The 57671-nt window shown below is 68.3% G+C and carries 49 protein-coding genes and 1 tRNA gene (1 of these 50 running past the window's edge); 36 read left to right on the top strand and 14 right to left on the bottom strand.

What is annotated here, in order from left to right; translation table 11 throughout:
• The coding region (locus FNM00_RS11720) for a DDE-type integrase/transposase/recombinase (protein ID WP_143913735.1) at positions 1–468 on the top strand (468 nt) is incomplete at its 5' end.
• 750 nt (positions 469–1218) lie between these two features.
• Entirely contained in the window at positions 1219–2088 is an 870-nt protein-coding gene (locus FNM00_RS11730) for a Rossmann-fold NAD(P)-binding domain-containing protein (protein WP_221933703.1), read from the top strand.
• 114 nt (positions 2089–2202) lie between these two features.
• Here the strand turns inward: FNM00_RS11730 and FNM00_RS11735 are convergent, their stop codons facing one another.
• Together FNM00_RS11735 and FNM00_RS11740 are read right to left on the bottom strand one after the other, a co-directional pair.
• On the bottom strand, positions 2203–3150 hold the full coding sequence (locus FNM00_RS11735; protein WP_143913736.1) for a DUF4349 domain-containing protein: 948 nt from the start codon (positions 3148–3150) through the stop codon (positions 2203–2205).
• Positions 3147–3698 (bottom strand): RNA polymerase sigma factor, encoded by a 552-nt coding sequence (locus FNM00_RS11740; protein ID WP_143913737.1) that lies wholly within the window; start codon positions 3696–3698, stop codon positions 3147–3149. Before FNM00_RS11740 ends, FNM00_RS11735 begins: the two co-directional genes overlap by 4 nt.
• A gap of 168 nt (positions 3699–3866) precedes the next feature.
• Between FNM00_RS11740 and FNM00_RS11745 the strand changes: the two genes are divergently transcribed.
• Genes FNM00_RS11745 through FNM00_RS11775 form a run of 7 tightly spaced genes read left to right on the top strand, consistent with a single transcriptional unit; the run spans position 3867 to position 12861 of the window.
• A complete protein-coding gene (locus tag FNM00_RS11745) occupies positions 3867–5099 on the top strand; it encodes a CaiB/BaiF CoA transferase family protein (RefSeq protein WP_143913738.1) in 1233 nt (410 codons plus the stop codon).
• 38 nt (positions 5100–5137) lie between these two features.
• Entirely contained in the window at positions 5138–5536 is a 399-nt protein-coding gene (locus FNM00_RS11750) for a thioesterase family protein (RefSeq protein WP_143913739.1), read from the top strand.
• 31 nt (positions 5537–5567) lie between these two features.
• Positions 5568–6545, top strand: a complete 978-nt coding sequence (locus FNM00_RS11755; RefSeq protein ID WP_143913740.1) for a tripartite tricarboxylate transporter substrate binding protein — start codon at positions 5568–5570, stop codon at positions 6543–6545.
• Between the two features lie 14 nt (positions 6546–6559).
• Complete coding sequence (locus FNM00_RS11760) at positions 6560–7057, top strand: tripartite tricarboxylate transporter TctB family protein (protein WP_221933704.1); 498 nt, start codon at positions 6560–6562, stop codon at positions 7055–7057.
• 3 nt (positions 7058–7060) lie between these two features.
• A complete protein-coding gene (locus FNM00_RS11765; RefSeq protein ID WP_143913742.1) occupies positions 7061–8587 on the top strand; it encodes a tripartite tricarboxylate transporter permease in 1527 nt (508 codons plus the stop codon).
• Positions 8580–9353: an enoyl-CoA hydratase gene (locus tag FNM00_RS11770; protein WP_143913743.1), complete on the top strand. Its 774-nt coding sequence runs from the start codon at positions 8580–8582 to the stop codon at positions 9351–9353. Before FNM00_RS11765 ends, FNM00_RS11770 begins: the two co-directional genes overlap by 8 nt.
• A gap of 28 nt (positions 9354–9381) precedes the next feature.
• Positions 9382–12861: an indolepyruvate ferredoxin oxidoreductase family protein gene (locus FNM00_RS11775; RefSeq protein WP_221933705.1), complete on the top strand. Its 3480-nt coding sequence runs from the start codon at positions 9382–9384 to the stop codon at positions 12859–12861.
• A 55-nt stretch (positions 12862–12916) separates the two neighbouring features.
• Here the strand turns inward: FNM00_RS11775 and FNM00_RS11780 are convergent, their stop codons facing one another.
• A complete protein-coding gene (locus FNM00_RS11780; protein ID WP_143913745.1) occupies positions 12917–13717 on the bottom strand; it encodes an IclR family transcriptional regulator in 801 nt (266 codons plus the stop codon).
• Positions 13718–13820: 103 nt separating this feature from the next.
• Complete coding sequence (locus FNM00_RS11785; protein WP_185973113.1) at positions 13821–15359, bottom strand: dolichyl-phosphate-mannose--protein mannosyltransferase; 1539 nt, start codon at positions 15357–15359, stop codon at positions 13821–13823.
• Between the two features lie 112 nt (positions 15360–15471).
• Here FNM00_RS11785 and rsmI point away from each other — a divergent pair, with 112 nt between their 5' ends.
• Positions 15472–16302, top strand: a complete 831-nt coding sequence (rsmI, locus tag FNM00_RS11790) for a 16S rRNA (cytidine(1402)-2'-O)-methyltransferase (protein ID WP_143913747.1) — start codon at positions 15472–15474, stop codon at positions 16300–16302.
• A gap of 117 nt (positions 16303–16419) precedes the next feature.
• On the opposite strand, the gene FNM00_RS11795 is transcribed toward rsmI, so the two are convergent.
• Both FNM00_RS11795 and FNM00_RS11800 read right to left on the bottom strand, forming a co-directional pair.
• Complete coding sequence (locus FNM00_RS11795) at positions 16420–18357, bottom strand: YhgE/Pip domain-containing protein (protein WP_143913748.1); 1938 nt, start codon at positions 18355–18357, stop codon at positions 16420–16422.
• A complete protein-coding gene (locus tag FNM00_RS11800; RefSeq protein WP_143913749.1) occupies positions 18354–18995 on the bottom strand; it encodes an ATP-binding cassette domain-containing protein in 642 nt (213 codons plus the stop codon). Before FNM00_RS11800 ends, FNM00_RS11795 begins: the two co-directional genes overlap by 4 nt.
• A 204-nt stretch (positions 18996–19199) precedes the next feature.
• Between FNM00_RS11800 and metG the strand changes: the two genes are divergently transcribed.
• The 7 genes from metG (at position 19200) to FNM00_RS11835 (ending at position 27315) form a co-directional block, all read left to right on the top strand.
• The gene (metG, locus tag FNM00_RS11805; protein ID WP_143913750.1) at positions 19200–20783 is read left to right on the top strand and encodes a methionine--tRNA ligase; all 1584 of its coding nucleotides are present in this window, start codon (positions 19200–19202) and stop codon (positions 20781–20783) included.
• 229 nt (positions 20784–21012) lie between these two features.
• Positions 21013–21876: a TatD family hydrolase gene (locus tag FNM00_RS11810; protein WP_143913751.1), complete on the top strand. Its 864-nt coding sequence runs from the start codon at positions 21013–21015 to the stop codon at positions 21874–21876.
• 63 nt (positions 21877–21939) lie between these two features.
• Positions 21940–23073, top strand: coding sequence for a resuscitation-promoting factor (locus FNM00_RS19425; RefSeq protein WP_185973114.1), 1134 nt, complete (start codon positions 21940–21942; stop codon positions 23071–23073).
• A gap of 8 nt (positions 23074–23081) precedes the next feature.
• Positions 23082–23915 carry a 16S rRNA (adenine(1518)-N(6)/adenine(1519)-N(6))-dimethyltransferase RsmA gene (rsmA, locus tag FNM00_RS11820; RefSeq protein WP_246065163.1) on the top strand — a complete coding sequence of 278 codons (834 nt, stop codon included), beginning with the start codon at positions 23082–23084 and terminating at the stop codon, positions 23913–23915.
• Positions 23916–23976: 61 nt separating this feature from the next.
• On the top strand, positions 23977–24549 hold the full coding sequence (locus FNM00_RS11825) for an HdeD family acid-resistance protein (protein ID WP_143913753.1): 573 nt from the start codon (positions 23977–23979) through the stop codon (positions 24547–24549).
• 49 nt (positions 24550–24598) lie between these two features.
• Complete coding sequence (locus FNM00_RS11830; protein ID WP_143913754.1) at positions 24599–25516, top strand: 4-(cytidine 5'-diphospho)-2-C-methyl-D-erythritol kinase; 918 nt, start codon at positions 24599–24601, stop codon at positions 25514–25516.
• Complete coding sequence (locus tag FNM00_RS11835) at positions 25516–27315, top strand: ABC-F family ATP-binding cassette domain-containing protein (protein ID WP_143913755.1); 1800 nt, start codon at positions 25516–25518, stop codon at positions 27313–27315. Before FNM00_RS11830 ends, FNM00_RS11835 begins: the two co-directional genes overlap by 1 nt.
• 186 nt (positions 27316–27501) lie before the next feature.
• On the opposite strand, the gene FNM00_RS11840 is transcribed toward FNM00_RS11835, so the two are convergent.
• Positions 27502–27996: a MarR family winged helix-turn-helix transcriptional regulator gene (locus FNM00_RS11840; protein WP_143913756.1), complete on the bottom strand. Its 495-nt coding sequence runs from the start codon at positions 27994–27996 to the stop codon at positions 27502–27504.
• Between the two features lie 98 nt (positions 27997–28094).
• Between FNM00_RS11840 and FNM00_RS11845 the strand changes: the two genes are divergently transcribed.
• From FNM00_RS11845 to FNM00_RS19430, 6 genes are all read left to right on the top strand, one after another.
• Positions 28095–28176 (top strand) — tRNA-Gln (locus FNM00_RS11845).
• Positions 28177–28246: 70 nt separating this feature from the next.
• A complete protein-coding gene (gene glmU, locus FNM00_RS11850; protein WP_143913757.1) occupies positions 28247–29689 on the top strand; it encodes a bifunctional UDP-N-acetylglucosamine diphosphorylase/glucosamine-1-phosphate N-acetyltransferase GlmU in 1443 nt (480 codons plus the stop codon).
• Positions 29686–30669, top strand: a complete 984-nt coding sequence (locus FNM00_RS11855; protein WP_143913758.1) for a ribose-phosphate diphosphokinase — start codon at positions 29686–29688, stop codon at positions 30667–30669. The genes glmU and FNM00_RS11855 overlap by 4 nt, the downstream gene beginning before the upstream one ends.
• Positions 30666–31055, top strand: coding sequence for a hypothetical protein (locus tag FNM00_RS11860; protein WP_143913759.1), 390 nt, complete (start codon positions 30666–30668; stop codon positions 31053–31055). The genes FNM00_RS11855 and FNM00_RS11860 overlap by 4 nt, the downstream gene beginning before the upstream one ends.
• Positions 31056–31304: 249 nt before the next feature.
• Positions 31305–32309, top strand: coding sequence for a glycoside hydrolase family 6 protein (locus FNM00_RS11865; RefSeq protein WP_185973115.1), 1005 nt, complete (start codon positions 31305–31307; stop codon positions 32307–32309).
• 123 nt (positions 32310–32432) lie between these two features.
• Positions 32433–33401 carry a response regulator transcription factor gene (locus tag FNM00_RS19430; RefSeq protein ID WP_143913761.1) on the top strand — a complete coding sequence of 323 codons (969 nt, stop codon included), beginning with the start codon at positions 32433–32435 and terminating at the stop codon, positions 33399–33401.
• Between the two features lie 113 nt (positions 33402–33514).
• On the opposite strand, the gene FNM00_RS11875 is transcribed toward FNM00_RS19430, so the two are convergent.
• From FNM00_RS11875 to FNM00_RS11895, 5 genes are read right to left on the bottom strand one after another with little or no spacing between them, the layout of a single operon-like run.
• Positions 33515–34228, bottom strand: coding sequence for a hypothetical protein (locus FNM00_RS11875; protein WP_143913762.1), 714 nt, complete (start codon positions 34226–34228; stop codon positions 33515–33517).
• 28 nt (positions 34229–34256) lie between these two features.
• Positions 34257–35690, bottom strand: a complete 1434-nt coding sequence (locus FNM00_RS11880; RefSeq protein WP_205196472.1) for a glycosyltransferase family 2 protein — start codon at positions 35688–35690, stop codon at positions 34257–34259.
• A gap of 47 nt (positions 35691–35737) precedes the next feature.
• The gene (locus tag FNM00_RS11885) at positions 35738–36877 is read right to left on the bottom strand and encodes a diguanylate cyclase domain-containing protein (protein WP_143913764.1); all 1140 of its coding nucleotides are present in this window, start codon (positions 36875–36877) and stop codon (positions 35738–35740) included.
• Entirely contained in the window at positions 36874–38544 is a 1671-nt protein-coding gene (locus tag FNM00_RS11890; protein ID WP_143913765.1) for a sensor histidine kinase, read from the bottom strand. Before FNM00_RS11890 ends, FNM00_RS11885 begins: the two co-directional genes overlap by 4 nt.
• Positions 38541–40202, bottom strand: a complete 1662-nt coding sequence (locus FNM00_RS11895) for a sensor histidine kinase (protein ID WP_143913766.1) — start codon at positions 40200–40202, stop codon at positions 38541–38543. Before FNM00_RS11895 ends, FNM00_RS11890 begins: the two co-directional genes overlap by 4 nt.
• Before the next feature lie 263 nt (positions 40203–40465).
• Between FNM00_RS11895 and FNM00_RS11900 the strand changes: the two genes are divergently transcribed.
• The 9 genes from FNM00_RS11900 to FNM00_RS11940 all read left to right on the top strand — a co-directional run bounded on the left by FNM00_RS11900 (position 40466) and on the right by FNM00_RS11940 (position 49788).
• Entirely contained in the window at positions 40466–41131 is a 666-nt protein-coding gene (locus FNM00_RS11900) for a 50S ribosomal protein L25/general stress protein Ctc (protein ID WP_143913767.1), read from the top strand.
• Complete coding sequence (gene pth, locus FNM00_RS11905; protein WP_143913768.1) at positions 41128–41694, top strand: aminoacyl-tRNA hydrolase; 567 nt, start codon at positions 41128–41130, stop codon at positions 41692–41694. Before FNM00_RS11900 ends, pth begins: the two co-directional genes overlap by 4 nt.
• Before the next feature lie 193 nt (positions 41695–41887).
• Positions 41888–45379 (top strand): transcription-repair coupling factor, encoded by a 3492-nt coding sequence (gene mfd, locus FNM00_RS11910; RefSeq protein WP_240190444.1) that lies wholly within the window; start codon positions 41888–41890, stop codon positions 45377–45379.
• Between the two features lie 166 nt (positions 45380–45545).
• On the top strand, positions 45546–46178 hold the full coding sequence (locus FNM00_RS11915; RefSeq protein WP_143913770.1) for a SurA N-terminal domain-containing protein: 633 nt from the start codon (positions 45546–45548) through the stop codon (positions 46176–46178).
• Positions 46175–46753, top strand: coding sequence for a nucleoside triphosphate pyrophosphohydrolase (locus FNM00_RS11920; protein ID WP_143913771.1), 579 nt, complete (start codon positions 46175–46177; stop codon positions 46751–46753). Before FNM00_RS11915 ends, FNM00_RS11920 begins: the two co-directional genes overlap by 4 nt.
• 78 nt (positions 46754–46831) lie before the next feature.
• Positions 46832–48109, top strand: a complete 1278-nt coding sequence (gene eno / locus FNM00_RS11925) for a phosphopyruvate hydratase (RefSeq protein ID WP_143913772.1) — start codon at positions 46832–46834, stop codon at positions 48107–48109.
• Positions 48110–48297: 188 nt separating this feature from the next.
• Positions 48298–48684, top strand: a complete 387-nt coding sequence (locus FNM00_RS11930) for an FtsB family cell division protein (RefSeq protein WP_246065164.1) — start codon at positions 48298–48300, stop codon at positions 48682–48684.
• 20 nt (positions 48685–48704) lie between these two features.
• The gene (locus FNM00_RS11935; RefSeq protein ID WP_143913876.1) at positions 48705–49181 is read left to right on the top strand and encodes a DUF501 domain-containing protein; all 477 of its coding nucleotides are present in this window, start codon (positions 48705–48707) and stop codon (positions 49179–49181) included.
• 163 nt (positions 49182–49344) lie between these two features.
• Positions 49345–49788 (top strand): hypothetical protein, encoded by a 444-nt coding sequence (locus FNM00_RS11940; protein ID WP_143913773.1) that lies wholly within the window; start codon positions 49345–49347, stop codon positions 49786–49788.
• Between the two features lie 9 nt (positions 49789–49797).
• Here the strand turns inward: FNM00_RS11940 and FNM00_RS11945 are convergent, their stop codons facing one another.
• A complete protein-coding gene (locus FNM00_RS11945; protein WP_143913774.1) occupies positions 49798–51747 on the bottom strand; it encodes a M13 family metallopeptidase in 1950 nt (649 codons plus the stop codon).
• 84 nt (positions 51748–51831) lie between these two features.
• Between FNM00_RS11945 and FNM00_RS11950 the strand changes: the two genes are divergently transcribed.
• The 4 genes from FNM00_RS11950 to FNM00_RS11965 all read left to right on the top strand — a co-directional run bounded on the left by FNM00_RS11950 (position 51832) and on the right by FNM00_RS11965 (position 56313).
• Positions 51832–52656, top strand: coding sequence for a siderophore-interacting protein (locus FNM00_RS11950; RefSeq protein WP_246065165.1), 825 nt, complete (start codon positions 51832–51834; stop codon positions 52654–52656).
• A gap of 61 nt (positions 52657–52717) precedes the next feature.
• Positions 52718–54124: a bifunctional cytidylyltransferase/SDR family oxidoreductase gene (locus tag FNM00_RS11955; protein ID WP_221933707.1), complete on the top strand. Its 1407-nt coding sequence runs from the start codon at positions 52718–52720 to the stop codon at positions 54122–54124.
• 49 nt (positions 54125–54173) lie between these two features.
• Positions 54174–55625, top strand: a complete 1452-nt coding sequence (locus FNM00_RS11960) for a polysaccharide pyruvyl transferase family protein (RefSeq protein WP_143913777.1) — start codon at positions 54174–54176, stop codon at positions 55623–55625.
• Entirely contained in the window at positions 55615–56313 is a 699-nt protein-coding gene (locus FNM00_RS11965; RefSeq protein WP_143913778.1) for a class I SAM-dependent methyltransferase, read from the top strand. Before FNM00_RS11960 ends, FNM00_RS11965 begins: the two co-directional genes overlap by 11 nt.
• 49 nt (positions 56314–56362) lie before the next feature.
• Here FNM00_RS11965 and FNM00_RS11970 read toward each other — a convergent pair whose 3' ends face one another.
• A protein-coding gene (locus tag FNM00_RS11970; RefSeq protein WP_185973116.1) for a bifunctional glycosyltransferase/CDP-glycerol:glycerophosphate glycerophosphotransferase crosses the window boundary here: on the bottom strand, positions 56363–57671 show its end. Its footprint extends 2348 nt past the window's final position; 1309 of the gene's 3657 nt are visible here — the last part of the coding sequence; its start codon lies off the right edge, out of view; it ends in the stop codon at positions 56363–56365.

Here is a 57671-nt window from a genome sequence, read left to right on the forward strand (position 1 = left end):
GGCAAGCTCTACTGCTGCGCGATCAAGGACGCCTGCGGACACCGAGTCGTGGGCTACTCGATCAGCGACCGGATGCCCGCTTCGCTGGCCGTCGATGCACTCAACAACGCCGTCGCTCGTCGCAAGGCTGAAGGTCACGACGTCGCCGGCTGCATCCTGCATGCCGACCGGGGCAGCCAGTTCCGGTCTCGGAAGATGGGCCACACGTTGAACCGTCACGGAATGGTCGGCTCGATGGGCCGCGTCGGGGCCGCGGGCGACAACGCCGCCATGGAGAGCTTCTGGTCGCTACTGCAGACCAACGTGCTCAACCAGCGACGCTGGGCCACCCGCCAGGAGCTGCGCCTCGCGATCGTGGTCTGGATCGAACGCAAGTACCACCGGCAACGCCCCCAGGACTCACTCGGCGGGTTGACCCCCATCGAGTACGAGGACAAGATCACCACCAACGCAGCAGCCGCTGCCTAAACAACAACTGTCACCCGCGGCTGCATCACGCCCATCCTTCCAACTCACAAGGATGCGGCGGGAAACCTGGGGCGGTTCAGGTTGTTGCTCTCCTTTTGGGGGCCTGGACGCCTGTTCTGCTCGGTATGGCGCTAGCTTTACTCTTTGGTTTCTATGTTCTATACAGATGGTGTTCCGATCGCGAAGCCCGATTGTCACGGCTGCTTTGGGCGGGCATTGTTGAAATAGTTGGTCTCTTGTCAGCACTCGTCGGCCTGGTAACGGACCTGAACACTGGAGGATAACGGGTTTCGCGCTTGATGATTCTTGATCGGGCGTAAGCAGCGCACACCAGTAGTGTGAAGTGCCTACGCAGGTTCGCATGGCTAATCAACCGGTCTTCTCTGCGGGCCGAGGTTTTTGTCGGGTACGGGTCTTCTCCCACACCGTCATCCGGCTCACCTCGAACCTTCGGGCGATCGACATGACGCTCTCTCCGTCGTCCCGAGCCGTGTGAATCGCGTCTATCTGCTTGGCCGTCAGAGGCGTTCGACTCCGTCTCTTTGGTTCCGTGATCACCTCACCAAGTCCAGAATCAGCCGCCGAGCCCGACGCCCCGAGACCTCGTTTCGCCAGTTCCCACACGGCTTCCAGTCGTTCGACGCGCTTCCACTCATGTGATTCGAGTCCGCCGCGGTCCACAATTGAATGACGCTCGCCGGCTGGCGGGCGTCATTCCCCGTTTCGCCACTGCCACCCTGACGGAGCCCCGTGTCATCGCAGCTGAATCCCGACCGAGACCACGGTCCCGTGCCACGACGGGTGCTGCTCGTTGGATGCGGCAAGGTCGGTATCGGGCTCGCCTCGCGGCTCATCGCACCGGGGTGGGAGATCTTCGCTCTACGTCGGTCTAGCGAGGAGCTGCCCGCTTTCGTCAGCCCGCTCCGGGTGGACCTGCTGAACCCCGACATGGGCCCGCTTCCCGAGGTGGAGGCCATGGTCCTCACGGTGACACCCAGTATCGGTGGAGAGGAACGGCCGGACGGCTACCTCACGGCCTTGGAGAATCTCGCCGGTGCCCTTCCCTCCGTCCCCTCCCGCGTGGTCTTCGTGTCATCCACGGGCGTCTTCGACTCCGAGGACTCGCCGTGCCTCATCACCGAGGCCGATCTTCCCGGGCCCGCGACCGCGCGGGGCCGGCGTCTGCACGACGGGGAGATCCTCGCCGAGCGCCTCTTCGACGCGCACATCGTGCGTCCGGCGGGGATCTACGGACCCGGCCGCGAGATGCTGCCGCGCAAGGTCACCGAAGGAAAGGCCGTCCAGTATGCGAGGCGCACCAATCGCATCCATCAGGACGACCTGATCGCCACCCTCGTCGCGATGTTGACGACGTCGCGACCGCCACGGATGTTGCACGCGGTCGACGGGCATTCCGCACCGCTGGGAGACGTGGTCACCGCCATCGCCGACGAACTTGGACTCGCCCCGCCGCCACGCATCGAGCCGGAGAAGGCATCAGGGAAGGTCTTCGGCGGTTCCGCGCTGAGGGAGTTCCTCGGATCCTTGCGCTACGACAGCTATCGCGAGGGGTATCGGCAGATCATCGCGCTACAAGACGGTCCCTCTGCGGACCCCTGACGAATCCGGGTCAAGGGAAGAAAGCAGACGCCGGACTTGGCCACGGGTCTTCGTGGATAGATCTCCCTCGTCTTCGCCGCCGATCATGTCCAGTCGGGCATTCCGAAGTGCGAGTCAGACCGCTCGGCGTCGGCGCCACCACCAGACGCCTGCTCCTGCCAGGAGGAACGGTGTCCAGGGCACCAGCGCGCCGAGGACGGTCAGCGCGCTCTCGGCCCCGCGCATCAGCGCGTTCCAGCTGCCCTGCAGGCCGCCGATGAATCCGCCGGGGTCCACGGCCTGAGGGCTCGGACGCTCGCTCACGGTGACCTGGATGCTCGCGAGCTCGGCACGCCGCTCCAGGTCCGCCTGCTGTGCTTGCAGGCTCTCCAGCTCACTCTGGCGTTCGGCGAGGGTCTTCTCGGTCGCCAGCAGATCCTGGCTCGTGTCCGCCTCGGCCATGATGGACTCCAAGCGGGCGGTGGAGACCTCCAGCGAACGGATCCTCGCGGCCAGATCGATGGCCGCCGATGTCTCATCGGAACGCGCGATGCTCACCTCCTCGACGGAGCCGAGCTCGTCGAGCCGGGCGGTGAGGGCCGAGACCGCGGGGGGAGGCACTCGGACCGTCAACGAGGCGCGACCGTCCGACTGCTGCTGTTGCGCGTCGATGCGGCCGTCCTCGTCGGCGGCGAAGGCCGTCAGTGCCTCGACCGTGGCGGGCACATCGTCGACCTCCACGTGCGCGTCGCCGGTGGTCACCACCACCCGCTCGGCCTGGTCGAGAGATTCCGGAGAGCCCTCCTGCTCGACGCCGGGCGCGCTGTCAGGCGCCCCCTGCGAGTCGGCGGGCAACGAGCTCACCGACGAGTCCGTCGAGGACGGGGTGAGCACGGACAGTGCCTGCACGCCGACCCCCGCGACGACGGCCAACGCGGCGGCGGTGGCGAGCGCGCCCACCACCATGCGCCGCCGCGACGGGTGAGCGTCCTTCGTCGCGATATCGGACCGCACCTCGGTGAGCACCTGCGATCGCATCTGCGCGCGGCGCTCAGGGGTCAGGATGTCATCGAGTGAAGTCATGAGTCCTCCCGGACAGAGCGCAGGTCGGTCCGTAGCCGCCCGCGCAGTCGCGACAGACGATTGCGCACGACCCCATGGGAGACGCCCAGCGCGGCCGCGGCATCCGCATAGCTGTGATCGTCCTCGAGGCAGAGCGCGAAGAGCTGCTGATCCACCGGCGTGAGGCGGGCCACCGCGCGGGTGATCGCCGCCCGGACCTCGGCATCGGCCACCAGCTCGTCGGCCGAACGGGAGTCGTCGGCGATATCGGGCAGTTCGCCGGGATGCACCCGAGCGGTCTTGCGCCGCGCGTTCTGAGCGGTGAACCGCGCCGTGACCAGCAGCCAGGGGAGCACCGACTCGTCGACGATCGTGATGTCGTGACGACGCCGCCACGCCGTCACGAAGGTCTCCTGCGCCACGTCCTGAGCCTCGTCACGGTGGCGCAGGACCCCGAAGGCCTGCCAGTACACCGCATCGATGTGACGATCGAAGAGCAGCCCGAAGGCGCTGTCGTCGTCACGACAGGCACGACGCAGCAGCGCCTCGTCCGTGCTCTCGTTCGTCATCGCCAGCTCCTCGGTGCTCTACCGGGTCATGTCGGGCGTGACGAGATCGTCTCAGATTCGGCGGCGGAAGGTCGCCGCGTCCGGCGGGTAGGAGTCGGATAGGAAGTGTTCTACAGGACGGAACGCTCGATTGCCGTCTCGACGCCCGCTGTCGAAGATGGCGTGGCTATGAATCAGATCACACCAGAGACCGCCTCCGCGCCGGCTCCCCTTACGGGCATCACCGTCCTGGAACTGGGCGCCTTCATGGCCGCCCCGTTCGGCGCCATGCAGCTCGCCGACCTGGGGGCCGATGTCATCAAGATCGAACCACCCGTCACGGGGGAGCCGGTCCGCTCGACCGGCGACCGGATCGAGGGTCACAGCGCGGCGTTCATGATGCTCAACAGGAACAAGCGCTCCGTCGCCGTCGATCTTAAGAGCGAGGACGGGAAGCGCGTCCTGCGCGAGCTGATCGAGCACGCGGACGTCCTGATCGAGAACTTCCGGCCGGGCGCGCTGACTCGGCTGGGCTTCGGCTACGACGAGGTCCGCCGGTGGAATCCGGCCCTGGTCTATGTCTCGGGGTCCGGCTGGGGGCAGGACGGACCGCTGGCCGCTAAGCCGGGGCTAGACATCATGGCGCAGGCTCGCGGGGGTCTCATGAGCGTGACCGGCACGAACGACGGCGAGATCGTGAAGATCGGCGTGCCCGTCTGCGACCTGGTCTGCGGCCTCTACATCGCCCTCGCCACGATGGCGGCGCTGAAGGCGCGCGACGTCACCGGGGAGGGGCAGTTCGTAGACACCTGCCTGTACGAGGCGGGTGTGTCGCTGACCATCTGGGAGGCCGCGCGGTTCTTCACCAGCGGCGAGGCGGGCACGCCGTCGGGGACGGCGCACCAGGCCAGCGCGCCCTATCAGGCCTTCCGCACCGCCGACGGCTGGGTGACGCTCGGGGCGGTCACGCCCAAGACGTGGAAGGGAGCCTGCGACGTGTTCGGGCTCGAGCGGCTTGTGGACGATCCCCGGTTCGCGGACGCCGCGACGCGGTATGTGCACCGCGAGGAGCTCGCCACGATCATCGAGGACCTCACGCGCGGCCGCACCACCGATGACCTAGTCGACGCGCTCGACGACGCCGGCGTGCCGTGCGCGCCCATCCTGCGCACCGACCAGGTCTACCGGGAAGAGCATCTGAACCAGCGCGGCTTCTTCTGGGACGCCGCTCATCCGCAGATCGGCGCGGTACGCCAGATCGGCTCGCCGATGCGGTTGTCGAGCACGCCGACCGTCCGGCGCAACGCCGGACCGGTCCTCGGAGCCGACACGCGCGATGTCCTGGCCGCCGCCGGGTTCACCACCGATGACATCGACCGCATGGTCGCCGAGGGCGTCGTCGGCGCCAGCACCGACTTCTGAACCTTCCCCGCCATCACCCCCACCCCCAGGAGGAACCTGTGACAGACAACACCGTCGAGGTCGGCGCCGCCGGCACTCTCGAATGGACCATCGAGGCGGAGGACTGCATCCGCCGAGGCGACTACGACATCTTTTCCACGCCGCGCATGGTGGCCGTCATCGAATGGGCCGCCATCCAAGGGCTGGCCCCGTACCTGGCCGAGGACCAGGAGAGCGTGGGCACCCGCGTCGACGTCGCGCACCTCGCCGCGTCGCTACTCGGCCAGAAGGTCACCGTCGAGTGGAAGATCACCGCGGCCTCTGGACGCCGCGTCAGCTTCGAGGTCGCCGTCGCCGACGAGCAGGAGGCCATCGGCCGCGCCGAGCACGACCGCTTCATCGTCGACATCCCGGTCCTCGAGAAGCGGCTCCAGAACAAGCGCTCCTCACTGAGCTGAACCTCCTCCCCTCGTAGAAAGCGAAACTCCGATGTACACACAGCCCCCTCAACGCCGCCTGACGCGTTGTTTCGTCATCGCCACCGGCTCCACCCTGTTGCTCGGGGCCTGCGGTGCCAGCGTCGGCAGCGGCGGAGACGACGACTGGACCCCCGAAGGCCGCGTCACCATGCTGGTGCCCGCGGGCGCGGGCGGCGGCAGCGATCTGTTGGCCCGTTCGGTCGGCAGCGGATTCGAGGACGTGGTCTCCGGCCTGAACGTCAACGTCGAGAACTACGACGGACTGCCCGGCTACGCCCAGCTGCAGAAGGCGGCCGGCGACCCCGCCGTCATGCTGTCCGCCGAGTCGAGCCTCATCACGGTGCCGCAGCTCGCGGACGTCGACTTCGACTACACGTCGTTCACCCCGATCTTCAAGCTGGGCGACGATCGCGCGGTGCTGACCGTGAGCGAGGGCTCGGAGTTCTCGTCGTGCTCGGAGGTGATCGGCGCGGCGGAGAGCGACCAGGTGCAGGTCGGCGTCGCGAGCGCGACGGGCATCGACGCGGCCGTCACGCTGCTCACCGAGCAGGCCACCGGCGTCGAGTTCGAGCGAGTGCCGTTCGACGCCGGCTCGGAGCTGGTGACCTCCCTGCTCTCAGGGGACATCGACATCGCGCTGCTGAACCCCGGCGAGGTCATCGGCCAGTACGAGGCCGGCAAGCTCAAGGGCCTATGTGTCTTCGCCGAGGACCGCTACGAGTACGACCAGCTCAAGGACATCCCGACGAGCGTCGAGGAGGGCATCGACGTCACGTTCTCGCAGTTCCGCGGCATCATCGCGCCGGCCGACATTACCGACGCCGAGCGTGACGCGTGGGTCGAGGTCGCCGAGGAGTTCACCGAGAGCGATGCCTACGACGAGTACATCGAGCAGAACTATCTGCAGCCCAATGCGGTGTTCGGTGAGGAGTTCTCCACCTACCTGGAGGAGATGGCTGAGTCCCTGAGCGGGGTGTCCGAGCAGTGACGGAAACGCGACCGGTGCCCAGCGGCGAGCTCATCGCCTATGCCGTCCTGACAGCGGTGGGGGTCTACGCCACCGTCAACGGTGTCAGCTACCGACTCGTCGAACCGTCGGGCGCCGTCGGTCCGGGGATGATGCCCGCCGCCAGCGGTGTGGTGATCGTCGGACTGTCGCTGATCCTCATGGTACGAGTGCTGCGCTCGTCGGGCGCCGGTCGTGGGGTCACTGCCGAGGAACTCGCCGCGGCCTCCGAGGACGACGTGATCGATCCACCGCGCGAGCATCGGGCGTGGGTCGTGATCGGGCTCATGGTGGTCACGGCGCTCCTCATGAACGTACTGGGGTTGCTGCCCGCGCTCGGCATCCTGGTGGTCGTGGTGGTCGGGTTTGTCGAACGACGGTCCTGGACGCGGGCCGTCGCCGTGGGGCTGATCACCGTCGTCGTGCTCTATCTGGTGTTCGACCAATTGCTCGGCGTGCCACTGCCGACGGGTCTGCTGGGCGGGGTGATCTGAGCGATGTGGGACAACCTCTCACTGGGTTTCTCCACGGCGCTGACGCCAGAGAACCTCTTGCTGTGCTTCATCGGCGTGCTCGCCGGCACCATCATCGGCCTGCTGCCGGGCCTGGGCGCGACCACAGGTGTCGCCGTTCTGCTGCCGCTGACGTTCACCCTGGACCCGGTCAGCGCCCTGATCATGCTCGCCGGGATCTACTACGGCGCCCAGTACGGCGGCACGATCACCTCGGTGCTGATCTCGACACCGGGCGAACCGAACAGCATCATGACGACGCTCGACGGCTACCAGATGGCTCGCCGGGGACGTGCCGGGCCGGCACTCGCCATCGCGGCGGTCGGATCGTTCTTCGCCGCGATCGTCTCGCTGATCCTGCTGGCGCTCGTCGCACCGCCCCTGGCCCAGATCGCCCTCAAATTCGGCCCGCCGGAACAGCTCGCCCTCGTCGTGCTGGGATTCGTGATCATCTCGACGGTGTCGGGGGACTCTCAGATCAAAGGTCTGTTGATGACGGCATGCGGTGTGCTGTTGGCGACGGTCGGCATCGACTCGGCCACCGGCACCACGCGTTTCACGTTCGGCCAGCTCGACCTGCTCTCCGGGATCTCGCTGATCGCCGTCGTCGTCGGTCTCTTCGCGCTCGGCGAGGTGCTCGCGCAACTCAGCATCGGCGAGGCGAAACCGATCCGCACGAGGCTGCGCGAGATGCTGCTGAGCAAGGAGGACCTGCGCCGCAGCCGGGCCCCGATCATGCGGGGCACGGGTGTCGGGTTCGCCTTCGGGGCTCTCCCCGGCGGGGGTTCGACGCTGGCGTCGTTCATTGCCTACGGCCTGGAGAAGCGGGTCTCACCCAACCGTGCCGAGTTCGGCAAGGGCGCGATCGAGGGGGTGGCCGCTCCGGAGAGCGCCAACAACGCCGCCGCGAACGCCAACTTCATCCCGACCCTCGTGCTCGGCATCCCCGGAGGTGCGACCACGGCGGTGCTGCTCGGGGCATTCACGCTCTACGGCATCACCCCGGGGCCGCTGCTGTTCGAGCAGCAACCGACGTTGGTGTGGGGCCTGCTCGCCTCCTTCTTCATCGGTAACGTCATCCTGCTGGTCTTGAACCTGCCGATGGCGCCGGTCTTCGCCCAGCTCTTGCGGCTCCCGTATGGCTATCTGTATCCGCTGATCCTGTGCAGTAGCCTGCTGGGCGCCTTCGCCGAGGAGAACGCCATCTTCGACGTGTGGGTCGCGATCGCCTTCGGGATCGTGGGCTACTTCATCTTCCGCGTGGGTCTGCCGGTGGCGCCCCTGGTGATTGGCATGGTGCTGGGCGCGCTCTTCGAGAAGACCCTCGTCCAGACCTCCTCGATGGGGTCGGGCAGCTTCGGGATCCTCCTCGACCGTCCGATCGCGCTGGGCATCCTCGCGGTGGCCGCGTTGCTGCTCGTCGTTCCCGCCGTGCTCGCCCGCCGCCGTCGCCTCCGCGTCGCCCACACTTCGCTCGTTTCCTCCGAATCCAAGAAGGACACCCATGTCTGATCACCTGTTGTTCAATCGCGAAGGCTCGATCCTCGCCATCACCCTGAACCGTCCCGAGAAGCACAACGCGCTGTCCCCGGAGATGTCCGAGGCGCTCGTGGCCGCCTGCCGCGGCGCCAACGACGATCCGGACCTGCGGGCCGTGATCTTCCGCGGCGCGGGCGACAAGGCCTTCGCCGCGGGTGCCGATATCGGCCGGATGGAGGAATGGGGAGGGGGTCCGGCCGGGATCGCCTACGAGCGCGAGGTCTCGGAGTTCCTCAGCGCTATCGAGATGGTCAAGGTCCCTACGATCGCCGCGGTCAACGGCTACTGCGTCGGCGGCGGCATCGAGATCGCCGCGGCCTGCGACCTGCGGATCGCCACGCCCTCGGCCCGCTTCGGCACCCCTATGGCCCGCAAGCTCGGCAACTGCCTGTCGATGCACGCGATCGCCCTCCTGGTCTCACACCTGGGACAGAGCCGGGCATCGGACATGCTGCTGCGGGCACGGCTGATCGGCGCCGACGAGGCGTTCGCGGCCGGCTTCGTCTCCGAGATCTGCTCCGCCGACGAGCTCGACGATCGCGCCATGACCATCGCCCGGGAGGTCGCCGCCAACGCACCGCTGACCCTGCAGTGCTTCAAGGAGTCGATGCGGCGGCTGCGGGTGCGGGACCTGCCCGATATCGATGACCTCATCGCGATGGTCTACGGAAGCGAGGACTTCCGCGAGGGCGTCTCCTCGTTCCTTGAGGGGCGTCCGGCGCAGTGGACCGGCCGATGAACGGCCCGGCACGAGAGAAGGGCGAACAGTGACGACGACCGACACGACCGGCTTCACCCTCGCCGATCGCTATCGCGAGACGGCCGGTGAGATGCTCCTGACCGGCATGCAGGCGCTGGTCCGGCTCCCGCTGGAGCTGAACCGTCGCGAGGAGAGGGACGGACGACGGACCGGTGTGTTCATCAGCGGTTACGAGGGATCGCCGCTGGCCGGATACGACCTGGAACTGCTCCGGCAACGCGAGCTGCTGGAGGTCCACGACATCGTGGTCCGGCCGAGCGTCAACGAGGAGCTGGCGGCCACGTCCGTCATGGGCTCCCAGCTTGCGTCGGTCTCGCCGAGCTGTGAGTTCGACGGCGTCGTGGGTCTCTGGTACGGCAAGGCCCCGGGGCTCGACCGCGCGTCCGATGCGCTGCGGCATGCCAGTCTCGGTGGCGCGGCCGACAATGGCGGCGCTCTCGTGCTGGTGGGCGATGATTCGACGGCGAAGTCATCGACTGTCCCGAGCAGCTCCGAGACCGCCATGGCCGAACTCGGACTCGCGGTGCTGTCCCCGTCCGATCCGCAGGAGATCATCGGATTCGGTCTCCATGGGATCTGGCTCTCACGGTTCAGCGGCCTGTACGCCGGGCTCAAGTTGGCCACCAATGTGCTGGACGGCTCGGCCACCGTCGACCTCGACGCGGTGCCCGAGCGGGGCGAGGAGCCTCCACGGCTGATCGACGGCGTGCAGTTCCGTCACGCCGCGACCGCTCGGTTCACCCAACCCGCACTGGGCGAGTTGGAGGCCACGCTCTCCCACCAGCGTCGTGAGCTCGCCCTGCGTTACATCGTGGCCAACGGGTTGAACAGGATCGAGGGCGATGCGGAGGCGAGGATCGGGATCGTGGCCGCGGGAGCGGCGTACCGCGACTCCCTTCAGGCGCTCGAACGGCTGGGCATCGCTCCCGACGACCTGTCCACCTCATCGGTGCGCCTCCTCAAACTGGGGGCGATCTCACCGCTGGACCCGGCGGTCGTGCGCGAGTTCGCCGACGGTCTCGACGAGATCATCGTGGTCGAGGAGAAGCGCGCGTTGATCGAGACGGCCGTCAAGGGGGTCCTGTTCGACGCGGGGCTGAGGGTCCGGGTGCTCGGCAAGGGCGACGGCGCGGGTGGGCGCTTCCTGCGCGAGTCCGGAGACCTTCCGCCGGACTACCTGGCCGAGCTCATCGGCACGCGGCTGTTTCCCGACGGCGGGGCGCCGGCCGGGTCCGGTGAACCGGAACAACCGTTGATGCGCACCCTGCTCCCGGTGATCACACGGACCCCGTACTTCTGCTCTGGCTGCCCGCACAACCGCTCCACCGTGGTGCCGGAGGGCTCGCTGGTGGGGGCCGGCATCGGCTGCCACGCGCTCGCCACACTGATGCCGAGTGACCGGGTCGGAGACTTCACCGGCCTCTGCCAGATGGGCGGCGAGGGAGCGGCCTGGACCGGCATGGCGCCCTTCGTGGAGGAGGACCACCTCTTCCAGAACATCGGCGACGGGACCTTCCACCACTCCGGCAGCCTCGCGATCCGCGCGGCTGTCGCGGCGGGGGTCAACATCACCTACAAGCTGCTCTACAACGACGCCGTCGCGATGACCGGAGGACAGACGGCCGTCGGCAAGATGGCCGTGCCACAGGTCGTGCAGGAGCTGCTCGCCGAGGGCGTGGCCCGTGTCGTCATCACCACCGAGGACACCGCGCGCTACCGGCGGGTCCGTCTGCCCAAGGGGGTCGAGGTGCGCGATCGCCGCGAGCTCATCCCCACCCAGGAGGAGCTCGCAAAGGTTCCCGGTGTCACGGTGCTCATCCACGACCAGGAGTGTGCGACCGAGCTGCGCCGCAAGCGCAAGCGCGGGATGGTAGAGACGCCCACGAAGCGGGCCTTCATCAACGAGCGGCTGTGCGAGGGGTGTGGCGACTGCGGGCAGAAGTCGAACTGCCTGTCGGTGCAACCGGTCGAGACATTGTTCGGGCGCAAGACCCGTATCGACCAGGCCACCTGCAATCTCGACTACTCCTGCCTCGACGGTGACTGCCCCTCCTTCGTCGAGGTCGTCCCCGGATCGCGGACTAGGGAGGAGGAGGTGTCGGCGCGTCCGGTCGAGTTACCCGAGCCCCGCGCGAAGGTCGACCCGCACCGGTTCAACGTCCGTCTGGTCGGCATCGGCGGCACCGGCGTGGTCACCAGCGCGCAGATCCTGGCGATGGCCGGATCGCTCGCGGGCATGAAGGTCCGCGGGCTCGACCAGCTCGGTCTCGCCCAGAAGGGCGGACCGGTCGTCTCCGACATGAAGTTCGCGAGCGGCGACATCGACGGGGCGAACAAGATCGATCCGGGGGAGTGCGATCTGCTGCTCGGCAACGACCTGCTCGTGGCCTCCGACCCACGACACCTGGCGGTCATCGACGATGCTCGCACGATCGCGATCGTGTCGACCTCGATCGTGCCGACGGGGCACATGGTGCTGAGCCCCTCGACCGCGTTCCCGTCGATCGATGACCTGACCGAGACGATCGGTGAGAACGCACGCTCCGAGGACTCGCACTTCGTGGACGCGCGCACGATCGCCGTCCGCGCCCTCGGCTCCGACCAGTTCGCCAATATGATGCTCATCGGCATGGCCTATCAGACCGGTGCGCTACCGCTGCCGCTGTCGGCGTTGAACCGTGCCGTGGAGCTCAACGGCGCCGCCGTTGCCTCCAATCTGCGGGCCATCGAGCTCGGCCGACGTGTCGTCGTCGAGGGTGCCGAGACCTTCGCTCGGTCGGCCGGCGGGATCGCCCACGCGACGGGTGAGCTTCTCGAGCTGCTGTCGGAGCTGGAGCTGGACGCCGAGCTGCGCGACCGGCTGGGACTGCTGGCCGGTGAGCTGACCGACTACCAGGACCGGCGCTACGCGACGACCTTCCTCGAACGGGTGGCGGCGGTCATCGACCGTGAGCGCGAGCTGACCGGACGGGCCGGTGCCCTGACGGCCACAGTGGGCGAGTCGCTGTTCAAGCTGATGGCCTATAAGGACGAATACGAAACGGCTCGTCTATACCTCGACCCGGAGTTCGAGCGCTCGGTGCGTGACCAGTTCGGCGACGTGAGATCGATGCGCTACAAGCTCCATCCGCCGATCCTGCGGGCCATCGGGTTGAAGAACAAGCTGTCGCTCGGCCCCTGGTTCAGGCCGGTGTTCGTGGCACTCCGCTCGATGCGCCGGCTCCGCGGGACGATCGCCGACCCCTTCGGCTATGCCCGGGTCCGCAAGGTCGAGCGGCGTCTGATCGCCGACTACACGGCGCTCGTCGAGGAGGTGCTCCGCCTGGCGGACCGCGACACTCTGCCCGAGGCCAGGACGCTTCTGGCCGGACCGCAGGAGATCCGCGGCTATGAGGACATCAAGCTGTCCTCAGTCGCCGATTACGAGAGGCTGACCACCGAGGGCCTGGCGCGTCTGCGCTCGGGCCTTACGGCCGCCGAAGGCTGATAGTCACCGCACCGACTGCCCGTCCACGCTGCCAGCCGACCAGCGGGGCGGGCGGTCAGCCATCGGCGGGCTGCATCTCGAGGACCGGGCGCCTGGCGCGCGTCCACGTGGCGGTGAGCTGACGGGACGCGGCGGCGCAGATCTGGCGCAGCGCGGTCTCGACCAGCGCGACGTCGAAGCGCTGCGCGACCCCGGACACGGACATCGCGGCGACGACCTCGCCGTTGAGCCGCACCGGCGCGGCTACGCACGACAGCCCGAGCATCGTCTCCTGGTTCGAGCGGGCGATGCCGCGTTCGGCCGCGAGATCGAGCTGTCCCTCGATCTCGCGATGGTCCAGGATCGTGTACGGCGACATCGCCTGCAGCCGCATGGACTGCAGGGCATCGCGTGCGTCGGGCTGGTGCGCCAGAAGGATCTTGCCGACTCCGGTGCAGTGGGCCGGCGCCCGGAAGCCGGTGTGCGAGGGCATGCGGAGATCGCGATGACCGTAGATCTTGTTGAGGAACACCACATCGGTGGCATCGAGGACGGCCAGGTGGACCGTGGACCGCGTGGCGAGGAACAGATCGGCGAGAAACGGGGTCAGCTCGTCGCTCAGGCGCGTCGTGGAGGGCTGGGACGTCGCCCCGTCGTCGAGCAGCGCATAGCGCGAGCCGTTCTTGCGCACGACGCCGTTCCTGACCAGAACCGCCAGCAGCCGGTGGGTCGTGGACTTGCTCATGCCGGTGTGGCGAGCGAGCTCGCTGACGCCGAGATCGCGTCGGTCACTGCTCCTGAACGCCGCCAGCAAGAGCATAGCCTTGTCGACGGAGGTGGAGTCAGAGTCCACGGTCTTGGTCGCTGTCTTGTTCATCGAGGACTCCTCAGGGTCTTCGCAGCACACTATATGTGACGGGGATCACGTCGTGAGGCGGGCCTCGCCGGTGGCCGAGCGGGATTCGCCCGGACGGCGCGTCTCAGATCCAGCGGGAGAGCCACATCCGCTGACGCCAGGTGTCGTAGGGCAGCAGGACATCGGTCCAGACCGGATAGAAGAACACGAAGGCCGCGATGACGATGGCGACGAAGATGCCCAGCGCCGACCAGAACAGCCCCTGCCGTCGTCGGGCGGCCGCTCGGCGGTGCACGCCATGGATCGCCAGGCAGATCGCGATGATGAGGAAGGGTGCGATCGCGGCCGAGTAGAACGAGAAGATCGGACGGTCCGCGCTGGCGAACCAGGGAAGCCAGGTCGCCGCGACGCCCACCAGCGGCACGCTCAACCGCCAGTGCCGTCCGCGCAGCCACATGACGAGCACCGCGACGATGGCCACGATGCCGACCCACCAGATGATCGGATTGCCGAGGATGAGCACCTCGCTGATGCAGCTGGAGTCGCTCGGAGCACCGCACTGGGCAGCGGGGACATCGGTGGTGGTGTCGACCGCGACGGGACGCCATTGCAGCAGCCAGCCGATCGGATGCGAGGCATAGGGATGGGTCTTGTCGGTGAGGTAGTCGCCGGTGTGGAAGTCCCAGGTCATCTCGTGGAAGCTCCACCAGGAGCGCAACGGGTCGAGGACGGCGCCGAGTGGTCCACCCATCGGGCTCTCGACACTCGGCCACGGCGCGTAGTCCCCATAGCCGTGGCCGAAGCGGTCCTCATAGGCGCCGCGATGCCAGAACCAGCCCGTCCAGCTCACCAGATAGACGACCGCGGCCACCAGCACCAGCCGGCAGAAGGCCGGAAGGCCGACCGCGAACAGCGAAGGGACCACGGCTCTCGGCCGATCAGCGCGTTCACGTGCTACCTGTCGACGGGCGGCGACCTCCCAGATCACCACGGTCAGGCCGAAGGCCGCGAGCACGTACAGCCCGCTCCACTTGGTGGCGATCGCCAGACCGAAGCACACGCCGGCGGCGATCTGCCAGCGTCGCCCGAGTCGAGGTCGGTCGCCCCGTTCCAGCAACCGGTCGAGTCGTCGCCGGTCGGTCACCAGGCAGGCGACGGCACAGACGAGCCAGAAGGTCAGGAAGACATCCAGCAGCGCGAGCCGCGACATCACGAAGTGCACGCCGTCGAGCGTGAGCAGCAGGCCGCCCACCGCCCCCACCCACAGGGAGCCGGTGAGGGTGATGAGCAGCCGCGCCAGCACCAGGACGGTCAGCGCGCCGGCGACCACGGCGCTGATCCGCCAGCCGAACGGGGTCATCCCGAAGACCGATTCCCCGAGGGCGATGAACCACTTGCCGCCGTCGGGGTGCACGATCCACGCGGGATCCGGGCCGAAGAGGGCGTTCAGGTTCCCGGCCTCGATGCGATCGTTCGCGTCGTCGACGTACTCGCGGACATAGCCGAACTGGCGCAGTGACCAGGCGTCCTTGGCGTAGTAGGTCTCGTCGAAGGCGAGGACATCGGGGCGGTCCAGTCGGACGACGCGCAATACGAAGGCGAGAAGCGCGAGGGCGCTCGGCACGATCCACGACCACGCGCGCCACGTCACTCGCTCCAGCACGCGCTCCACCATAGTGGCCGGGGCGAGGGACGCTGTGTTGCGAGGACTGACCGGTGTGAGATGTGCGGAGCGGGCCGGGGCGACGGGTTCGGGGGCCTGCGAAGATGAGTGCGTGTTGATCCTCGCCGGCACCCCCATCGGACAGGCCGATGACGCCTCCCGTCGTCTCGGTCCCGCGCTGGCCGAGGCCGATGTGGTCGCCGCGGAGGACACCCGTCGGATGCGTCGTCTCGCGGCCGATCTCGGTATCGACGTTCCCGGACGGGTGGTGTCGTACTTCGAGGGCAATGAGGAGCGGCGCACTGCCGAGCTCATCGAGGAGCTGAGAGCGGGCCGCACCATCGTGCTGGTCACCGATGCCGGGATGCCGAGCGTCTCCGATCCGGGGTACCGGCTCGTCGCGGCCGCGGTGGCCGAGGACCTGCCGGTCACCGCGATCCCCGGTCCGTCGGCGGTCCTCACGGCGCTCGCGCTGTCGGGACTGCCGGTCGACCGCTTCAGCTTCGAGGGATTCCTGCCGCGCAAGCAGGGGGAGCGGTCGCGCTTCCTGGCCGAGCTCGCCGCCGACCGCCGCACGATGGTGTTCTTCGAGTCGCCGCACCGGACGATCGCGACGGTGGAGGCGATGGCCGAGGCCTTCGGCCCGGACCGCCCCGCCGCCCTCTGCCGCGAGCTCACCAAGACCTACGAGGAGGTCGTTCGTCGCCCGCTTGGTGAGCTCGCCGCCTGGGCGGCCGGGCAGGAGCACGGGATACGGGGCGAGGTCACGCTCGTGGTCGCCGGTGCGCCCGCGGCGCCGGCAGCCGATCTCGATGACGAGGCGCTCGCCGGTCTGGTCGCCGACGCCGAGGCGACCGGATTGAGCCGCAAGGACGCGATCGCGCGGGTCGCGGAACAGACCGGCGTCCGCAAGAAGACCGTCTACGCCGCGGCCCACCGCTGACCCCACCATCACGCTCCGGAGCGGTGACTTACGCACCTCTCGAGCGATCCAAGAGGTGCGTAGGCCACCGCCCCACCGGCCGAGAGGTGTGTAACCCACCGCCCCAGGAGGGTGGGGCTAGAGGGCGATCTCGGGTTTGATCTGGGAGACGGTCCAGATGCGGCGTCGATAGGCGGCGGCGCAGGTCAGGGCGAGGGCGCCGACGATATAGGCCACCAGGACCGCCACCGTGCGCGGCAGACTCTCCAGCGACGCGCCGTACATGAGGTGCCGCAGCCCGTCCACGGCATAGGTCATCGGCAGCACGTGGTGGACGACCTGCAAGGGCCCGGGCAGCGTCTGCCAGGGGAAGGTCCCGCCCGCGCTGGCCAGCTGCAAGACCAGCAGTACCAGGCCCAGCAGCTGTCCCACCGTGCCGAGCCAGGCGTTGAGGGTGTGCACGATCGCCACGAAGGTCACCGAGACCAGCGCGAGCAGCAACGACACATAGCCGGCGCGTACCCAGTCGATCTCGACGGCGAAGCGCACCACGAACAGCATGACGACGGACTGTGCCACTGCGATCGCCGCTGGTGTCAGCCAGCCGCCGAGGGCCGTGCGCAACGGAGACTGACGCGCCGCGATCGCGCGGTTCGAGAGCGGTCGCACCAGCAGGAACATCACATAGGCGCCCACCCAGGCACCGATCGACAGGAAGAACGGCGCGAGCCCGGCGCCGTACGAATCGGCCGATGCCTGGGACACGTCCTCGGTGGCGATGGGGGAGGCGATCGTCTGCGCGGTCTCATCGCGTCGTTGCTCGTCCAGCGCGGGGATCGAGGAGACACCGTCCGCGAGGCCGTCGGCCAGCTCCTGGGCACCCGTCTGTGCCGTGCCGATCCCGTCGGCCAGCTCGCCCGCGCCGCTCTGCAACTGCTGTGCACCGGACAACGCCTCCTGTTGACCGCTGACCAGCTGCTGCGATCCGGACCGCGCGGTTCCGAGCCCGCCGGCGAGAGTGGCTGAACCGTCCGCTAGCCGCTGAGCCCCGTCGGCTACCTGTTGTGAACCGGAAGCGAGCTGGTCGAGCTGTCCTGAGGTCGATTGGACGCGATCGTTGAGATCGTCGAGGGGCTGACGGAAGCCGTCGAGGGTGTCGAGGATCTGCTGACGCTGCGGATCGGAGATACCCGCCGCGTCGAGCTGCTGGACGATGTCGGCGCGGATCGTGTCGAGGTCGCCGTTCGCCGTCTGGGAGGCGTTCGCGATCTCGTCGCCGATCTGCGCGATCTGGGCATTGCCGTCGGCGACCTGCCGCGCTCCCGGCGCCAGCGTGGCCGCACCGGCGGCCAACTGGTCGGCTCCGCTGGCCGCCTGGTCGATCCCCGAGGCGAGCTGCTGCTGACCGCCGAGCAGCTGCTGCTGGCCCGAGACCAGCTCACCGGCGCCGTCGCGCAGCTGTCCCGCGCCGCTCTCGGCGTCGACGAGACCATCGGCCAACCGCTGGGCTCCGTCGCCGGCCTGGAGCAGCTGATCGTGCAGGGTGGAGAAGCCGAGCAGGAAGGCGCTGGCGGCCTGCTCGCTCACGTTCTGCGCGATCGAGCCGCTGACCTTCGAGAGCACCTGATCGGCGATGGTCGTCGAGAGATAGTTGTTGGCCTCATTCGTGGTGAGTGTCAGCTCGGCCTTCTTCGGCTCGAAGTCCGCCGTCGACGCCAGCGCCGAGGAGAACTCGCGCGGGATGGTGAGTGCGAACAGATAGGTGCCGTCCTGGACGCCCTGGCGGGCCTCCGCTTCGCTCACCTCCTGCCAGTCGAAGGATCCGTCCTCGCGCAGATCGTGCGCCACATCGCGACCGGCGTGGATCTCCCCGCTCTGATCGGACTGCGCGGGGACGTCATCGACGACGAGGGCGGCCTGCACGCTGCTCAGCTTCGCGTAGGGATCGTGATTGGCCCACAGGTACAGCGAGGCGTACAGCGTGGGGATGAGGGTGATGGCGAGGATGGCGAGTGCCGGCATGCGCCCGGCGGTCAGCCGGCGGAACTCGCTGATGGCCATGCGGAGCGAGGTCATGCGATCTCCTCAGAGGTGCCGTCGGCGGCATTGCCGAGTCGGGTCGCCGGGAGCCCGAGCGTGCGGGCGCTGGCGGTCATGAGCTGGAGGACGACGACGAGGTCGCGGCGGGCGATCCGGTCCGCCACGTCATAGGCTTCGTCGCCGAGGGCGCCGTAACGGTCCGGTGCGCAGATCACCAGTGCCTCCACGCCGGGCCGGAGCGCGGCGAGTTCGCTCAGCAGGTGCACGCGCACGGGACCCGGCACGTCCTCGACGCGCGTGCCATGCCAGTCGAGGGCGTCGTGATGCTCGAGCCAGGCGCGTACTGCCGCGGGGCTGGCCGTGCGGCGAGCCATCGCGAGCTCCTCGCCGACGACCGTCGACAGCTTGACCACGTCATCGGGCTCCGACACATCGGGCACATCGACGAGCGCGACGCGCTCGCGCAGGCCCTGACCGTCGGGGCTGCCGTCCAGCAGGACGGTCCCGCCATCGGGACGCAGCCGGCCGCCCAGCACCAGGGACAGGGCGGTGTGACCCGTGCCGGGAGGACCCTCGACGAGGGTGACCTCTCGGCTCCTCGCGGTCAGGGTCGTGGGACGCAACAAGACCGTGTGTGGCCCGTCCACCGTGACATCGTGGGTCTCGATCTGCATGCTCAGCCTTCATCGTCGTGCTCCGCCCTCGAAAGGGCCAACTGATCCATGGTCCATGACGAATGTCAGGGAATCGAGCCGATCGGGTATGGCGAGCCCCACGTCGGACCGAGATGTGCTGGGTATTCGTCGATCAGAAGGACGCCGCGTTGACGAAGTGGGAGCACATCTCGGTCCAGCGCGGGCCTCACTAGACTGGGACGTATGGCCACCGACCGGACCTTCTACGTCACCACGCCCATCTACTACGTCAACGACGCACCGCATATCGGGCACGGGTACACGACGGTCATGGGCGACATCCTGTCGCGCTGGCACCGCCAGCGCGGCGAGAAGGTCTGGTACCTCACCGGCGTCGACGAGCACGGCCAGAAGGTGCTGCGAAAGGCCGATGCCAACGGCGTCTCGCCGCAGGAATGGGTCGACCGCCTCGTCGAGGACGAGTGGAAGCCGATGCTGCGCACCATCGACATCGCCAATGACGACTTCATCCGCACCACCGAGGAGCGTCACGAGAAGGGCGCGCAGGCCTTCTGGCAGGACCTCTACGACCGCGGCGCGGTCTACAAGGGTGGCTTCTCGGGCTGGTACAGCGTCAGCAGCGAGGAGTTCGTCGGCGATGACGATGTCCGCGACGGTGAGGGCGAGGACGAAGGCTTCAAGATCTCCGTACTCGACGGCAGCCGGGTCGAGTACATGACCGAGGAGAACTACTTCTTCCGGCTCAGCGACTACGCCGACCGCCTGCTGGAGCTCTACGAGCAGCACCCGGAGTTCATCCAGCCCGAGTCGGCGCGCAACGAGATCGTCTCATTCGTCAAGCGCGGCCTGAAGGATCTGTCGATCTCGCGGTCCACCTTCGACTGGGGCATCCCCGTCCCGTGGGACTCCTCGCACGTCCTGTACGTGTGGATCGAGGCGCTGCTCAACTACGTCACGGCCGCGGGCTACGGCGTCGATCCGGAGCGCTTCGAGGGGCTGTGGCCGGCCGACATCCACATCGTCGGCAAGGACATCGCGCGTTTCCACGCCGTGATCTGGCCGGCGATGCTGATGGCCGCCGGTCAGCCGGTGCCGCACCGTGTCTTCGCGCACGGCTGGCTGCTGGTGGGCGGTCAGAAGATGTCCAAGAGCAAGGCCAACGGCATCCACCCCAATGAGATCGTCGAGACCTTCGGTTCCGACGCCTACCGCTACTACTTCAGCCGCGCCCTGACCTTCGGCAGCGACGGGTCGATCTCCTGGGAGGACATCGGCGCCCGCTACCATGCCGAGCTCGCCAACGGCTTCGGCAATCTCGCGTCCCGCGTCGCCGCGATGATCGGCAAGTACCACGGCGGGCAGTTGCCCGAGGCCGGCCCGTTCAGCCAGCCGGAGAAGGCGCTGATCGACGACATCGCCGCCGCCGTCGGTGCGGCGGATGCAGCCATCGACCGCGTCGCTCCTCAGGACGCGATGAACGAGGTGTGGCGGATCGTCGAGTCCCTGAACGGCTATCTCACCGAGCAAGCTCCGTGGAAGGTCGCCAAGGACGACCAGCAGAGCGAGCGCCTGGCGACCATCCTCAACACCGCAGCGGAGGGCCTGCGCGTGCTCGCGGTCGTGCTCAACCCCGTGCTGCCCAGGGCGTGCGCGGCGCTCTGGGAGTCGCTCGGCGCGGAGGAGTCGCTCGGTGCGCTCGCCGACCAGCCCCTCGCGGATGCCGGCCGGTGGGGACAGCTCCCGGCAGGCACCACCATCACCAAGGTGCCCTCGCTCTTCCCCCGCCTCGAACTGGACCACGCATGAACCTCGGTTCACCCCTCGGTGGTCGAGTAGGTGAGTGCGCTCTGCGCGCGAGCCGTATCGAGGCCACGTCACCTGATGTGGTCTCGATACTCCATCGCGGCGATGCCCCTCATGCGATGGCTCCATTCCTCGTTCCTCCCCCGCAAGCGGGAGGTGCCCCCAGGTCGCACCCGACCACCGTGGGTCGAGGCAGGTCGCACCCGACCACCGGGGTCGAAGGGCCCGTCCGATGACCGTCACCGAAGGTTGGCCGGAGGCGCCGGCACCGCTGCCGGCGCCCGTCGTGGACAACCACTGCCACCTCGATCATCGGATCAAGGGCGGGCTGCTGATCCCGGTCGAGGAGGCCCTCGATCGCGCCGCCGCCGTCGGGGTCACCCGCATCGTCCAGGTGGGATGCGATCTGGAGAGCAGCGAGTGGGCCGTGGAGGCCGCCCGCGAGCACGACGCGGTGGTCGCCGCGGTCGCGCTACACCCCAATGACGCCGCCCGGATGGACGATCCGGTGTTAGATGGCGCACTCTCGCGCATCGACGAGCTGGCCGCCGACCCGGCGGTGCGCGCTGTGGGGGAGACGGGGCTCGACTACTTCAGGACCGGGCCGGAGGGACGCCCGCGTCAGCAGCGGTCCTTCCGCGAGCACATCGCCATCGCCACGCGTCACGACCGCACCCTCGTGATCCACGATCGAGACGCCCATGACGATGTGCTGGCGGTCCTCGACGACACCGGGATCCCGGATCGCGTGGTCATGCACTGCTTCTCCGGGGGGCCGGAGTTCGCCCTGGAATGCCTGGAACGCGGGGCCTTCCTGTCCTTCGCCGGTACCGTCACCTTCAAGAACGCCGAGTACCTGCGCGAGGCGCTTCGGGTGACTCCGCTCGATCGCGTCCTGGTCGAGACCGATGCGCCGTTCCTGACCCCGGAGCCCTATCGCGGGCGTCCCAATGCCTCCTTCCTCGTGCCCCACACCGTGCGGCGCATCGCCGACGTCCTGGACCTCGATCTGGTGTCGCTGTGCCGGCAGATCGACGAGAACACGAGCCGTGCCTTCGGCGGTCCGTGGGCTTCGCATGGTGGTCAACGGACTTGACGGGCCGTGGCAGCCTCGTTCAAGGTGGACAGGTTGTCAACGGAATGTGTTGAGGTTTGATTCGTGCAGTTTTCGGTCCCAGAGATTCATCCGAAGAACGTGCTGAAGATGGTCGCGGCCGTCCTGGTCGTCCTGATGGCGACGGCAGGACTCGTCGCCGCGGCTGACTTTGACAAGCGCGTCACGCTCGATGTCGACGGCGTCGTCACCGAGACCCGTACGTCCGCAGAGACGGTCGACGAGCTTCTGGCGAGCAAGGGTGTCGAGCCCCGCCAGGAGGACAAGCTCTCCCATGAGCTGGACGAGACGGTGGAGAACAACGCCACGGTCACCGTGCGTTACGCCAAGCCGGTCACCGTCGTGGTCGACGGCGAGTCGACCAATGAGGTCAGCTACGCCACGACCGTCGGCGACCTCCTCGACGACCTGGAGGTGACGCCCGAGAAGGGTGCCTACCTGTCCTCGGACGTCGATGAGAATGTCAATCGCTTCGGCGAGGAGATCGTCGTCAGCAATCCCAAGACCCTCACGGTGACCGCCGATGGCGAGGACACCGAGGTCGAGACCAACAAGCCGACCGTGGGCGATGTGCTCGACGAGGCCGGCGTGAAGCTGGACGAGGACGACGAGGTCGATCCCGGTGTCGACAGCTTCGTCGCCGCGGACACCGCGCTGAAGGTCGTGCGCATCGAGAAGGTCACGCGCACCGAGACCGTCCCGATCGACTTCGAGACCGAGGTCACCGAGGACGGCGAGCTCGAGAAGGGCGAGAAGGAGGTCGTGACCGAGGGTGAGGCCGGCGAGGCCTCCGAGGAGGTCAACCTCGTCCTCGCCGATGGCGAGGTCCGTGAGCGTGAGGTCGTCTCGCGCAGCACGACCCGTGAACCCGTGTCGCGGGTCGAGAAGCACGGCACCAAGGAGCCCGAGCCCGCCGGCTCGGACGCTCCCGCCGTGCCCGGCGACAGCGTGTTCGACCAGCTCGCACAGTGCGAGTCCGGTGGCAACTGGGCCGCCAACACCGGCAATGGCTACTACGGCGGCGTGCAGTTCAGCGCGCAGACGTGGCGGGCGGTCGGTGGATCGGGTCTGCCGCACGAGAACAGCCGCGAGGAGCAGATCCACCGCGCGACGATCCTGCAGCAGCAGTCGGGCTGGGGCCAGTGGCCCGCCTGCTCGGCCAAGCTGGGCCTGCGCTGACCAGCCCGGTGCGCCTTCTGGGCGCCTCGGACATCCGGCGGATCGCCGCCGAGGTCGGATTGCGACCCACCAAGCAGCGGGGACAGAATTTCGTCACCGATGCCAACACGGTCCGCCGGATCGTGCGTGAGGCCGGGATCGATCGAGACGACTCCGTCGTCGAGATCGGTCCCGGCCTCGGCTCGCTCACCCTGGGTCTGCTGGAGGTGGCCGATCACGTCACGGCCGTCGAGGTCGATGACGTCCTGGCCGGCCGGTTGGCGCAGACGGCGCGCGAGTTCGCTCCCGAGCGGTCGGATCGGCTGGAGATCGTCCACGCCGATGCCCTGCGCATCGACACCTTGCCGGGACCCGCGCCCACGGCACTCGTCGCCAATCTCCCGTACAACGTGTCGGTGCCGGTCCTCCTGCACTTCCTGGAGACCTTCTCCTCGCTGCGCGAGGTGCTCGTCATGGTCCAGGCCGAGGTCGCCCATCGTCTGGCCGCGGGGCCCGGCTCGCGCACCTACGGCGTGCCGAGCGTCAAGGCGCGGTGGTACGGCGATGTGCAACTCGCCGGAACGGTGGGGCGGACGATCTTCTGGCCCGTGCCGAATGTCGACTCGGCCCTCGTCCGGGTGACGCGCCGGACACCGCCCGAGGCCGATCGTCGGCGGACCTTCGCTCTGGTCGACGCCGCCTTCGCGCAGCGACGCAAGACCCTGCGGGCGGCGCTTTCCGCCCACTTCGGCGGGGGCGAGCAGGCTGAGCAGGCGCTGCGGGCGGTGGGGATCGACCCGCGGACCCGCGGCGAGCAGCTGACGGTCGAGGATTTCGCGCGGCTTGCCGCATTCACGGCCTGAGACGGCGTACGCTCCGTGTAGTAGCGACACGTAGTTTCCGTCCGATCGCCGGGAGGCCGTCATGTCCCACGTCGCCGATTCCTCGCCCGTCCGCTCGCTCGCGACGACGATCTGGTGGCTCATGCTGGCCCGCGGCATCCTCGCGCTGATCTTCGGCGTCGTGGCGGTCGTGGCGCCGGTCAGCACGCTCGCGGCGCTGCTCATCATCTTCGGCGTGTTCAGCGTCGTCGACGGCATCGTCGCCGTGGTCGGCGGTATCGCGACCCGGGGGACGTCCTGGGGGTGGGTGGTCTTCAACGGCCTCCTCGGCATCGTCATCGGCGTCATCGCCCTGCGCTACCCCGAGACGACGTTGCTGGCGATGGTGCTCGTGATCGCGGCGTGGGCGCTCGTCACCGGCTTCTTCGCGATCTTCGGTGCGATCGAGGGACGTCGTGAGGGCGGTCGGGCGTGGGGGTGGACTCTCGTCTCGGGCGTGCTCAGCGTGCTGCTCGGCCTGCTGTTCACGCTCGACCCGGTCGCCGGGGCGGGCACGCTGGTCCTCATGACCGGGATCTACGCGGTGCTGCTGGGAGCGACCTGGATCGGCGTGGCGCTCACGGTGCGCAGTGAGGCGCGTAGCGCGGGGCGTTGAGCCGCTCACCACGTCTCGCGGAAATCGTGGGGTGCCGTAGGTTGGTGCAGTGCTCCCCGTCACCGTTCGCGCTCCGGCCAAGATCAACCTCGTGCTCGAGGTCGGTGCGGGCCGTCCCGACGGCTTCCATGCCCTCTCGACCGTCTACCACGCCGTGTCGCTGTACGACGAGGTCACGGCGACACCCCATGACGATGCGGTGCTCGCGGTGCGTGTGCTCGATGCCGATTCACTGCGCGAGCGCACCGATGTCCCGCGCGATGAGAGCAATCTGGCCATCCGGGCGGCGGACCGCCTGCGTTCGCATCTCGGCCGACCCGAGCTCGGTGCCGATCTCCTGATCCATAAGGGGATTCCGGTCGCCGGCGGCATGGCCGGCGGTTCCGCCGATGCCGCGGCGACGCTGGTCGCGTGCAACGAGGCCTGGCAGGGGGGCCTGAGTCGCGCCGAGCTGGAGCCGATCGCCGCGGAGCTCGGCAGCGATGTGCCGTTCCTGCTGCATGGGTCGACCGCAGTCGGGACGGGTCGTGGCGAGCAGATCGCCCCGGTGCTCGCCCGTGGACACTTCCACTGGGTTCTCGCCACATTCGCCGAGGGCATGTCCACGCCCGAGGTCTATGAGGAGCACGATCGCCTCGGCGGACGATCAGGGACCTTCGGGGAAGCCACACAGCATGTGCTGGAGGCGCTCCGCGACGGCGATCCGGAGGTGCTGGGCGGGGCGCTGGTCAATGATCTCGCCGACGCGGCACTCGCGCTGCGCCCCGAGCTGGCGGGTGTGCTCGCCCTCGGCCTGGAAGCGGGAGCCGTCGGCGGACTGGTGTCCGGGTCGGGGCCCACGCTGGCGTTCCTCGTGCGCGACGAGATCGCCGCCGACGATCTCGCGGAGATTCTCCGCGGGGCGGAGGTAGCCGATGTCGTGCTGACGGCCGCGGGGCCCCGACCGGGAGCGAAGGTGGTGCGCTGATGCCACCGCTGATCGTCGCCGAGAAGGTCCACGTGGCCTTCCCGACGGCAGGACCGGTGCTGCGCGACGTCACCCTCGGCCTGGCGGAGGGCGACCGCGTCGGAGTCGTCGGCCGCAACGGCGACGGCAAGTCGACATTGCTGCGGGTCCTCGCCCACGAGCTGGAACCGGACTCCGGACGCGTGACCTGGCGGCGGGACCTCGCGGTCGGATATGTCGACCAGAGCGATGTCCTCGACCCCGCGGCGACGGTACGCGATGCGGTCGTCGGCGATGCCCTCGATCACGAGTGGGCCGGCGACGCCCGGACGCGTGACATCGTGTCGGGACTCGTGCCCCCCGATGTCGCATGGGAGGCGCGGATCGGCGAGCTCTCCGGCGGTCAACGTCGCCGGGTCGCCTTGGCGAGTGTGCTGGCGCGGTCCTGGGACGTGCTGGTGCTGGACGAGCCGACCAACCATCTCGACCTCGACGCCGTGGTGTGGCTCGCTGGTCATCTACGGCAACGGTGGCCCGCGGGGAGCGGCGCATTGGCGGTCATCACGCACGACCGCTGGTTCCTCGACGAGGTGTGCACGACGACCTGGGAGGTCCACGACGGCACCGTCGACGCCTTCGAGGGCGGGTACGCGGCGTACGTGCTGCAACGCGTCGAGCGGGACCGGCAGGCCGCCGCGAGCGAGGCCCGCCGGCAGAACCTGATGCGCAAGGAGCTGGCCTGGCTGCGTCGTGGCGCGCCGGCGCGCACGTCCAAGCCGAAGTTCCGGATCGACGCGGCCAATGAGCTGATCGGTCGGGAGCCCCCGGTCCGCGACGGGGTGGAGCTGACCCAGCTCGCCACGGCGCGGCTGGGCAAGGACGTCGTGGACCTTCTCGATGTCGATGTCGACCTTCCCGACGGGCGCCCGGTGCTGCGCGATATCGAGTGGCGGATCGGGCCGGGGGAGCGGACGGGCATCCTCGGCGTCAACGGGGCGGGCAAGTCGACCCTGCTCGGCCTCGTCACCGGCGATGTGGCCGCCAGCCGTGGCCGGGTCAAGCGCGGCAAGACCGTCGAGGTGGCCGTGCTGAGCCAGTCCCTGCACGAGCTGGACGATGTGGCCGAGGAGCGGGTGAGCGACCTCGTCGGCCGTCAGCGGGCCACCTATGTCGCCGGCGGCAAGGAGCTGACACCCGGGCAGCTGCTGGAACGGCTGGGGTTCCGCACGCAGCAGCTCTCGACCCCGATCAAGGATCTCTCCGGCGGGCAGCGCAGGCGTCTGCAGCTGCTGCTCATCCTGCTCGCCGAGCCCAATGTCCTGATCCTCGACGAGCCGACCAATGACATGGACACCGACATGCTCACGGCGATCGAGGATCTGCTCGACACCTGGCCAGGCACGCTTCTGGTGGTCTCGCACGATCGGTACCTGCTGGAGCGAGTCACCGACCAGCAGTACGCGATCCTCGACGGCCGGCTCCGCCATCTCCCTGGCGGAGTAGACGAGTATCTGGTCCTGCGCGAGAAACAGGAACAGGAGCGGGACTCCGCGGCGGGGGCACCGCGCGGCGTATCCCAGTCCGAACAGTCGGGGCTGTCCGGTGCCGAACGACGGTCGGTGCAGAAGGACATCGCCTCCCTGGAGCGCCGGATGGAGAAGCTCTCGGCGAGTGTCGACGCGCTCCACGCCTGGCTGGCCGCGCACGACCAGAGCGACTACGAGGGTCTGCAGCGTCATACCGAGGAGCTGCGCACGGTCGAGGACGAGATCGCCCGGCTCGAGGAACGCTGGCTCGAGCTCTCCGAATCCCTCGACTGAACAAACGAGTACGCCATCGAAGGGCGGCCACATGCCCAATAGAGGGGCGGCCATATGCCTAATAGGCGGCTTTCGCTCGCGCCCCCGGAACGAGCCCGTTCGACCTGATCGTCGAAAGCGCAGAGGGGCTTTCAGGCCGCGTGGTCGTCACGAGCGAGTGCGGATGGCGATAGCCCTGACCGCCGCTCACGCCGAGGGGCCGGCGAAGGGCTCGATGAGATCGCGCAGGAGGTCGGCGATCGTGGCGCGCTCGTCGCTGTCGAGATCGGCGAGAAGTTCGTGCTCGTGGGTGAGTAGCGCATCGAGGGCCGCATCGACGCGCTCTCGCCCTCGTGTGGACAGCCGTACCAGCACACCGCGCCGGTCGGAGGGGGCCGGGCGCCTTTCGACCAGCCCCTTGCGCTGCAGCCGATCGACGCGGTTGGTCATGGTGCCGCTGGTCACGTGCGTGGCAGCGACGAGCTGGCCGGGGGACAGCTCGTAGGGCTCGCCGATGCGCCGCAGCGCCGCGAGCACGTCGAACTCCCACGGCTCGAGGCCCACGGAGGTGAAGGCCTGCTTGCGGAGCCCGTCCAGATACTGCGCGAGGCGGCTGACCCGGCTCAGCACCTCCATCGGGGAGACATCGGCATCGGGGCGTTCGTGCCGCCAGGCGGCGACGATCCGATCGACCTCGTCCATGGGATGAGTTTATCGCGTCGAGATTCTTGAGGTCGAGAATCTTGCAGGAGCGCCGCCCCGGCGCGTGGCCTGGGGTGTTCGGTACGCTGGACGCGCTTTCCCCGGTTGGTCTGCCGGCAGGGCCCGCCTGACTTTGAATCAGGATTAGCGACGTAGGTTCGACTCCTACCCGGGGAGCCACGCGAGAACCCGCTGAGTGTGGAGGTACCCCCACACTTGACGGGTAGCCCCGAACACGAAGGAGTCCGCATTGGACGCGAAGGTCACGGCGATCGTCCTCGCCGCCGGAGCCGGAACCCGGATGAAATCCGAGCGCGCCAAGGTGTTGCACGAGCTCGGTGGCAGGTCCATGCTCGGCCACGCTCTCGCCGCCGTCCGCGAGCTCGGCGTCGAACAGCGTGTCGTGGTCGTGGGCCATCAGCGTGAGCAGGTCGAGGCGGCCACCACGGCCCTCGATAGTGAGGCGCTGATCGCCGTCCAGCACGAGCGCAAAGGCACCGGTGACGCCGTCCGCGCCGGGCTCGACGCGCTGGAGGCGGGCGCGGCTCGCGGCACCGTCCTGATCACCTACGGCGATGTCCCGCTGCTCACGGCCGAGACGCTCCGCGCGGTGGTCGACGAGCACCGCGCGGACGCCCGCGCCGTCACCATCCTCAGCGCCGAGGTCGACGACCCCACCGGCTACGGCAGGATCCTACGCGGCGATGACGGAACCGTCACCGCCATCCGCGAGCACAAGGATGCGAGCGAGAACGAGCGATCGGTCCGCGAGATCAACAGCGGCATCCTCGCGGTCGACGGCACCTTCCTCGACGCGGCCCTCGGCCGGCTCACGCCGAAGAACGCGCAAGGCGAGCTGTATCTGACCGATATCGTCGGCTTCGCGGTCGCCGATGGGCTCCCCGTCGGAGCCCATGTCCTCGAGGACGTCTGGCAGACCGAGGGCGTCAACGACCGCGCCCAGCTCGCCCGGCTGGCCCGCGAGCTCAACGACCGGATCACCCGGCGCTGGATGCTGGACGGCGTCACGATCATCGACCCCGCCACCACCTGGATCGACTCCGACGTCACTCTCGCGCCGGATGTCACGGTGCGCCCCGGCACCCAACTTCTCGGAGCCACGACCGTGGCCGGCGGCGCCACGATCGGACCGGACACCACGTTGCGAAATGTCGAGATCGGCGAGGATGCCACCATCGAACGCACCCACGGATCGGATGCCGTGATCGCCGCCGGCGCGACCGTCGGCCCCTTCGCCTACCTGCGTCCTGGCACCGAGCTTGGCGCGAAGGGCAAGATCGGCACCTTCGTGGAGACCAAGAACGCCCAGATCGCCGACGGCGCCAAGGTGCCCCATCTCTCCTATATCGGCGACGCGGAGATCGGCGAGGGCACCAATATCGGTGCGGGCACCATCACCGCCAACTACGACGGCGAGCGCAAGCACCGCACCGTCGTCGGGCGTCATGCCAAGACCGGGAGCGACAACGTCTTCGTGGCACCGGTCGAGATCGGCGACGGCGCCTTCACCGGCGCTGGAACGATCGTCCGCGAGGACGTTCCACCGGGGGCACTCGCGGTGAGCGCGGGAGGACAGAGGATCATGGACGGGTGGGTCGCGAGGCGACGGCCCGGCTCGGCGGCCCACGAGGCCGCGGAGAACGCAGCACGGCAGGAAGAGAACCCCCAGTGACCAACGGCAGCCTCAGCGAGCGCACACCGACCCGCAACCTCATGCTCTTCTCGGGTCGGGCGCACCCGACCCTCGCGCAGGAGGTCGCCCAGCTCCTCGAGGCCGAGCTCGTGCCGACCACCGCCTACGACTTCGCCAACGGCGAGATCTACGTGCGTTTCGACAAGTCGGTGCGCGGATGCGATGCCTTCGTGCTCCAGAGCCACTCCGCACCGATCAACGAGGCGATCATGGAGCAGCTCATCATGATCGACGCGCTCAAGCGGGCTTCCGCCAAGCGCATCACGGTGGTGCTGCCCTTCTACGGCTACGCCCGCCAGGACAAGAAACACCTCGGGCGCGAGCCGATCTCGGCGCGTCTGATGGCCGATCTGTTCCTCTCGGCCGGTGCCGACCGACTCATGACGGTCGATCTCCATACCGCGCAGATCCAGGGCTTCTTCGACGGGCCGGTGGATCACCTGCTGGCGATGCCGATCCTGACGCGCCACGTCAAGAAGAAGTACGGCGACAAGCAGCTCGCGGTCGTCTCGCCCGATGCCGGCCGGATCAAGGTGGCCGAGTCCTGGGCGAACTCGCTCGGCGGCGCACCGCTGGCCTTCATCCACAAGACCCGCGACATCTCCCGCCCCAACGAGTCCAAGGCCAACCGTGTCGTGGGCGAAGTGGCCGGCCGCACGTGCATCCTGGTCGACGACCTCATCGACACCGGTGGCACGATCGTGCAGGCCGCCGAGGCGCTCAAGGCCGATGGGGCCGAGGACGTCATCATCGCCGCGACCCATGCCGTGTTCTCGGGCCCCGCGGTCGACCGCCTGAAGAACTGCTGCGCGCGCGAGGTCATCGTCACCAATACGCTGCCCCTCACCGAGGAGATGCAGTTCGACAAGCTCACGGTGCTGTCGATCGCGCCACTGCTCGCCCAGGCGATCTCGGCCGTGTTCGAGGACGGCTCGGTCACCAGCCTGTTCAAGGAGTGACCCTGCGTCCCGGTGCCGCGCGGCTCGCCGTGTCGCTCGGGGGCTGCTTCGCCCTGGTCGCCCTCCTCGCCGTGGTGGTCGTCGGCCACGATGCTCCGCGCGAGGCGCTGGTGACGGCGGCCGGGGTGTTGATGGTCTTCGGCTTCGTCGGCGGTGTCCTCACGACGGTGATCGCCCTGCTCGTGCTCGGCTACACACATGATCGCGAACCCGATGACGAGATCGCGGTGACGATGGCTTCTCTCGCCGGTTCGCTGTTCGTGGCGGTCTTCGGTGTGCTGGCGCTGCGCACGACCGGCTGGCTGGTCGCGGTCGTGACCACGGCGGTTCTGGTGGTCGTCACGCATCTGGTGTTGCGCCGCGGGCTGCGGGCCACCCTCCGCTGAACCGCTCTCGAGGCGCGCCGCTCCCGCCCATGGGCGGTGAGCTGTCACGTACTCGCGCCACGCTCCTGCGTGATGACTCACCGGAATCGTGGTCGACAGGATATCGGTGAGCCATCACCCACGATTGCCCGCTGGGTGCGGGATAACTCACCGCCCAGGGACGGGAGCGATGGTGCCGTCGTCGGGTGGTCTCGCGGCATAATGGTGCGGACGACGTGCGGACGCCGTCGAGGTGACGAAGGGTGGCTCGTGCGCGTTCGAGGTCTCAGCATCCCGCCGCGGGCGATCGCGGTCACGAGCATCGTCGTCATCGTGACCTTCGTGGCGGCGCTGGTCATGTTCGGGGTCGATCCGCGCGGCTGGTTCGGCCGATCGGGTGCCCAGCGCCACGACCCCTTCGCGGGCGCCGAACTGTACGGCGCACCGGACTCTCTCGCCCACAAGGCAGCGGATGCGGCCACCGGCCCCGATGCCGAGATCGTGCGACGGGTCGCCGAGGTCCCCACGGCGATCTGGCTGACCCCCGAGGAGAGCGGACTCGACGCCGTCGAGCATCGTGCGGCCACCATCGCCGAGGGTGCCGCGGAGGAGAATGCCGTCGCTGTGGTCGTGCTCTACGGCATCACCGATCGAGACTGCGCCGGTGGGCACTCCGGCGGGGGTCTCGAACCGGGGGACTATCGCACCTGGGTCGAGCGGGCGGCTCGCGGTCTCGGACATGAGCCGCGCCACGTGGCCGCCGTCGTCGAGCCCGACGCCCTCGCGATGGTGGACGAGTGCCCCGACCCCGAGACGCGATTCGACCTGCTCGACGATGCCCGATCGGCCCTCGACAGCGCGGGAGTCACGACCTACCTCGATGCCGGGCATTCGGACTGGGTGGCGGTGGAGACGATGGCCGACCGGCTCCGGCAGATCGGGATCGACGAGGCGCGAGGCTTCTCCGTCAACGTCGCCGCCTACAACGGTGAGGCCGATGAGATCGACTACGCCGAGAGACTGGCCGATCTGCTCGACGACGGCGTGCACTATGTGATGGACACCGGCCGCAACGGTGCGGGCGCCTCCGGCGAATGGTGTAACCCGCCGGGCCGGGCACTCGGTCAGCGCCCCGGAGCGGGGGAGGGCCGTCTCGACGCGCGACTCTGGATCAAGCCGCCGGGCGAGAGCGACGGCACCTGCCGGGGCGGACCGCCCGCGGGCACCTGGTGGAACGAACGAGCGGCGGAGCTCGCGCGACAGGCCGGCTGGTGAGCCTCGGAACGGTGCTTTTCACCTCCGCGCCGACCGGTCCCGTGGAGCCGGTGAACAGGGGTGTCTCACCGCCGAGTCGGGAAACACCGTCGGCTGACTGCGGGGCGTTGGTACTGTGAGCCCATGTCGAGCCAGGAGCAGCGCCGTGTCGTCGTGATCGAAGACGATCCCGACATCCGCCATCTGCTGAAGACCGTGTTGGAGAGCAGCGGCTTCGAGCCGTTCAGCGCCTCCAACGGAGCAGACGGCATCGAGCTCGTGAGGCAGTACGACCCCCTCATCACGACCCTCGATGTGACGATGCCGGGCATGGACGGCTTCGCGACGGCCAAACGCCTGCGCGAGTTCAGCTCGACGTACATCATCATGCTGACCGGGCTCGGTGACGAGATCGACGTCGTCCAGGGTCTCGAGGCCGGGGCGGACGACTATCTCGTCAAGCCGTTCCGTCCTCGCGAGCTGCGCGCGCGGATCGAGGCGGTCCTGCGTCGTCCCCGCGACCGTGCGGGGGCGGCTGGCCCGGCCGCCGAGCCGTCCGCGCCTCAGGCGGCAGCGGTGGCACCGGCCCCGCCGGCGCCGGAGTACACGCCGCCGACGTACACGCCCCCTGCCGAGCCGCCTCATCACCGGGCCGAGCCCACACGCCAGGCGCCTACGCCCGCGCATCATCGGGGTGCGCCGGCGGGCCCGGCGGTTCCGGCTCAGGTCGCGGCCAATATCGCCGCCACGAGCCCACAGGCCGGCGCTCGGGCGGATGCGGGCTCGCACGGAGCCCTCCAGGTCCGTGGCCTCGTGCTGGATCCCGAGACCAGGATCGTGACCGTGGAGGGACGCGGCATCGACCTCACCCGCACCGAGTTCGACCTGCTGCACATCCTGCTGTCCTCGGGCCGCAGGGTCCGTAGCAAAGCAGACCTGGTGCTCGCGCTGCGTGGCCAGGACTATGTGACCTCGTATTTCGTCAACGAGGCCGACAAACGCGCCATCGAGGTGCACATGGCCAATCTGCGCCGCAAGATCGGCGACTCCAGTGCCACACCACGCTGGATCGAGACCGTGCGCGGCGTCGGTTACCGCATCGCCGCCGACTGACGACCCTCGGGCGGTGACCTACGCACCTCTCAAGGGCGTTAAGAGGTGTGTCATCCACCGCCCCCGGATTGAGGGGTGCGTAGGTCACCGCCCAGGGTCCTGGCCCCGCGCGCTCAGTTCGCGTTCTTGGGGATCTCCTGCTGCTCGGTCGGGGTATCGGAGGCGAAGATCGCGATGGGCACCTCCTGCGTGATCACCTGCGGGGTCACATCGGGCTTGCCGGCCGCGTTCTCGGTCCACACGGTCGCCTCGAAGCGCAGCGTGATGCCGATCGTGTCCTCGGGCAGATCGCCGATCGTCTGGTTGCGCAGCTCGAAGGATCCCTTGGGCGAGGTCACGAGCATGCCCCACTGGTTGCTGACCGGCTCGGGATCGAAGGTGATCGCCGCGGCGGTCGCGTCGAGCGTGTAGGGCCCGTCGGTCACATTGCCGGACTCGGTGGTGATCGTGGATGTCACCTTGACGTGCTGCAGGAAGGTCTGTCGTTTGGTGGAGAAGGGATCGCGGAAGTCGCGGCTCATGTCGTAGGCCTGGAAGGTGAACGAGAAGTTCTTGTCGCCCAGGGGATACCAATCGTTCGTGCGCGGGGTCGACTTGGTCGGCCAGATGGTGAAGACGTAGTCGACATCGCTGGTCGTGTTGTGCGACTGGAAGGTGCCGTCGTGCGTGAACTCCGAGTCGAATTCGCGCTCCGATGCCGCCGCGCTGGGGGACGGTGTCGGCGAGTCGGCGTCGTCGCCGCCGGGGAACAGTCCGCAGGCCGAGAGCACGACGAGCAGGGTGAGGGCGCAGCCGGCCAGGGAGAGACGGCGGAAGAAGGCGTTCACGGGACTCCTGTTCGATGGGTCGCGGTGCTCAGACCGTGAAGCCACGATAGTTGCGAAGGATCTTGATGCCCATCCAAGCGGTCTGGGCGATGGTGATGACCCCGAGGACGGGCCATCCATAGGCGAGGAGATCGCTCTGCGTACCCAGCGACAGCTGGCTCCAGACGCCGATGACGATGGCGATCAGGCCGAGGGCGACCAGATAGGGCAGCAGGTAGGCCTGTCCGGCTCCACGTTCGGCGCGAGCCTGCGCCGCCCAGTTGTCGGTCTGTTGACGGCTGAAGAACTTCGTCCAGGCCCGCACGAAGTGCCCGATCCGGATCCACATGTAGAACTCGGCAGGGAACAGCAGTAGGGCGAAGAGCGTGTCACGTTTGTTGCGGTAGTGCATCGAGCGCGCCACCCGCATGTTCAGCACGATGGCGGCGGTCGGTGGGATGAGCCACCACCACTGGAAGACGAAGGCGTCGATCCACAGCGAGCAGATCAACAGCGTGACGAAGAGGAAGCGGGTGATGATGTTCAGCACCATCGAGAAGTGCTCGAACCAGCGCAGCCGCAGATTCGGGTGGAAGGGCTGCCCCTTGGTGTCGCCGCGTTGTCCGGGCCACATCAGTTCGATGGCGCCGAAGTTCCACTTGACCTGCTGACCGTCGAGCGCGCGCAGGTTCGTCATCCCGCCGACGTGGGCGCGGGCGGTCGCGCTGATCTTGGTGAGGTAGCCGGCGCTCTTGATCTGCAGCGACAGCAGCGAGTCCTCGACCTCACTGTCCTTGACCCAGGGTGCCTGCTGGTGCGTGTGCCGCATGACATCGCGGAGCGCCGGGACCGAGAAGATGGAGAACTGCCCGCCGAGCACGGCCATGTTCCGGCCGCGCAGCAGGTTCTGCATGTTGAACGCGGCGAACTGGGCGCGCTGGCCGGCGATGAGGAACTTCTCCATCGGGCTGTTCAGCGCGGTGTCGTCGATCGAGTAGATCGCCGAGATGCCGCCGATGCGATGGTCGCTCTGGATCTCCGCGAGGAGATCGGCGACGGCGGTCGGCTCGGGCGTGGTGTCGCCATCGACGCCCAGCAGGAAGTCGTAGCCCTCGACGAGGAAGAAGCCGTAGTTGAGAGCGCCGACCTTCTTGTCGGGGTTCTCGCCGATGTCGTGGACGAAGACCTCGACCACCTGCTCGCCCTCGGCGGTCATCCGCGCGTGCACGCCCGCATAGTGGCTCGCGACCTCCACCGTGTCGTCGGTAGTGTTGTTGACCACGACATGGATGACATCCGGAGGACGGGTCTGAGTCAGCAGGGAGTCGAGCACCGCGGAGATCGTCGCCCCCTCGTTGTAGGCCGGGACGACACAGCCCACCATCGCGCGGGCGGTGACCAGATCGCGCGGATCGTCCGGGACGGTCACCTGGCCGGTGAGGGCAGCGGTGTCGCCGTCGACGAACGGATCGTTGAACTCCATGGGCCCGATCATGGCGCGGCCGGCTCACGGCCGGCTGTCGAATTGCCTCAGGATTTGCCTAATCTCTGCTCAAGAAGGGTGGTCTTCAGCTCGGCGGCCGTCGCGGCCATGGAGGTGATCGCCTGTTCGAGCAGGGCTCCGTACTCCGGGGTCGCCGAGAAGGTGTCGGCGACCCCGTAGACGGCGCCGATGCGGACGCCCATGACCGTCGCGGTGCGGGACGTCAGCAGCGAGTCCTCGATGTCGCTGACGATCGCGTGGGCGCTCTGCGGCGAGGTCGCCGGGGCGAGGACGGCGAAGTTGCCGGCGCCCAGGTGCCCGATGGGCGCCCAGGGCGGGACATGCGCTCGCACGGTCTCGGCGAGCTTGCGGACGGCATCATCGCCGAGCGATCGGCCGAAGGCCGAGTTGAGCGCGCGCAGATCCTCGATGCTGATCAGCAGGAAGCAGGCGTGTCCTCCGACGAGGGTCACCCTCTTCAAGCGGCCCTGTGCGGCGAACCGGAAGGACTGCGGTGACAGCACGTCGAGGTCCGCGAGGGGGTTCTCCGACTCCGAGGTCGTGAACCCCCCGGCCTTGCCGCGTTCGCGCAGCAGCTGGACGAGCACGATCGCCGCCACCGTCTGCACCACCGTGAAGCCGACGAGGGCCGACTCGATGCGCGCCGTGCCTTGCCAGGCGACGATCGTCCACCAGATGGCCGACGGGACGCATGAGGCGAGATAGCCCTGGAAGATCCGGGTCACCGGATGCTGCGCCCACGAGCCGATCTGGAGCTCGTAGATCATCGCGATCGCGGCCGCCACGGTGACGAGAGCGCCGGCGGTGACGACGAGGGCGCCGTCCACATAGCCTTCGAGGACCGCCGCCGCGACGATCAGCAGTGCCGCTCCCGCGCCCATCTCGAGCCGGGGTGAGCGGTCGTGAAACAGCCGGATGCCCGACCACAACAGCGTCACGGCGATGGCCGCACCGCCGATCGCCGCCGCTCCGGCGAATCTGCTGGGAGAGGTCTCGCTGGTCCATGAGACGTAGACGACCATGCTCGCGCTGAACACGAACTGGGCGACGGCCAGGATCCGGGCCGCGCGGGTGGCGTGGGTGAGGATCGCGGAGAGGATGAAGACGACGGTCACGGTGGCACCCACGACGAGTGCTCCCACGGCGACGGCGTGGTACTGGTTCATGCGTGTCTCCCATCGGGTGCGCCCGCGGGGAGGGTGATCGACACGGTCGTCCCCTCCCCGGGCACGCTGCTCAAAGCCATCGTTCCGGCGTGGGACTCGATGATCTGTCGACTGATGTCCAGCCCGAGTCCCGACCCGCCCACGGCGGAGTCCCGGGCCGCAGCGGACCGATAGCCGCGGTCGAAGACCCGTTCGGCGTCGTGGGCGCTCATGCCGCGACCGGTGTCGCGGATCGACAACGCGTAGTGACCGGTGTCGGTGAGGATGGCGTCGACGAAGATCCGGCCGCTCTCTACGTTGTACTTGACGGCATTGGTCAGCACATTGTCGATGACCTGGCGGATGCGCAGCGGATCGGCGTCGAGGACGATATCGGGCAGTGGACCCACGACTATGGCGATGGATCGGGCGATCGCCTGCGGGCGGACGGCGGTGATGGCGTCCTCGACGATCGCCGAGGGCCGGCACGGTTCCATCGTGAGCACCATCCCCGATCTCCCCGAGGGAGAGCGGGCGGCGAGGAAGTCGTTCGAGAGGGTGAGGAGCCGTTCGGTGTTCTTGAGGGCCACCTCGACCATCTCGCGCGGGACGGCCGGTACGCCCGGCTCGTCGAGGGCGAGCTCGAGGTAGCCCAGGATGGAGGTCAACGGCGTGCGGAACTCATGGCTGACGGAGGTGACGAGCTCGTCGCGGTCGGCCTGGGCACGCAGCTGGCTGGTGACGTCGCGGGCGAGCACGATGACATTCTCGGTCGAGCCGTCGTCGCCGCGGAGGAACTGGCTGGTCCACTCGATGGCGATCGGTTGCGCACCGCCGACCCAGGTGGTCTCACCATCGACCTGCTCACCCTGGAGCGCGCGACCGATGGGGCCGTCCGGTGCGAAGATCGGGGAGCCGTAGTCGATCTCGTAGTCCGAGAGCGCGGCCTCGAAGCGCGTGCCGCCCAGGTGGCGGAGGAGCAGCCAGGCGCTGCGATTGGCCGTGCGCAGACCGCCATCGGCGTCGAAGGAGAACACTGCGAGATCGAGGGAGTCGAGCACCGAGGACGTGAAGCGCTCCTGCAGGCTCGCGCGTTCGAGCGCGCGGGAGAAGGCATCGGACTGGCGGTGCAGCAGCCCGCGCCGGGCCGAGGCGACGCGATTGGTCTGGTAGGCCGCCACGGCGCTGAGCACGATCAGCGAGGTCACCGCGGCGGTGGCCGGGATGCCTCCGATCAGCTGGACCTCGGCCACCTGCGCCTGGGTCCACCAGGCGGTCCAGAGAGCGATGATGGAGGCGGCGACCATGAGGGTCGCCACCAGGCCTCCGAAGGCGATGGCGACCCAGACCACCGGGAGCACCACCAACATCGAGAAGCCCGCCCCTGGGGTGGGGATGTAGAGCAGCAGGGCGCCCGGCACATCGACGATCGCGAGCAGCAGAGCCCACCGGCTGTTGGACTGCCGCCAGGGGAAGAGCCCCGCCACGGTCGTGGCGCCGATGATGATCAGCGCGCCGACAAGCAGCGTCGTCGATTCGGTGAAGTCCGGTCGGACCGCGATCGTGGCGAAGAACGGCAGCGCCACGGTGAGGACGAAGAGGAACTGCCAGTGCACGATCGCTCGCGGTGAGATGACGACTCGGCGGAAGTCCCGGTCGACGCGGGCTCTCAGCTGACCGGGGATCATGAAGAGCCTCGTGCCGCGACGCCGACCTGGGTCAAGGAGATCTCGACGATGGCGGTGGTCCCCGCGCCGGCCGCGCTCTCGAGCCGGATCGTGCCCCCATGAGCCTGAGCGATCGAGAGTGCCGTGGCGAGTCCGAGACCGAAGCCGGGCAGCGCGCGACGGATCGCGGTCGGTGCGCGGTAGAACCGCTCGAAGGCGTGCCGTGTCTCCTCGCGGGTCATGCCGAGGCCGTGGTCGGTCACGGTGATCCGAGCGGAGTTCTCGTGCGTGTCGACCGCTACCTCGATGCGGCCGCCCGAGGCGCTGAACTTGACGGCATTGGACAGGACCGCGTCGACCATGCGCTCGGCGAGCTCGCGGTCGAGCGGCACCTGCAGGCGCGATGAGCCGTCCGGGCCCTCGATGACGATGCCGCGTGTGCCGGCGCTCTCGCGCCAGTGGTTCACACGCCGGCGCAGGAGATCGACGACGTCGATGAAGGAGAACGTGGGGGAGGCCCCCGCGACCTCGAAAGGCTCGAGCAGCTCGCGCAGCTTGGCCGACAGGCTCGTGACCCCCTGCTGGGCGCGGCGCAGGAACTCGCGGCCGGTCTCGTCCAGGTCATCGGTCTCCAGCAGGTCCAGATAGCCGACGATCGATGTCAACGGTGTACGCAGCTCGTGCGCGACGGTGGCGCTGAAGGACTCCGCGGCGTGCAGGGCCTCCACCAGATTGGTGATGTCGTGCGCGACGATGACGGCTCCGACCTGCTCGCCCGCCTCGGTCACGGCCGGTAGCGAGGACACCGACACCGCGTGCTGCGCCCCGGGTTCACCCACCCACTGCAGCGACTCCGTCGCGTACTCGCCCTGCAGAGCCCGGGGCAGCAACTGGTCCTCCGGTGGGATGGGGGTGACGCGATCCGGTCCGTAGACCTCGTGGCCGGCCCAGGTGGGGTCCTGCGCGGAGACGCCCATCCGGCGTCCCAGCTCCTGCGCCCGCTGGTTCGCGAAGGTCGAGGACCGGTCCTGCGAGGCGAAGAAGACGGCCGCATCGACGCCGTGTGCGATCGCCCGCATCACCGCGGCATTGCTCTCGGCGCTCGCGAGGGCGTCCTGCTGGGAGCGCCAGGCCTCTTCGGCGATGGCCCGCGATCTGCGCAGGGCGTCGGCATTGGCCTGCGTGAGGATGGCGAGCGAGGCGACCACGAAGTAGAAGACGCTGATCGCCACGATGACGCGTGGGCGGCTCGGCATCGGTTCCACGATCAGCCAGAAGGCGATGCAACCGAGTCCGAGCGCCACGATGATCGCGATCGTGTGCGGCCAGTCGAGCTGGAAGGCGATCCACAGCACGGGGATCAGCGCGAGCAGCGGGATGGCGTTGTTGGTCTGGTAGAGCGTCCCGGCGAGCAGGATCGTGATGACCAGCTGGGCGAGCGCCAGCCAGAAGGTGTGGCGTCGCGGCAACCGCCCCCAGGGGAGTGTGAAGGCGACGATGTTCAGGGCGACGAGCGAAATGCCGGCGGAGACCAGGACGATGGTGTGTGGATCGGGTCCCGGATAGGCCAGCGTCATAGCGATGACGACGAGTGCGGCGACGGTGAACAGGCCGACGAGCACGCGAATGAAGCCCGCGTGCGGGGCGTGCCAGGACGGTGCGGTGTTCACGTTGGCCATCGTTGTCTCCCACCGCGTTCCGGAAACGCGGTTCCTCGGCTCCGATTGTGGCAGAGCGAGCGGCTCGGCGGGGGCGTATTCGGGGTCGCGGCGTGGACCGATTTCACGGGCCTCGACCCGTGCGGTAGACTCGCGGGGTTGCCTCGGCGAGGGCTACCTCGTAGCCGTGATCGACGTGGCGCTCCTTGAGCGCTGTGCCGACCATGCGCCGGGCGGCCGCCGAGACCTGAAGTGAACGACGTCTGCTGAGGAGCATCACCCCCGTGGCCGAGATCAAGATCGCCGCCGAAACCCGCACCGAGTTCGGCAAGGGCGCCGCCCGCCGCATCCGCCGTAGCGCCAAGGTGCCCGCAGTCCTCTACGGTCACGGCACCGATCCGGTGCACGTGACCCTGCCGGGCCATGACCTCATGCTCGCCCTGAAGAAGCCGAACCCGCTGCTCTCGATCGAGTTGGGCTCCGAGAAGCACCTCGTGATCCCGAAGCAGGTCCAGCGTGACCCGCTGAAGGGCTTCCTCGAGCATGCCGACCTGCTGATCGTCAAGCGTGGCGAGAAGGTCGTCGTCGAGGTCCCCGTCAATGTCGTCGGCGAGCCCGGCCCCGATGCCATGGTCGTCACCGAGAACGCGTCGGTGTCGATCGAGGCCGAGGCCACGCACCTGCCGTCCGAGCTCGAGGCGTCGATCGAGGGCCTGCAGGCCGGTTCGCAGATCACCGCCGCCGATCTGACGCTGCCCTCGGGTGTCGAGCTCGCGAGCGAGTCCGAGCTGCTGATCGTCAACGTGACGCATGCCCCGACCGCCGCGGAAGTCGAGGCCGAGCTGGAAGAGGCCGAGGCCGAGGCCGGCATCGAGCACGACGAGCCGGAGCCCGAGGTCGGTGCGATCACCGACGAGGAGGCCCAGGCTCCCGCCGCAGACGAGGAATGACCTGGCTGATCGTGGGCCTCGGCAACCCGGGGCCCACGTACGCCGCCACCCGGCACAACATCGGGTACTTCGTCGCCGACGCGCTCGCCGAGCGCGTCGGCGGTCGTTTCTCCGCCCACAAGGGCCGGCGGGCCGAGGTGGTCGAAGGACGTCTCCAGGGCGAGCGGGTGGTGCTGGGGCGGGCGCGCTCGTATATGAACGAGAGCGGCGGGCCGGTCGCATCGCTCCTGGCGTACTACGACATCGAGCCCGACCATCTCGTGGTCATCCATGACGAGCTCGACATCGATTTCGGGATGTTGCGGCTGAAGTTCGGCGGCGGCGACAACGGCCACAACGGGCTCAAGTCGATCCGCCAGTCCATCGGTACCGGTGACTATTACCGCGTGCGCGTGGGCATCGGCCGTCCCCCGGGACGCCAGCCCGTCCACGACTACGTGCTCAAGCCATTCTCGTCGACCGAGCGCAAGGAGGTCGGCGTCCATGTCGAAGAGGCGGCCGATGCCATCGAGTCGCTCATCACCCGTGGCCTGGTCGCGACGCAGAGCGACTTCAACCGTTGATCCACGCGCCCCCGCCCAGCGGTAGGCCATCAACCTTTCGTCCGCGTGGGAGGTAGGCCATCAACCCTATCGATGCTCGATGAGGTTGATGGCCTACCTCCACCGGCCGGGTCGCGCGTGACGGGGCTCCCACGGACGGCTTCCAGCGGCGGTCACCCGAGCATCCTGAGGCCGGCTGAGTAATCTGGACATGATGACCTCCCCCTCCTCCCAGGCCCCCCTCGCCGCTGCGATGGCGCACGAACCGGCGATCGCGGCAGCCGTCGCCGCACGCGACGCCGGCTCGCTCGAGTTCCAGATCACCGGGACCGAAGCCCTCTATCCCTTCGTGAGCACCGCCCTCGTGCGCGATGCCGCCACCGTCCTCGTGGTCACCGCGACCGCACGCGATGCCGAGGATCTCGTCGATCATCTGCGTTGCCTGGTCGACGAGCCCGATCACATCGCCTACTTCCCGGCCTGGGAGACGTTGCCGCACGAACGGCTCTCTCCACGGTCGGACACCGTCGGGCGGCGTCTGGCGGTCCTGCGACACCTCGTCCACGGCGGCGCGGATCGCCCTCGCGTCGTGGTGGCGCCGGTGCGATCGGTCCTTCAACCGCAGGTCAAGGGGCTCGCAGATCTCGAACCGGTCGAGCTGCGCGCCGGCCAGGACATCGAACTGGACGTCGTGGTGGCGCGCCTGGCCGCGGCCGCGTACACGCGTGTCGACCTCGTCGAGCGACGCGGAGAGTTCGCCGTCCGCGGTGGCATCGTCGATGTCTTCCCGCCCACGGAGGAGCACCCGTTGCGCGTGGAGTTCTGGGGCGACACCGTCGACGAGATCCGCCACTTCGCGGTCGCCGATCAGCGCACGGTCGAAGCGGTCGACCGGCTCTGGGCGCCGCCGTGTCGTGAGCTGCTGCTGACCGACGAGGTGCGCGAGCGCGCGGCCCGGCTCGCTGTACAGCAGCCCGGTCTGGCCGAGCTGTTCACCAAGCTCGCCGAGGGACACGCGGTCGAGGGCATGGAGTCGCTCGCTCCGGTGCTCGTGGGCGAGATGGAGCTCCTCGTCGATCTCCTGCCCGCGTCATCGACCGTCCTCGTGTGCGACCCCGAGCGCGTGCGGGCACGGGCCCATGACCTGGTCGCCACGAGTGAGGAGTTCCTCGCGGCCTCCTGGGCAGCGGCGGCGACCGGGGGCGAGTCACCGATCGATCTTGGATCGGCCGCCTTCAAGGAGCTCGATGACGTGCGCGACCACACGGTCCGCGCGGGACATCCGTGGGGGGCGATCGGTCCCTTCGGTATCGGTGACGATGCTTCCGCGGCGGTCGACCCCGCCCCTTTGTACCGCGGAGACATGGACGCGGCGGTGGCCGATGTCCGCCGCTGGTTGGGTGAGGGACACGAGGTCCTGCTGACCGTCCCGGGTCCGGGCCAGGTGACGCGGTCGCTCGAGTGGCTCGCCGAGCACGATATCGCGGGTCGAGCCGTGGAGCGGCTCGAGCCGACGAAGGACGGCTCCAAGACGGTGCAGGTCGCCGTCGCGGAGCTCAGCGAGGGCTTCGTCGCGGAGAAGCTTGGCCTGGTGCTGCTCACCTATGACGATCTCGTCGGGCAGAAGGTGGCCGACCGCACCGAGCGCAAGATGCCGGTGCGCCGTCGCAAGCAGGTCGATCCCCTGGAGCTCTCGGCGGGCGACCCCGTCGTGCACGAGCAGCATGGTGTCGGCCGATACGTCGAGCTGATCCAGCGGGTCGTGCAGGGGGCCGCGCGCGAATACCTGGTGATCGAGTACGCACCGGGCAAGAGGGGCCAGCCGCCGGATCGACTGTTCGTGCCCATGGACCAGCTGGATCTGGTCAGCCGCTATGTGGGCGGCGAGGCCCCCACCCTGGACCGTCTCGGCGGCAGCGACTGGACGCAGCGCAAGAACAAGGCGCGCAAGGCGGTTCGGCAGATCGCCGGCGAGCTCATCAAGTTGTATGCGGCGCGACAGTCCACCCAGGGGCACGCCTTCGGACCCGATACGCCGTGGCAGCGAGAACTCGAGGACGCCTTCCCCTACATGGAGACGCCCGACCAGTTGTCGACGATCGACGATGTCAAGCGCGACATGCAGCGCGTGGTGCCGATGGACCGCCTCGTATGCGGTGACGTCGGCTACGGCAAGACCGAGATCGCCGTGCGGGCGGCCTTCAAAGCGATCCAGGACGGCAAGCAGGTGGTGTTGCTGGTGCCGACGACCTTGTTGGTGCAGCAGCACTATGCGACCTTCGCCGAGCGGTTCGGGCAGTTCCCCGTGACGATCAAGCCGTTGTCGCGTTTCCAGACCGAGAAGGAGTCGCAGGCGGCCCTCGAAGGGCTGGCCGAGGGCACGGTAGATCTGGTCATCGGCACGCACCGGCTGTTGCAGCCAGGTATCCGGATCAAGGATCTCGGGCTCATCATCGTCGACGAGGAGCAGCGCTTCGGCGTCGAGCACAAGGAGGCCCTGAAGCACCTGCGCGCCTCGGTCGACGTGTTGAGCATGTCGGCGACGCCCATCCCGCGGACCCTCGAGATGGCGATCACGGGTATCCGGGAGATGAGCACGATCGCCACGCCCCCCGAGGAGCGGCACCCGGTGCTCAGCTTCGTCGGCGCCTATGAGGACCGTCAGGTGATCGCCGCGATCCGCCGTGAGCTGCTGCGCGAGGGCCAGGTGTTCTACATCCACAATCGGGTCAAGAGCATCGACAAGGTGGCGCAGCATCTGCGCGATCTGGTGCCGGAGGCGCGGGTCGCCACAGCACACGGGCAGATGAGCGAGCAGCAGCTCGAGAGCGTGATGCTCGACTTCTGGGAGAAGAAGTTCGATGTCCTGGTCTGCACGACGATCGTCGAGTCGGGGCTGGACGTCTCGAATGCGAACACGATGATCATCGAGCGCGCGGACATGTTCGGCCTCTCGCAGCTCCATCAGTTGCGTGGCCGCGTGGGTCGTGGCCGTGAGCGGGCGTACGCCTACTTCCTGTATCCGCCGGAGAAGCCGCTCACGGAGACCGCACACGATCGTCTCTCGACGATCGCGCAGCATTCGGAGCTCGGCGGTGGCATGGCGGTGGCGATGAAGGATCTGGAGATCCGCGGTGCCGGCAATCTGCTGGGCGGCGAGCAGTCGGGTCATATCGCCGATGTCGGGTTCGACCTGTACGTGCGGCTGGTCGGTGAGGCGGTCGCGGAGTTCCGCGGCGAGGAGGAGCCGGAGCGCGAGGTCAAGATCGAGCTGCCGATCGAGGCGCACCTGCCGCACGACTATGTGCCGAGTGAGCGGTTGCGGCTGGAGATGTACAAGCGTCTCGCCGGGGTCCGGTCGGCCGATGACGTCGAGGAGCTGCGCGCTGAGCTGGCCGACCGTTACGGTACTCCGCCCGATCCGGTCGAGGTCCTGTTGGATGTCGCCAGGTTGCGGGTCACGGTGCGCGAGTCGGGGCTCAGCGAGATCACGTCGGCGGGCTCGAATATCCGGTTCTCGTCGGTCACGCTGCCGGAGTCGTCGCAGATGCGTCTCGCTCGGGTGTATCCCAAGAGCGTCTACAAGCAGGCCGCGGGCGTGGCGCTGTTGCCGCATCCGAAGACCGCGCCGGTCGGTGGCAAGCCCTTGCGCGATCGCGAGCTGATCGCCTGGGTCGAGACCGCGCTCGACACCATCACCGGCTAGCTCGCGGTGGGCGGTGGGCTACCACGCACGTCGACGCTGAAGGGCGTGATGACTCACCGCCGACGACCGGGGTACGTGACAACTCACCGCTCGCGGCGGTGCGCGCACAGGACGTGATCCAGGTCATGGGTAGGCTGGGCTCGTTCTGTGGGTATGAGGAGGTTCCATGACCGTCCGGTGTCGTCTGGCTCTGCTAGTTGTCGCGGGTCTCGTCCTGACCGGATGCGGCTCGGTGCACAGCGGCAATGCCGCAGTCGTCGGGGATGAGCGGATCTCGATGAACGAGGCCGATGAGGTCACCGAGGGCTACTGCACGCTGGCGGCGCAGAACGCCGCCGCACAGGGAACGACCTCGATCCCCGGTGCCGAGGTGCGCCGGGGAGCGCTCTCGCTGCTGATCCTCGAATCCGTCGCCGAGCAGGTGGCCGAGCGCGAGGACATCTCGATCACCGTGGCGGAACTCGATCGCTCCGACCTGGCCCAGGCGCGACAGGTCTTCGGCGACCAGACCGATCTGGTCGTCTCGACGATCAAGCGCAACGAGCGTGCGCTCGCCGTGGCCATGGAGCTGGCCCGGCGGCAGCTCGGCGACGAGGCCGACGACCTCAGCGAGCAGGAGCTCGGGCAGATCGGACAGGAGATCCTCCGCGCGGAGGCCGACTCCATGGACCTCTCGATCGATCCCCGGTTCGGCATGGCGGGCATCGGCGAGGTCGTGGCACCGTCGGGGTCGTTGTCGGTCGCGGGTCCGGTGCTCGAGGGCCAGGAGCTTCCCGAGGCCCTGAGCTGCTCGGCATGACCGATGACCCTGTGCACGACCTGATCGAGGTGATGTCGCGGTTGCGCGCCGAATGCCCCTGGACGCAGCAGCAGACGCACACCTCCCTGCGCCACTATCTGATCGAGGAGGCGTACGAGACGCTCGAGGCGCTCGATGCAGGGGACAGCGAGCATCTGCGCGAGGAGCTCGGCGATCTGCTCATGCAGGTCGTGTTCCATGCCGAGATCGCCCGCTCCGATGGTGAGGGCTGGGGGATCGACGAGGTCGCCGAGGGGATCCGCGACAAGCTCGTCCATCGCAACCCGCATGTCTTCGGCGATGTCGTGGTGAGTTCGGCGGCCGAGGTCGACGCGAACTGGCAGCGTCTCAAAGCAGAACGGCAGCAGCGCACGAGCGCCCTCGAGGGCATCCCCGAGCAGCTGCCGGCACTGCTCTACGCCGAGAAGGTGCTCGCACGCACCGGGATCGACCTCGATGCGAGCGACGACCTCGGCGATCGACTGCTCGCACTCGTCGCGGAGGCGCGGGTCGAGGGGATCGATCCGGATCTGGCATTGAAGCAGGCCGCGCGCCGGCACGCCGAACGCGCCTGACAGGCGGCCGCTTCCGGGGTGGGCGACGCGCTAGGCTGAGAGCAGTCGGACCCCACCCTCACACCCCAGGAGACGGCCTTGGCCACCATCGATGCCATCGGCGCACGTGAAATCCTCGACTCGCGAGGCAACCCGACCGTCGAGGTCGAGGTCGCGCTCGACGACGGCACGATCGGCCGCGCGGCGGTCCCCTCGGGTGCCTCGACGGGCCAGTTCGAGGCCGTGGAGCTGCGCGACGGCGGCGACCGTTACGGCGGCAAGGGCGTGCTCAAGGCGGTCGAGGCCGTCAACGGCCCCATCGCCGATGCGCTGCGCGATTTCGACGCCGACGACCAGCGCGCGATCGACTCGGTCATGATCGAGCTCGACGGCACCCCCAACAAGGCCACCTTCGGGGCCAACGCCATCCTCGGCGTCTCCCTGGCGATCGCCAAGGCCGCCGCGGAGTCGGCCGTCCTGCCGCTCTTCCGCTATGTCGGCGGCCCCAACGCGCACGTCCTGCCGGTGCCGATGATGAACATCCTCAACGGCGGTGCGCATGCGGACTCCAATGTGGACGTCCAGGAGTTCATGATCGCCCCCATCGGCGCGCCGACCTTCGCCGAGGCGTTGCGCCAGGGCACCGAGGTCTATCACGCGCTCAAGGCCGTCCTCCACGAGGAGGGCCTCTCCACCGGCCTCGGCGACGAGGGCGGCTTCGCCCCCAATCTGTCCTCGAACCGGGCTGCGCTCGACTACATCGCCAAGGCCGTCGAGAAGACCGGTCTCACCGTCGGCACCGACATCGCCTTCGCGCTGGATGTCGCCGCGAGCGAGTTCGAGTCCGACGGCGTCTACACCTTCGAGGGCGAGTCCCGCAGCGCGGAGCAGATGACCGCGTACTACGCCGAGCTCGTCGCGTCCTACCCGATCGTGTCGATCGAGGACCCCCTCAACGAGGAGGACTGGAGCGGCTGGACGACCATCACCTCCGAGCTGGGCGACAAGGTCCAGCTGGTCGGCGACGATCTGTTCGTCACCAATGTCGAGCGTCTCTCGCGAGGTATCGAAGAGGGCGCCGCCAACTCGCTGCTGGTCAAGGTCAACCAGATCGGCTCGCTGAGCGAGACCCTCGACGCCGTCGACCTGGCTCATCGCGCGGGCTTCACGTGCATGATGAGCCACCGTTCGGGCGAGACCGAGGACACCACGATCGCCGACCTCGCGGTGGCGACCAACTGCGGTCAGATCAAGACCGGCGCCCCCGCCCGTTCCGACCGTGTCGCCAAGTACAACCAGCTGCTGCGGATCGAGGAGCTCCTCGGCCCCGCCGCCGCGTACGCCGGTGCGTCGGCGTTCCCGCGCCTGACGCGCTGAGGCCGATGGCCGCGTCCCGACGACCCCCAGCCCGCGGATCGGCTTCCGGCTCGCGCCGGACCAAGCCACCGGCGGGTGCGACGCGGAGCACCACGAGTGCTCCGCGTCGCCCCGCGGCGGCGGCGCGTCCTTCCGCCCCGCCGTCGTCGGGGACGCGGTTCACCGCTCGCGCCATCATCCTGTTGGCGGTGGTCGTGCTGCTGGTGGCCTCGTACACCACCACGGTGCACGCCTGGTGGCAGCAGCGCAGCGAGATCGGGGCGTTGAAGGCCGCGAACCGACAGGCCGAGCAGGATATCGACGATCTCCACGATGAGATCGACCGCTGGGACGATCCGGCGTTCATCAAGCAACAGGCACGGGATCGCTTCGGGTGGGTGCTGCCGGGCGAGGTCGGCTACCGCGTCGTCGGTATCGACGGCCAGCTGCAGGGCGAGGTGGGCCGTCTGGAGGAGCCTCCCACCGCGGCGGACGATCCCTGGTACGGCAAACTGTGGGGGAGCGTCGAACAGGCCGGCAACCCGCCGGATCCGCAGGAAGAGGCGCGTCCCGACGACGTACTGGAGAATCCGTGACCTTGAGCGATGACGACCTGATGACGATCGCCGAGCAGTTGGGGCGGCCGCCGAGGGCCATCGTCGAGGTGTCGTCACGCTGTCCGTCCGGGCACCCGAATGTGGTCAAGACCGAGCCGCGGCTTCCCGATGGCACTCCGTTCCCCACGCTCTACTACCTGACCTGTCCGCGGCTGGCCGGTGCCATCGGCACCTTGGAAGCCTCCGGCCTCATGGCCGAGATGTCGCAGCGGCTCACCGAGGACGCTGATCTCGCGGCCGCCTATCGATCAGCCCATGAGGCGTATCTGGCCGAGCGAGAGGCGCTCGGCCATGTCGAGGAGATCGACGGGATCACCGCCGGCGGCATGCCGACCCGCGTGAAGTGCCTGCACGTGCTGGTGGGCCACTCGCTGGCCAAGGGGCCCGGGGTCAATCCGCTCGGTGACGAAGCCATCGCCCTGCTGGGCGACTGGTGGACGAACTCCTCCTGCGCCGACCCCTCGGTGGTCGAGTAGGGAGCTCGCCCCGCCCCTCGGTGGTCGAGTAGGAAGCTCGCTCCGCGAGCGACCGTATCGAGACCACACCACACGGGAGGTCCACAGATCTCCTGGGCCCTCTGGCCGTCCACAGATCCGTGTCAGCGCCACCGCGGCGGTGGTGCGGCCGTCACCTTTCGCCATGGGAATCCGCTATTACGCCTACCAGGTAGAGCCGCACTTCATCGGTCTCGCGCGGCACGATCCGAGTCTGTTCCTGTCGGCCGACCCGTCGACCGGCGGTGCCAGCCGCTCCGATGGCTCGATCGTCGGGCTGGACCAGCGCCGGCGCCAGCTGTACCGGTTGACCACGGGCGGCGCTGAGCCGCGCCCCTCCTCTCGGCTGTTCGCGGGGGACGCACGACATCCAGGTGACGATGCATCGTGGGTGCCCTGTATCCGTGTACTGGAGCCGGACGAGGTGTCGGAGATCGCCGCGGATCTGGTGCTAGTGGGGGAGAAGGACGTGTGCGCGATGTTCCGTGATGAGGAGATCGCCGGCGTGATGGCCTTTCTCACCCGGGTCCAGCACTTCGTCGTCGATACCGCCCGCGCGGGAAACGGCATCGTCTATCTCATCGGCTGAACACCGGTTTCACCAGATGGTGACGCGATCGGCGGGGTCGAGCCAGAGGTCGTCGTCCTCGGTGACCCCGAAGGCGTCGTAGAAGGCGTCGATATTGCTCACCACCTGGTTGCAGCGGAACTCCGGCGGGGAGTGCGGGTCGACGGTCAGGCGGCGGATGGTCTCGGCCGGGCGCACCTTGCTCTGCCAGGCCTGCGCCCAGGCTAGGAAGAAGCGCTGCACGTCGGTGAGACCGTCGATCGGCTCCGGCGCGGTGTCGCCGCGGGCGATCAGGTAGGCCCGGTAGGCGATGCCGAGGCCGCCGAGGTCGCCGATGTTCTCGCCGATCGTCAGCGCTCCGTTGACGGTCTGGCCGTCCGCGTTCTCCGGCGAGAGCTCGTCGTACTGGGCGATCAACGAGCCCGTGAGCTGCTCGAAGGCCGCCCGGTCGTCATCGGTCCACCAGTTACGGAGGGCGCCCGTGCCGTCGTACTGCGAGCCCTGGTCGTCGAAACCGTGGCCGATCTCGTGGCCGATCACCGCTCCGATGGCGCCGTAGTTGACGGCATCGTCGGCGTCGGGGGAGAAGAACGGCCACTGCAGGATCGCGGCGGGGAACACGATCTCGTTCATCGTCGGGTTGTAGTAGGCGTTCACCGTCTGAGGGGTCATGTACCACTCGTCGCGGTCGATGGGCTGCCCGATCTTCTCCAACTCGCGATCCATCGCGAAGGAGAGCGAACGGCGGGCGTTGCCCAGCAGATCGTCCGGGTCGGCCGAGAGGGACGAGTAGTCGCGGAAGGTCTCCGGATGGCCGATCTTCGGCGTGAAGGCGTCGAGCTTCTCGTGCGCGCGCTTCTTGGTCTCCTCGCTCATCCAGGTCAGCTCGCTGATGGAGCGGCGGTACGCCTCGATGAGGTTCCCGATCAGCTCGGTCATCCGCTCCTTGGAGGAGGGAGGGAACTCGCTGCGCACGTAGATCTTGCCGATCGCCTCGCCCATCGCGCCCTCGACGAAGCTCACGCCGCGCTTCCAGCGAGGACGCAGCTCGTCGGTGCCCTGCAGGGTCGTGCCGTAGAAGGCGAAGTTCTCGTCGACGAAGTCCCCGGAGAGATACGGGGCGGCCGCGTGGACGACCTGCCAGCGCAGCCAGTCGCCCCAGGCGGGGAGAAGAGCCTCGGTGAGCAGATCGGCGAGGCCCTCGAGGTACGACGGCTGCGACACGATGACCTCGGCGAGGACGGCCGGGTCGATCTCGGCGGCCGCGAGCCAGGCCTTCCACTCGAAACCGGGCAGTGCCGCGGCGAGCTGGTCCATGCTGCGCGGGTTGTAGGTCTTCTGGGCGTCGCGGATGGCGACACGGTCCCAGTGCAGTGCGGCGATGCGCGTCTCGAGGTCCATGACGCGGGCGGCGCGCTGCGATGCGTCGTCGAGGCCGGCCAGTTCGAGCATGCGCTCGACATGCGCCACATAGCCCTCGCGCACCGGCGCGAACTGGTCCTCGCGGTAGTAGGACTCGTCGGGCAGGCCGAGGCCGCTCTGCACGATGTGCGTGATGTAGCGGTCCGGGTTGCCGCGGTCCGGGGCGATGTACATGCCGATGACGCTCGCGATGCCCGAGCGTTCGAGTGCTCCCATGGTGGTGACCAGATCGGGCACCGAGGCGATCTCGTCGACGCGTTCGAGATCGGCGGTCAGCGGCGAGGCGCCCAGCTCCTCGACCCGTTCGGTGTCCATGAAGCTGGCGTAGAAGGCGCCGATCGTGCGCTCCTCGTCGGACTCCGCCGCTTCGGCGCATCGTTCGATGATGGTGCGGACGATCTGCTCGGCGTCGTCGACCAGGCTGACGAAGGCGCCTGCGGTGGCCCGGTCCGGCGCGATGGGAGCGTCGCGCAGCCAGGGGCCGTTGACGTAGCGGAAGAGATCGTCCTGCGGGCGGATCTGCGGGTCGAAGGAAGCCGGGTCGAGTCCATGCGTCACGTCGTCAGGCTAACAGCGGAGGGCATGCATCGAACCCGACGGACGGCGTCTTCCGATCAGGCAAGGAAGGGTAGGCTTACCGACGTGTCGAAGAATATCGCGGTCGAACTCGTCGTACAGCGCACCGAGGAACTCGCTCCTCGTCTGCGGAGGGTGATTCTCGGTGGCCCGGGATTCGAGGACTTCGCGGAGCGCGACATCGACGCCACGGACAAGTACGTCAAGCTCGCCTTCCTGCGCGATGGATTCGACTATCCCGAACCGCTCGACCTCGCGGTGGTCCGCGAGACGATGCCCGCCGAGGCGCGCCCGATCCTGCGCACCTACACGGTGCGATGGGTGGATCTCGAAGCGCGCGAGCTCGCGATCGACTTCGTCGTGCACGGCGACGAAGGTCTCGCCGGCCCCTGGGCCGCGCAGGCGAAGCCAGGGGATCGGATCCACGCACGCGGCCCGGGCGGTGCGTACGCGCCGAAGCCCGAGGCCGACCATCATCTCTTCATCGGTGACGAGTCGGCCCTGCCGGCGATCGCTGCGGCACTCGAGCGGCTGCCCTCCGGCGCGTCGGCGACGGCCTTCCTCGAGGTCGACGGTCCGGCCGACCAGCTCAGGTTCTCCACGGTGGCGGATCTCGATCTGCGCTGGCTCCATCGTGCGCCGTCGCATCCGGGCACGACCGATCTGCTCGACGCCGCGGTGCGCGGGTGGACGTGGCCGCAGGGTCGTGTCCAGGCCTTCGTGCACGGCGAGTCGGCGCTGCTGAAGACCGTGCGCCCCTATCTGCTGGACGGGCGCGTCGATCGAGCCGACCTCTCGGTCTCCGCCTACTGGCGTCACGGGGTGACCGAGGAGGGCTTCCGCGAGTGGAAGTCGACCCAGGCCGATGCCGTCATGCGCCCCAGCTCCTGAGTTATGCGCGCTGGTGGGTCACTCCGTCACCGCCCCCAGAAGGCCCGGTAGGGTCGGCCGGGTGAGTGGTTTGCGTAATGTCGCCGTGATCCTGGCCGGTGGAACCGGCACCAGAGTGGGGCTGTCCATCCCCAAGCAGCTCATCAAGATCGCCGGTAAGACGATTATTGAGCACACGATCGCCGCCTTTGAGTCCGCCGCGGAGATCGACGAGATCGTCGTTCTCATGACTCCCGGCCATCTGGATCCGATCCGCGAGATCGTCCGTGCCGGCGCTTACGCCAAAGTCACCCGCATCCTCGAGGGTGGCTCGACGCGCAACGAGACGACGAGTATCGCTCTCGAGGCGCTAGGCACTGAGGAATGCAACGTCCTGTTCCACGACGCGGTGCGTCCGCTCGTGTCGCAGAAGATCATCGGCGATGTGGTGCGAGCTCTCGACAGCTATGAGGCCGTCGACACCGCCATTCCCTCGGCCGATACCGTCATCTCCGTCGATGAGCGCGACGCCATCTCTGACGTGCTGCCACGCCACCTGTTGCGCCGCGGCCAGACTCCCCAGGCATTCCGTCGCTCGGTGATCGCATCGGCCTATGAGAAGGCATGGAAAGATCCCGACTTCACCGCGACGGATGACTGCACGGTGGTGCTGAGGTATCGCCCCGATGTGCCGATCGCTGTGGTGCGCGGTCATGAACGAAACATGAAGGTCACCGAGCCCATCGACGTCTATATCGCCGACAAGCTCTTCCAGCTGACCTCCGCCGAGTCGCCCGAGGAACTTGACGATGACCAGTACCGGGCCGCCCTCGAGGGCAAGACGGTCGTGGTCTTCGGTGGCTCCTACGGTATCGGGGCCGATATCGCGGAACTGGCCGAGAGCTTCGGTGCTCGTGTGTTCTCTTTCTCGCGTTCGTCGACCAGGACCCACGTAGACCGTCGCGAGGATGTCGTCGCCGCGGCACGCACGGTCCTCGCCGAGGTCGATCACATCGACTATGTCGTCAACACCGCAGGCATCCTGCCGCTGGGTGACCTCGCCGAGACGACGGAGGAGACGATCTACTCGGCTACCGAGGTCAACTACCTCGGGCCGATCTTCATCGCCCAGGAGTTTTACCCGCACCTCGCCCGTGCCGGGGGTTCTTTGCTGATGTTCACCTCTTCCTCCTACACCCGCGGACGCAAGGGATACTCCCTCTACTCCTCGGCCAAGGCAGCCGTGGTGAACCTGACCCAGGCGCTCGCCGACGAGTGGTCCGGCGAGGTGCGCGTGAACTGCGTCAATCCAGAGCGCACGGGCACACCGATGCGGGTGAAGGCGTTCGGCGAGGAGCCCTCGGGAACGTTGCTGGCATCCACGGAAGTGGCGCGTCGTTCGTTGGACATCCTCACCGCCCCGATGACCGGACACGTCCTGGACATCCGGCGCGAGGACGGTCCGGCGGCCATCGGCGGCGGTCACTGACGACGCACCGGGCCAGCGATCCACGAGTGAGAAAGGCACCCTCTCGACGATGCCCCGAAGGCTGCTCATCCGCGCCGGCAAGGAACCGTGGATCCCGCTCAGCCCCGAGACGACGCTGAGCCACAACGTCCTCGGCACCAATAGCGGCAACCTGCTGTTCAGCACCGCGGTCTTCGCGGCGCTGGGGGTGGAAGGGAACCAGACGCGGGCCGACTACTTCCAGGTCGAGCGGAACGGCGACCCGGTGAGGATCGGCGCCCGTCTCCGGGCGGAGTTCGATCACCTGGTCCTGCCTTTCGCCAACGCCTTCCGGGGTGGATTTGCCAGGCAGCTGGACCGCTGGACCGACGTCATCGAGCGTGCCGACCTGCCGGTGTCCGTGTTGGGCGTGGGTGGCCAGTTCCGGCTGGGGGAGGACCCGCCGAGCTCGTCGCCCGAGGTTGCCGCGGCGGCGAGGCGCTTTGTGCGGGCTGTCCTCGACCGGAGCCCGTCGATCGGCGTCCGCGGCCCCGTGACCGCGGCCTACCTGCGCTCGCTGGGCTTCCCCGACGACGCGATCGAGCAGATCGGGTGTCCGTCGCTGTACCGCCCCGACGTACCTGCCCGGATGTCTCGTTGTGCCGAGGGGCTCGGCGACGATGCCCGCATCGTGCTCAACCTGACGCCGCGCATCCGCAGCGCGGGAACGGAGCCGCTCGCCTCCCTCGTCCGACGCACGGTGGACGACTTCGACGATGTGCTCTACGTGGCCCAGGAGAACCAGGATCTCGACCACCTGCTGTGGGCCGCGCCGTTCGCCGAAACCAGTCATCCGGACCTGCCGCGCCATCCCGGTCATCGCCTGTTGAACGAGGACCGGACGCGGATCTTCGTCGACGAGCGCACCTGGCGTCATCACATCGCGGACTACGACTTCGCCGTCGGCAACCGGATCCACGGGACGATCGCGTCCGTTCTGGCCGGCCTGCCGGCGGTGGTGCTGCCGTTCGACTCGCGCACCGCCGAGCTCGCGGAGGTCCATGCCCTTCCGCGGACCCGGCTCTCGGAGCTCGAGGCGGGCCTGACGTGTCGTGAGCTGTACGAGCAGGTCGATGCCGACCGCTTCAACCGTGCGCACAAGCAGAACCTGCGGCGGTACGTCCGGTTCCTGGAGCGTCACGACCTCGCGCACGGCTTCGACCGCGAGACGACGGTGTTCCAGGAGCAGATGCGCGCGGTCTCCCTGCCCGCCGCCGTCGGTCCGGTGACGGCCGGTGGTCCGGAGCGGTTCGCCGAGCGCCTGCGGTGGCTGCGCCGGCACGGCAGCTCGGATGTGCCGGATGAGCTACGGGAGCATCTGCCCGAATGGGCGGTCCGGCGTCGCCGTGGCTTTCGCGAGCTCCTCGACATCGTGCGTTCGCCGCGCCGGCTGGCGGCTGCGCTGGCCCGGCGGGCGCGCCGGTTGCCGTTGCCGCATGGCGCCGCCGGGCGAGGGTCTAGAGTGAACCGTGATGAAGCGTAGCGATATCCCGGGCTGGTTCAGCTGGACGGATCAACAGGTCTTCGGCCATTTCCTCTCTCACCGGGCGGTGGAGCCCTTCGGCGATCTGGTGGAGATCGGTGCCTATCTGGGCAAGAGCGCCGTCCTGCTCGGTGACCACCTCCGAGACGATGAGACGTTCACGGTGATCGATCTGTTCGGCGAGGACGCACAGACCGACGAGGCGAACGAGCGTGAGAACGCTGGATCGTACCGCGGGTTGACTCGTGCCAAGTTCGAGGAGAACTATGCCCATTTCCACGATCGGCCTCCGGTGATCGTTCAGGCACTCAGCTCGACCATCGTCGACCACGTCGCGCCCTCCTCGGCGCGGTTCCTGCACATCGACGGCTCTCATCTCTACGAGCACGTGGCCACCGATGCGCAGTCGGCACAGCGCCTGGCCAAGGCGGGGGCGGTCATCGCCTTCGATGACTACCGATCGGTCCACACGCCCGGCACCGCGGCGGCGATCTGGGAGGCCGCGATCCTCAAGGATCTGAAGATCATCGCCTTGACACCGAGCAAGCTGTACGGGACCTTCGACGCCGACGCCGAGCAGCACCGGCGTCATCTCGAGACTTGGCTGCGTGAGTTCGGCAGGTTGAACTGGGAGCACCAGGATCTGCTGGGCAGCACCATCGTGCGCATCTGGCCCGAGCCCTCCTGACCGCTACCTCTGGACCGCGTTCTGGGCAGAGGCGGGGCGGACGCGCCGCTCAGCGCCCCCCGGCGTGCCCGCGGGGGACGAAGACCTCGTCGAGCAGCCGGTCGGTCGCGTGGCCGTCCTCGAGCTCCATGAACGTCGAAATGAACCGCTCGCGCTCCGCGGCCTGAGCCCGGTTGGCGGCCTCAAGGTTCTCGAGGAAGCCGATGACCTCCTCAGTGGTGTCCACCCAGGGGCCGGGAGCGGTCGGCTCGTAGGGGATGAATCCCGTCCGCCCGGCGAAGTACTGCTCGCGGTCGGGCACCAGGAAGATCATCGGCTTGCGGGTCAAGGCATAGTCGAAACGTAACGATGAGTAGTCCAGGACGGCGGCATCGGAGGCGACGATGAGGTCGTTGATGTCGGGATAGTCGGTCACGTTGAGCACATGCCGGGCCAGCTCGGTGCCCGACCTCGCATTGAACGGGTGACCACGGCCGAGGATCACGACGCGGTCTCTGAAGTGGTCGATGATCTTCTGGTAGTCCAGGAAGTCGACCATGGCGGCCGTCATGTCGTCCGCCGAGGCGTAGTCGCGGAAGGTCGGACCGTAGAGGACGGCGATCTGATCGTTGCGCAACCCCAGCCGCCGGCGCGTGTCGGCGCGAAGAGCCGAGGCGCGCTCGCCGAAGAGCACGTCATTGCGTGGGTACCCGATCTCGAGGATTCGGGTGGGACCGGGATCACGATCGGGAAAGAACTCCAAGAGCGGCGAGGTGGCGTAGGCAGCGGGGGAGACGAGATAGTCCCACTCGCGCGCGCGGCGGAAGAACGACGCGATGCGTTCGGGCGTGAAGCCGAGGGTCTCCCACCAGGTCACGCCGTTCTGCTTGAACGGGTAGCCATGGAAGGTCTCGATGATCGTCTGCCCCTCGGGGCGCTCGTGCCAATCGGGCTGGTGGACGTTGACCATGAGATAGGTCGCTTGACGGAATGCCTCGAAGTACTCGCGACTGTTCTCCAGAACCGGGCGTCCGCCCGGCGGCACAGGGACGGATCCGTCGCGGACCGCCCAGACGAGGTCGAGGTCGGTACCGCGTTCCAAGAGCCGCTCGTGAGTGGCGAGCGCGGAGTCGTTCGCCACCTCGCCGTAGAGGCTGCGGAAAAGCGCCATCGGGCGGGACGCCACGCCGGTCAGTGCGGCGGTCTCCTCGCGCAGCCGGATCGAGTTTCCGCGCTCGCGGTCGCCGACCGGGAGTGGAGCGTGTCCGTTGGCCACGAGTTCGGTCTCGTCGGACCGGTAGTAGATCAGCAGCAGGTCTGGCGAGTAGATCTCCAGCGGGAAGGCGGTCGCGAGGGCGTCCTCGACGTCGAGCCCGACG

The organism is Aeromicrobium piscarium, from assembly GCF_007421815.1.
GTDB classification, from domain to species: Bacteria; Actinomycetota; Actinomycetes; order Propionibacteriales; family Nocardioidaceae; genus Aeromicrobium; species Aeromicrobium piscarium.

Bases quoted from the DNA above. Each gene is read 5' to 3' on its own strand.
- FNM00_RS11770 (WP_143913743.1), top strand. From the start codon at position 8,580: ATGTCTGATCACCTGTTGTTCAATCGCGAAGGCTCGATCCTCGCCATC.
- FNM00_RS11825 (WP_143913753.1), top strand. From the start codon at position 23,977: ATGTCCCACGTCGCCGATTCCTCGCCCGTCCGCTCGCTCGCGACGACG.
- FNM00_RS11765 (WP_143913742.1), top strand. From the start codon at position 7,061: ATGTGGGACAACCTCTCACTGGGTTTCTCCACGGCGCTGACGCCAGAG.
- FNM00_RS11965 (WP_143913778.1), top strand. From the start codon at position 55,615: ATGAAGCGTAGCGATATCCCGGGCTGGTTCAGCTGGACGGATCAACAG.
- FNM00_RS11780 (WP_143913745.1), bottom strand. From the start codon at position 13,717: ATGAACAAGACAGCGACCAAGACCGTGGACTCTGACTCCACCTCCGTC.
- FNM00_RS11800 (WP_143913749.1), bottom strand. From the start codon at position 18,995: ATGCAGATCGAGACCCACGATGTCACGGTGGACGGGCCACACACGGTC.
- pth (WP_143913768.1), top strand. From the start codon at position 41,128: ATGACCTGGCTGATCGTGGGCCTCGGCAACCCGGGGCCCACGTACGCC.
- FNM00_RS11940 (WP_143913773.1), top strand. From the start codon at position 49,345: ATGGGAATCCGCTATTACGCCTACCAGGTAGAGCCGCACTTCATCGGT.
- FNM00_RS11920 (WP_143913771.1), top strand. From the start codon at position 46,175: ATGACCGATGACCCTGTGCACGACCTGATCGAGGTGATGTCGCGGTTG.
- FNM00_RS11885 (WP_143913764.1), bottom strand. From the start codon at position 36,877: ATGAACCAGTACCACGCCGTCGCCGTGGGAGCACTCGTCGTGGGTGCC.
- FNM00_RS11915 (WP_143913770.1), top strand. From the start codon at position 45,546: ATGACCGTCCGGTGTCGTCTGGCTCTGCTAGTTGTCGCGGGTCTCGTC.
- FNM00_RS11795 (WP_143913748.1), bottom strand. From the start codon at position 18,357: ATGACCTCGCTCCGCATGGCCATCAGCGAGTTCCGCCGGCTGACCGCC.
- FNM00_RS11960 (WP_143913777.1), top strand. From the start codon at position 54,174: ATGCCCCGAAGGCTGCTCATCCGCGCCGGCAAGGAACCGTGGATCCCG.
- FNM00_RS11880 (WP_205196472.1), bottom strand. From the start codon at position 35,690: ATGGAGTTCAACGATCCGTTCGTCGACGGCGACACCGCTGCCCTCACC.
- FNM00_RS11810 (WP_143913751.1), top strand. From the start codon at position 21,013: ATGACCGTCACCGAAGGTTGGCCGGAGGCGCCGGCACCGCTGCCGGCG.
- FNM00_RS11745 (WP_143913738.1), top strand. From the start codon at position 3,867: ATGAATCAGATCACACCAGAGACCGCCTCCGCGCCGGCTCCCCTTACG.
- FNM00_RS11840 (WP_143913756.1), bottom strand. From the start codon at position 27,996: ATGGACGAGGTCGATCGGATCGTCGCCGCCTGGCGGCACGAACGCCCC.
- FNM00_RS11755 (WP_143913740.1), top strand. From the start codon at position 5,568: ATGTACACACAGCCCCCTCAACGCCGCCTGACGCGTTGTTTCGTCATC.
- FNM00_RS11895 (WP_143913766.1), bottom strand. From the start codon at position 40,202: ATGGCCAACGTGAACACCGCACCGTCCTGGCACGCCCCGCACGCGGGC.
- FNM00_RS11740 (WP_143913737.1), bottom strand. From the start codon at position 3,698: ATGACGAACGAGAGCACGGACGAGGCGCTGCTGCGTCGTGCCTGTCGT.
- mfd (WP_240190444.1), top strand. From the start codon at position 41,888: ATGACCTCCCCCTCCTCCCAGGCCCCCCTCGCCGCTGCGATGGCGCAC.
- FNM00_RS11735 (WP_143913736.1), bottom strand. From the start codon at position 3,150: ATGACTTCACTCGATGACATCCTGACCCCTGAGCGCCGCGCGCAGATG.
- FNM00_RS11890 (WP_143913765.1), bottom strand. From the start codon at position 38,544: ATGATCCCCGGTCAGCTGAGAGCCCGCGTCGACCGGGACTTCCGCCGA.
- FNM00_RS11935 (WP_143913876.1), top strand. From the start codon at position 48,705: ATGACGATCGCCGAGCAGTTGGGGCGGCCGCCGAGGGCCATCGTCGAG.
- metG (WP_143913750.1), top strand. From the start codon at position 19,200: ATGGCCACCGACCGGACCTTCTACGTCACCACGCCCATCTACTACGTC.
- FNM00_RS19430 (WP_143913761.1), top strand. From the start codon at position 32,433: ATGTCGAGCCAGGAGCAGCGCCGTGTCGTCGTGATCGAAGACGATCCC.
- FNM00_RS11835 (WP_143913755.1), top strand. From the start codon at position 25,516: ATGCCACCGCTGATCGTCGCCGAGAAGGTCCACGTGGCCTTCCCGACG.